This is a genomic window from Candidatus Pseudomonas phytovorans (assembly GCA_029202525.1).
GTDB lineage: Bacteria > Pseudomonadota > Gammaproteobacteria > Pseudomonadales > Pseudomonadaceae > Aquipseudomonas > Aquipseudomonas phytovorans.
Genome location: CP119325.1, coordinates 2,201,972 through 2,259,642, shown reverse-complemented (window position 1 = coordinate 2,259,642; position 57,671 = coordinate 2,201,972). Strand labels below are relative to the sequence as shown.

Here is a 57,671-nt window from a genome sequence, read left to right as displayed (position 1 = left end):
GAAGCAGTAGAAACCCAGCGCCGTGCACAGCAGCGGCAGCCACATTTCAGCGGGCATCGCCGGCTTTTCGGTAAGGGTGAAGGTGGCGCCCTGGTGCAGTGTGTTCCACCACTCGACCGAATACTTGATGATCGGGATGTTCACCACGCCAACAATCGCCAGCACTGCGCAGGCCTTGCCCGCACTGTCACGATTACTGATCGCCTGGCCCAGCGCAATGATGCCGAAGTACAGGAACAGCAGAATAAGCATGGACGTAAGGCGGGCATCCCAGACCCACCAGCTGCCCCAGGTCGGCTTGCCCCAGATGGCGCCAGTGACCAGCGCCACGGCGGTCATCCACGCGCCGATGGGTGCGGCGCATTGCAGGGCAACATCGGCCAGTTTCATCTTCCACACCAGCCCCACCACTCCGGCCACCGCCAGCAGCACATAGCAGGACTGCGCCAGCATCGCCGCCGGTACGTGGATGTAGATGATGCGGAAGCTATTACCTTGCTGGTAGTCCTGAGGGGCGAAGGCCAGCCCCCAGGTGATGCCGACCAGCAGCAGAAGCACGGCGGCGCCTGCCAGCCACGGCAGCATGCGGCCGCTGATGGCATAGAACCATTTCGGGGAGCCCAGCTTGTGGAACCACGTCCAGCTTATTTTCATCAGGGTGCATCCAGGGTATTTGCCGGGCTTGAGAGCCCAGGACTCGTTATTCGCCGACGCTGATCTTCAGGCCGGCCGCTATCGCAAAAGGTGCCAGGGTAACGGCCAGGGCCGTGAGGCTGGCAAGCCAGAGCAGGTAGCCGGTTGCGGGCATATTTTGCAACGCCGCTTGCAACGCACCACTGCCCAGGATCAATACAGGGATATACAACGGCAGAATCAGCAACGCCAGTAACAAACCACCGCGCTTCAGACCGACCGTCAGTGCCGCACCCACCGCACCCAACAAGCTCAATACCGGCGTACCCAAAAGCAGCGAGCCAAGCAGCACCGGCAGACAATGGCTCGGCAGGCCCAGCATCAACGCCAGCAGCGGCGCCAACAATACCAGCGCCAACCCGGAAAAGATCCAGTGCGCCAGCACCTTGGCCAGCACCAGTAGCGCCAGCGGGTGCGGCGACAGCACCCACTGCTCCAGCGAGCCGTCCTCGAAATCGCTGCGGAACAGGCCGTCCAGCGACAGTAATACCGCCAGCAACGCCGCGACCCAGACCAAACCTGGCGACAAGGTTTGCAACAATTGGCTTTCCGGGCCGACTGCCAGCGGGAACAACGCCACGACGATGGCGAAAAACACCAACGGGTTGGCCAGCTCGGCCGGGCGACGAAACAGCAGGCGCGCTTCGCGGCGCACCAACAGGATGAATACGCTCATGCCGCCCATTGCCCCAGGTTCAGTTCACGGTAACCGGAGGGCTTGCAGTCCAGCGTGTGGTGGGTAGTCAGCACCACGGTGCCACCCTGCTCGCAGTGGGCCGCCAGATGCGCTTCAAGCTGCGCCACGCCTTGCTTGTCCAGGGCGGTGAACGGTTCGTCAAGAATCCACAACGGCGGGCAGGCCAGGTGCAGCCGGGCCAGAGCCACACGGCGCTGCTGGCCTGCGGACAGCGTATGGCAGGGCACATCCTCGAAACCGCGCAGGCCTACGGCTGCCAGCGCCGCCCAGATCGCGTCGCGGCTGGCGGGTTGGTGCAGGGCACACAGCCAGGTGAGGTTCTCCTCAGCGGTGAGCAGGTCCTTGATGCCAGCGGCATGGCCAATCCACAACAGGATGCTGGCCAAGGCATGCCGCTGCTCGGCCAGCAGCTTGCCACCGAGCAGGATCTGCCCGTCGGTGGGTTGCATCAACCCGGCCAACAGGCGCAGCAGGCTGGTCTTGCCGCTGCCGTTGGGGCCGCTGATCTGCAGCATGTCGCCGGCGCCCAGCTCAAAATCGAGCTGTTCGAACAGCAGGCGCCAGTCGCGCTCGCAGGCCAGGCCTACGGCTTGGAGGTGAAGGGTCACGGTCTCGCCTTATCTTTGTAGGGCTTCAGGTCGGTGTTGCCTGCTTCGCGGGCTCGCCCGCTCCCACACGATTCTGCGCAGCTTTCGAGCCTTGCGCCGTACCTGTGGGAGCGGGCAAGCCCGCGAAGCAGGCAACACCGATCTCAAGCCCTTGTGTCTCAAGTCGCCCCGCACGCTGCCGTTATACTGGCAACGACGGGCGGTCGGCATTATTACACGCGCCACCGCGCTGCCAAGAGGGCGGGCTCCACAGGTTGTATACAATCATGACTGAAATCAATAGTCTCGGCGCACAAACCGCGATCAACAGCCAAGCCTTGAAGGCGGGCATGACCGGCGAACTGCTGCGCCTGATACAAGCACAGCCCGGTTTGCTGGCCCCCGGCGAGACCGCGCAGGTCGAAGTCATGTCGTTACGCCAGACGGGACAGAACTTTCAACTGGTGCTGCGGTTGATGCAGGCCAACGGCGTACAGACCCAGCTGCAGGCCAGCGCCAACCAGCCACTGCTCCCGGGTAGCCAGGTCACCGTCAGCCAGACCGAAAGCAACCGCCTGGCGATCATGCTGCAGCAGGTCAGCGCCAGCCAAGTCGCTACCCTCACCCGCCTGGACACCAGCAAGGTGCCGGTCGGGACCTTGCTGCAGGGCAAGGTCCTGACCAACCAGGCGCTGCTCCAGGCACCGGGCCAACCGGCTGTCTACCGGGCGCTGGTCAGCTTGATCAACAGCACCCAGGCCGGCGCTACCCTGAGCATCGACAGCCCACGCCCATTGGCCATCGGTAGCCTGCTCAGTGCGCTGGTACAGGGCGACCAGTCGTTGCGCTTCGTGCCGCTCAGTGGTCGACAGGACCAGCTGAACATTGCCCAGCAGCTGCTGACCCAGCAAAACCGCCAGGCCTCGCTGCCCGGGCTGCTCAACGCACTGCAACAGCTCACCCGCGACCCGGGCGTCGAGGGTGAACTGCGGGCCAGCGCCGAACGCCTGCTGGCCGGGCTGCCAGACGCACGGCAACTGGGCGATGCCAAGGGCGTGGCCCAGGCGCTGAACAACAGCGGGGCCTTCCTCGAAGCCAAGCTGCTAGGCGGATTCCCTGCCGGCGTCGCCACCGACCTCAAGGCGCACCTGCTGCGGTTGGTGGCCCAACCCCCGCCCAGCACGACCGGTGCCCCCAACCTGGCCCCCGCCAGCCTGGCCGTGACCATGCCGGCGCTGGCCCGCAGCGCCTTGGGCATGCTCGAACGGGTCAGCCCCAAGCCGCAGCCGGGGGCATTCCCGCTGCCCTCGCGCCTGCTCAAGGAAATCGAAGACGAAGGCGACCTGCAACAACTGCTGCGCCTGGCCGCCGCAGCCGTTTCACGCCTGCAGAGCCACGCCATGAGCAGCCTGCAGCAAACCGGCACGCTGGAAAACGGCAACCTGCAGACCACCTGGCAAACCGAGGTACCGGTCCGCCATGGTCAGGATTTCATCCCGCTGCAGGTCAAGCTGCAACGCGAAGAAACCCCACAACAGCAAGCCGACCGTCAACATGAAGCACAAGACCCACTGCAAGCCCTGTGGCGCATCGAGCTGGCCTTCGACCTGTCGCCGCTCGGCCCCATGCAGGTACAGGCGCAATTGAGCCAGGGCCGCCTGAGTGGGCAGCTGTGGGCCGAGCGTGAGCAAACTGCGCGGCTGATCGACACCCAGCTCGGCGCCCTGCGCGAACGCCTGCTGGCCCGCGGCCTGGATGTCGGTGACCTGGAATGCCATCCCGGTACGCCACCACAAGGCCCGCGCACCCGTGTAGAGCAACGCTGGGTGGATGAAAACGCATGAGTCAACAGCACACACGTCAGGCCATTGCCCTGAGCTACGACGGCCAACAGGCCCCTACCCTCAGCGCCAAGGGTGACGATGCGCTGGCCGAGGCCATCCTGGCCCTGGCCCGTGAGCACGAGATACCGATCTACGAGAACGCTGAACTGGTACGCCTGCTGGCACGCCTGGAGTTGGGCGAGCAGATCCCCGAAGCACTGTACCTGACCATTGCCGAAATCATTGCGTTTGCCTGGCAACTGCGTGGCAAAGTGCCTCCGGGCTTCGACGAGTCCCCTTTGCAGCCGCGCGACATCACACCTTCGCCGGCGGGCTTGCCTCCCCCTGGCAGTACTATGTAACACCACGCAAAACCTGCGCCCCTCAACCTGCAGCCCTCCATGCACCGAGGGCTAGCTGACCATGAACCACATTCCGCTCGAAAACCTGCCGCTGGTGCGCCAGGTTCTGCAAGACTTACCCCGCCCTGACCAACTGGCCCGGCAAAAATTGTCGAACTGGTTGCAACAGCAGCTCCTGCAAGACGACCCGCTGGAAATCGATGTCGTTACCTTCCACTACCGGGTCATGCCCGCAACCGAAAGCACCGGCCCCGCCCATGAGGTGGCGGTGATCGCTCAGAAAATGAACCTGGTCGAGGCTTTGCTGAATAACTGGCAAGGCGAAAGCGCTGCGGGTTACGACGGCTTTCACTATGGGGACTGGGCGGGTATCGCCCCCAAGGGCAACCTCACCTTGGTCAAACATCTGGAGCCCTTGAGCGTCCTGTCCAACGCTGAGCCGTACATGGTCTTCAACGGTCTTTACCGACGCAGCCAACCGCCTCGCTATGCGCCGGACAACCGCCTGCCGGTTCGTGCAGAAGATTTTCAGATTTATATCTGGAGCCTGCATTTTCACCAAGGCTTCAAGGCAAGCCTTGATGGCTACTGGGCCAAACGCCAGCCGATCTACCAGCAAGCTCTGCGCATTGCCTTCATCGCCGCCTGCAATCAGCAACTGTTGCAGGGCAGCCTTTCCGAGCAGGCCCGCCGGCTCGCCTGGCGGGCGGCAGGCCTGCTGCCATTGGGCAATACCGAGCTGTCGATGCTCAATGTCTATGGTTACACGTCGACCAGTATCTTGCAGATCAGCGAGGGCACCCAAGGCCGCGTGCTGCTTTACATCCCAGGCAATACCGCGCCGTTTCACGAGTTCGACGGTGCTGCAAGTATGAAGCGATGGTTCGCCACGCAATGTCAGACGCCAGAAAAACGCAGCCAGCTGCTTGACCATTTCGCCCGTGCAGACTGGCCAGACGGCCTGGACTTCAGCGGCCTGGAGACAGCCCTGCAAGGCTTGGGCAAGTATCCAGAGGCACACCGCTTCGGTAGCAATCACCCAGGCTTCGCCACCAGTGGCTTTTGGGACCCCCAGGCCTATATCAACTACCGCCCCGAACGCTACTGCTCACCCATCACCGGTGAGCTGTTCGAATACCTGAGCTTGCGCCAGAAACAGCGCACCTATGCCGACGCCGAAAGCCAGATCATCAGCAACCACGACATCGACAAGACCCGCTGGAAATCATACTTGAGCGTGGTCACTGTCATCCTTGCGCCGTTGGTGATGGTATTTCCCCAACTCTCACCACTGTTGGTGGCCGGCGGCCTGGCGCAATTTAGCCTGGGGCTGGATCAGGCAATCAATGGCAAAAGCCTGGAAGCGAAGAGCCAGGGCGTCGGTGAGCAAACATTCGGCCTGCTCAATGCCGTGATACCGCTGGGCAGCCACCTTGCCCTCCCAGGCGGGATCTACCGCTATGTCAGGTCTGGATTTTTCACGCCTTCACGCTTGCCTGAAGTGCTGCAGGCACCGTTCGGCGCTGCACCGGTCGCATCGCCGTCCAGTTTGGCAGAGCAAGTGTTTCACGAGCCCCCGGTACTCTCGTCCCCCACCAGCATCGCCGTGTCTACCCACGTGGACGAAAACCTGCAGCACCATTTCGTGGCGCGGTTACAGACCGCACAGGGCACCGTCGATGAACCCGTGGAATACGAGTTCAGCACCAACAGTTTCATACGCAGCCGCGATAACGGCATGCTCAGCCCGCTGCGCTGGCGAGCCGACAATCAAAACAGCAAAGCACTGGCCCAGAGGACCACGCGTGAGGTGGTCACACACTCGCAGCGCATGGCAACCCTGCAAGCGTTGGGGATCGATGTACAGCTGCCGATCGACTATGCCCCCTTCGAGCACCTGCAAACCCGTGCCATTCCCAAGGTGGTCAGCAGTATCTGGCTCGGAGACCAGCCTGTCTTCGGCCCATTTCTCGAGGCGCTGGCGCATAACGCTCGGGTACTGCGCCACAGCAGCTACCGTTTCCAGATCTACCTTTCCCGCGAGCACCGCGCCAGTTACCTGCTGAACCTCGACACCTTGCGCACCCAGGCCGAAGGTGCGCTACTGATACCGCTCGAGGATCAGGACTTCTATCGGGTTTTCGAGCAGTCCCCCTATTTTGCGCAGTACCAGGCCGCACTGAACAGCGACTTCCCCAATCCTGCCTCGGCGTGCGATATCTTGCGCTACCGGTTGCTCCACCACGTGGGTGGTTTGTACCTGGATGCCGATGACCAACTGCTCGTCGCCGGCAGAGGTGAAGCTGCGCCGCCGCTGGCAAGGCTTGAACTCAACACGACAGCCAATGGCCTGTTGCTGGCGCCACCGGTCTCCAATGAGCAATTGGGCATGTTCATCCAGTACAACAACAGCATGATCGGCAGCCACCCAGGCAACCCCACGCTCGATGCCCTTTCCCAGGAAATCATGCGCCGCTTCAGCGTGGTTCCGGACTTCTACACCCGTTACCCGGATGCCTTGCTGCAACCGGCATTATTCAGCCGTTATGCGCGTCGTCTGAGCTTACTGAGCGGCCCGGCCGTGTTCAACGCCGTGATCGATGAGCATCTACCGCTGCTCAAACAGCTACGCGAGTTGTGCAAAATGCTGGCGAGCCCCATCCACGATCTGCATGCAACGCTTGACCTCAGCCGCTTCAGCCAGCTCATGCGCGAACAGGTGCCACTGGATCGGGTCGCACGCATTGGCAGCGCCCACAGCTGGGCAAGCTGACCACGGTTCGGGTAGTAACCCTGTACAACACTCCGAGCGATCTACCCCGCTACTGTGCCACCTCACTTCTCCACACAGGTAGATCCTCATGGCCTCCACGCTTGTGAACAACGCGGGCAAACAATTCGTCCGCAACCACCTGCAGCACATTCCACGGCCTGACCAGCAAGCACTCAACGCCATTGATGAATGGGCCAGGCAGCAAGGTTACGACCTGGACCCTGAGCAGACTGAGGTGGTCACCCTGCACTACCGTGGCAACGAAGCATTCGTTGCCCGACGGCTTTCACTCACTCAGGCCGTACTCTGCGATTGGCAAGGTGAAACCGACAAGAACCTGATCGGTCAGTTGTTCCCTGGGCACTGGGCGGGCACGCTTCCAGATGGCCAACTGACTGTGGTCGAGCACCTGCCTGAGCCGGCCTGGTATGACAACAGCGCCCCCTTTTCGGTATTCAACGGCCTGTTCCGCAGAACCAGTCCAGCCCGCTACGACAGCACCACACACATCCCGTGTGGATGTCGAGGCGATGCAGCAGTTCATCTGGCATCTGGACTTTCACGCCCGCTTCGTTGCCATGCTGGACACTTACTGGGAACAAGCGACGGACTCTCACCGGCAAGCTCAGCAATTAAGCTTCATTGCCGCCTGCAACAAGCAGGTCGAGGAAGGCTCGCTCAGCGAGGCCGGTCGCCAGCTGGCCTGGCAAGCGGCCGGTCTCATGCCAGCATCCGCTGGCCTGCAGATACGGCCCTTGAATCTATATGGCTACGCCGCCACCGACCTGTTTCACATCACTGACACGGCACAGTCACACGTACTGCTCTACCTGCCGGGCAATGCATCGCCCTTGCACGTCTTCGACAGCATGGCGGCCATGCAGGCCTGGTTCGCCGAACAGTGCCGCACACCGGAAAAACGCCTGAGCCTGCGTCAGTATTTCAAACTGGCAGATACCCCTGATGGCCTGGAGTTCAGTGGGCTGGATACCGCGCTGGAAGGGCTTGGTGTGTACCCGGCCTTCCATACGCGCTCACCCGACCGCCCAGGTTTTACGGTCGATGGCCCTTGGTCCCCCAGCGAGTATGTGAACTATCGGGCCGACAAATACAGCCCATTACTCACCGGCGACCTGTTCACCACCCTCACCCAGCGCCAGCGCGAACGCAGCTATGCCGACGCCGATTTCATCATCACCAGCGACGCGCAAGTGACCAAGGCACGCTGGCGCGGCTACCTGGTGACGTCGCTCAACCTGCTGGCACCGCTGGCCCTGGTGGTACCTGAACTGATACCGCTGCTGGCTATTGGCGGCGTAGCGCAGTTTGGCCTGGGGATCGATCAGGCAGTCAACGGCAAGACGCTGGAGGACAAGGCCGAGGGCGTGGGCAACATCGCATTCGGCCTGCTCAATGCCGCCCCCTTGGCCTTGTTGCCAGCGGCCCGCCCGCGCATGTTCTTCCCTGGCAAAAGCGCGCGATTCATCATACCCACGCGCCTGAACGAGCAGTGGGGCTACCCGCTGAGCCCCAACAGCCCTCCCCGGCTCCCTGAAGAGATATTGGCAGACTTCTTCGTGCCTCCAGAGCCACCCGTGGCCGCCGGACGGATACCCAGAGGCACATTGAATCGTGCAACAGGTACCAACGCGCTGTTGGCTCTCAAGGACGGCCACGAAGTCGAAATACTCTACGACACTGAAAACGATGCCTTCATCCTCAAAGAGGATGCCAACGAGGTGCTGCCAGACTATTTCCAGGTAACCGCGGGCACTCGCGACCTGTATGTGGTCAACCCGGCCACGCGGGGGGCCAGCAATGCAATGCGGATGTACACACTGCGTAACCTGGGTGTCGACCTGCAACTGCCAGTCAACGTGCCGTTGGTCGACAGCGCGCAAGTTTCACCGCTGCCGAAGAAAATCCTCAGCATCTGGGTGGGCAATAAAAGCATCCCCGATGAGCTGGTGGAGAACATCGCCATCAATGCCAGACGCCTTCAGGGCACGGGCTTCAGCTATGAGTTCTACCTGTCGAAGTCCAACCCTAAAGCGTTCATGAAAAACCGGGCAAAGCTGACCGCTGCGTCGAACGTTCAGGTTAAAACGCTGGAAGAGCAGCACTTCTACGCAGCCTTCGAGCAAAGCGACTCTTATCATCAGTACCGGCAGGCCTTGGACAGTAACGGGGCGAACTTCGCGTCTGCCTCCGATGTCTTGCGCTACCCACTACTCGATTCGGAAGGCGGCATCTACATGGACGTCGACGACACGCTGCGTAGCTTCGAGGACAACCCCGACAACTTCGCCATGATCAGCTCGGTAGCCTTGAAAACCACGCCCGATGGTCTGGTCCTCGGCAGCCCGGTGAATAACGAACTGCTGGATATGCATTGTGACTACAACAGCAACATGATTGGTAGCCATGCCAACAACCCGACCCTGCGCGCGATTTCTGCAGAAATGGACGCACGCTACCGCAGCAACCTGTCGTTCTACGACATCAGGCCGTTGGCCGGCACCCACGGTTACGAGGCCTACGCCCGGGAAATGAGCAGGATGACCGGGCCAGGGCTGCTGAATGACATGGTTGCCCGGCATCTGCCCAGGCTCCAGTTCCTGCGACAACTGAGCAAGCTGGAGTCCATCCCAGAGACCGTTTATCGCTCCCTCACAGCAGACCTGGTCCTGCCTGTGTCCCAGGCGCGCAACATCGACCAGGCGCTGGGTAGCGTAGTGAATATCGGCAACTACCACTCGTGGGGCAAGCCCTGACCAAAGCCGGGCGACTTGCGTCGCCCGTTTCATCAACCGCTGCGGTGCAGCTTGCTCATCAGCTCAGCCTCGGCCTGGGTCAGGCCGCAGCTTTCGGTCAGTTCGGCAACGCTGGCGCCCATGCCCACCAGCTTGGCGGCCTGGCTGAAGGTGACGTTGCTGGGGTCACGCTGCTCCAGTTGCTGGATCTTGTCAGTCAGCGGCGCCACCGTCACGCTCAGCTCGTGCAGGGCCTCGCCCATGCGCACGGTACCGTTCTGGTAGTCGTCCAGGCGCTTGGCCAGGTCCTTGATGCGCTGGTCACGCAGGGCATCGCCCTCGGCCTGCTGCGCGGCCAGCTCGCGCTGGCGCTTGCTGTAGTTGAGGAAAAACCACAGGCTCAGCGCCCAGACCAGCGCCAGGAAGATGACAGCAACCTGTAGGATCAACTCAGATGTTCTCCAGCTCGGACCACTCTTCCTCGGTCATCATCTTGTCCAGCTCGACCAGGATCAGCAGTTCGCCATTCTTGTTGCACACGCCCTGGATGAACTTGGCCGACTCTTCGTTGCCAACATTCGGTGCTGTCTCGATCTCGGACTGACGCAGGTACACCACCTCGGCCACGCTATCGACCAGGATGCCGACCACTTGCTTGTCGGCTTCAATAATGACGATCCGGGTGTTGTCGGTGACTTCGGTCGGCATCAGGCCAAAACGCTGGCGGGTGTCTATCACCGTCACCACGTTGCCGCGCAGGTTGATGATACCCAGCACGTAGCTTGGCGCACCCGGCACCGGTGCGATCTCGGTGTAGCGCAGCACTTCCTGTACTTGCATCACGTTGATGCCGTAGGACTCGTTGTCCAGACGGAAGGTTACCCACTGCAGGATCGGATCTTCGGAACCTTGTGCAGACGACTTTTTCATTCCCCTACCCTCAAAATCCGCCATTGGCGGTGTGTTCGGTGTCATTTCTGTTTGGCATGCATCTGCTTGACCGCGCCGCTGGCGATCAACTCGGCCAGTGCGGCGACGTCGAGCAGTGCACACATGTGTTCAATCACCGTGCCGGCCAGCCACGGGCGCTGGCCACGCTGGCTACGCCACTTGATCTCGGACGGGTCCAGGCGCAACGAGCGGCTGACCTGGTGCACGGCCAGCCCCCATTCGTAGCCCTGCACGGAAATCACGTAATTCAGGCCTTGACGAAAATCGTCGCGGTAGCGGTCGGGCATGACCCAACGCGCGGTGTCCAGCACCTTGAGGTTGCCGGCCTGGCAGGTCAGGATCCCCAGAAACCAGTCGGGCTGGCCGAACAGCGGCGTCAGTTCCTGACCGGCCAGGTTGTAAATCGAGCCCAGGCACACCAATGGCACCGCCAGGGTCAGGCCGGCGACGTCGAACAACAGGCATTCGAACGGTTCGGCCGCCCACACCGGGCGGCCGTCGACGGTGGCCGGGGGCACCGGCAGGCTGGGCGCCGGCAGGTGCACATCGACCAGTGGTACTGCGGGTTGCACGGTCTGCTCTTCGACCAGCTCCGGAATGACGGCCTCGGCGATCACCTGCTGCTCGACCACCGCCACCACCGGTGCTTCTACCGGCATCACACTGGGCAGCACTGCCAGCCTGGGTTCGGCGAACGGCCGCGGGGCAAGGCTGGCGGGGGCTTCGGCTGGCACCGGTCGGGCCGGCTGGCGGGCATCACGCGCCTGCTCCTCGCGAACCGCCTCGGCGAATTCGTCCGGCGCGGCAGGCGGCTCGAAGATGTCTTCGGCTTCGGTAGCCTCCTGCAGCAGGCCGTCGAGGTACGACTGCAGGGCCATCTGCGGCCGGGTGCTGGTTTGTCGGGTCTGGGTCATCAGGCCACCTGCACTGCAGTCTTGTAGGTCAGCAGGTGCTTGAGCAGCGCCCGGTATGCGATCAGCCCGCGGCTCTTGTTATCGAACTGCGAAGGTGTGACACCCTTGCGGCTGGCGTCGCGCAGGCGCGTGTCGACCGGGATGTAGCCCTGCCACACCTGTTGCCCATAACTGTCGCGCAGCTGCTTGAGCGTGCCCAGCGACGCCTGGGTACGGCGGTCGAACAGGGTTGGCACGATCTGGTACGGCAGCGCTTGCTTGCGTGAGCGGTTGACCATGGCCAAGGTGCCGACCATACGCTCCAGGCCCTTGACCGCAAGGAACTCGGTCTGCACCGGGATCACCAGCTGCTGGCTGGCAGCCAGGGCATTGACCATCAGCACTCCCAGCAAGGGCGGGCTGTCGATCAGGGCAAAGTCGAAATCCTGCCACAGCTGCGCCAGACTCTTGGCGATCACCAGGCCCAGGCCATTCTGCCCGGGCGACTGGCGCTCGAGCACCGCCAATGCGGTGCTCGACGGCAACAGTGAAATACGCTCGTCACTGGTGGGCAGCAGCAACTGCCCGGGCAAACCCTCGGGCACCATCCCCTTGTGCAGGAACAGGTCGTAGCAGCTGTGTTCCAGCGCATCGGGGTTGTGCCCGAAGTAGCTGGTCATCGAACCATGCGGATCGAGGTCGACGACGACCACGCGCTTGCCTGCCTCGGCCAGCAGGCCAGCCAGGGCAATGGTTGTGGTGGTCTTGCCGACGCCACCTTTTTGATTGGCTACTGCCCAGACTCTCATCAAGCAAACTCTATCTATTGATCTGAAAGCTTGCACGGTCCTTGTGGGAGCGGGCATGCCCGCGAACACCGGCGAAGCCGGTGCCATTCACCGCGTCGCTTGCTTCGCGGCGGTTCGACGCCTGGACTCGCCCGCTCCCACAGGAGACGGCGTCACATTCAAAACTGTGCTTGTGTCAGTGCCGGAGAATTGACGAATCACTGCCCCGCCACCGTTGCTGGTGTTGCCGGTGCACTTTGTGTGCCAGCCCTGCGCAATGCGGCATCCGGCGTAGCCTGGGCACTGCCCGTGCCGGTCAGGCTGCGGCGCACTTCAAGGTTACGGGAAATCACAAGCACCACCCGGCGGTTACGCGCGCGACCGTCGGCGGTGTCATTGCCGGCCACCGGCTGGTACTCGCCATAGCCCACCGAGGCCATGCGCGCCGGATTTACCCCTTCCATGGCCAGCAAGCGTACGATGCTCGCCGCCCGTGCCGACGACAGCTCCCAGTTGGTCGGGTACTGTGCAGTGCGGATAGGCAGGTTGTCGGTAAAGCCTTCGACATGCACCGGGTTGGCGAACGGTTTGAGGATGTTCGCCACCTTCTCGATGATGGCAAACGCCTTGTCGCTGGGCATGGCATCGCCACTGCCGAACAGCAGCGACGAGTTCAGCTCGATCTCGATCCACAACTCATTGCCGCGCACGGTCATCTGGTTGCTGTTGATCAGGTCGCCAAAGGCATCGCGCACGTCATCGCTGATGGTTTTCAGCGGGTCGACATTGGTCGCTGACAAGCCCGCCTCTGTCTGTTCGCTGTCTTTGACCAGTGGCTCTGCCGGGCGCACGCTCAACGGTTGCTCGTCGCCGATAGGGATCGGTTTCATGCTGCGATCAGGGTCATTGAACACCCCGATCAACGCCTGGGAAATGACTTTGTACTTGCCCTCGTTGATCGAGGAAATCGAGTACATCACCACAAAAAAGGCGAACAGCAAGGTGATGAAGTCGGCGTACGACACCAGCCAGCGTTCGTGGTTTTCGTGTTCCTCGGTATGGCGACGGCGACGCATGGGTTACTCCATGAAGCCTTGCAGCTTCAACTCGATCGAGCGCGGGTTCTCACCCTCGGCAATCGACAGCAAGCCTTCAAGCAGCATCTCGCGGTAGCGCGACTGGCGCATCACGTTGGCCTTGAGCTTGCTGGCGATCGGCAGCAGGATCAGGTTGGCGCTGGCCACGCCGTAAATGGTGGCGACAAAGGCCACGGCAATGCCGTTGCCCAGCTGCGACGGGTCGGCCAGGTTGCCCATCACGTGGATCAGGCCCATCACAGCACCGATGATGCCGATGGTCGGCGCGTAGCCGCCCATGCTCTCGAACACCTTGGCCGCCTGGATGTCACGGCTTTCCTGGGTCAGAAAGTCGACTTCAAGGATGCTGCGGATGGCTTCTGGCTCGGCGCCGTCCACCAGTAACTGCAGGCCCTTGCGCGCATAGGGGTCGGGTTCGCTGTCGGCGACGCCTTCCAGACCAAGCAGGCCTTCCTTGCGCGCGGTCAGGCTCCAGCTCACCACGCGGTCGATGCCGCCCGCCAGGTCTACCCGCGGCGGGAACAGGATCCAGCGCAGAATCTGCAAGGCGCGCTTGAAGGAGGACAACGGCGACTGCAACAAGGCTGCCGCCAGGGTGCCACCCAGCACAATCAGCGCCGCCGGGCCGTTGACCAGAGCGCCGACATGGCCACCTTCAAGGAAGTTGCCTCCGACAATGGCGACAAAGGCGAGAATCAGGCCGATCAGGCTGAGGACGTCCATCAGACGCAGGCCTCTACCAGGTGCTTGCCGATTTCGTCCAGGCTGTACACCGCGTCGGCCAGGTTGGCCTTGACGATGGCCATGGGCATGCCATAGATCACGCAGCTGGCTTCATCCTGGGCCCACACGGTACTGCCGCCCTGCTTGAGCAGGCGCGCACCTTCACGGCCATCGGCGCCCATGCCGGTGAGCACCACCGACAGCACCTTGTCGCCGTACGACTTCGCTGCCGAGCCAAAGGTGATGTCCACGCACGGCTTGTAGTTCAGGCGTTCGTCACCGGGCAGGATCTTCACCGTACCACGGCCGTCGATCATCATCTGCTTGCCGCCAGGGGCCAGCAGGGCCAAGCCTGGGCGCAACACGTCACCGTCCTCGGCTTCCTTCACGTTGATGCGGCACAGCTTGTCCAGGCGTTCGGCAAAGGCCTTGGTGAACGCCGCCGGCATGTGCTGGATCAGCACAATCGGCGCCGGGAAGTTGGCCGGCAGCTGGGTCAACACCCGCTGCAGGGCGACCGGGCCGCCTGTGGAGGTGCCTATGGCCACCAGCTTGTAGGGCTTGCGCTTGGGGGCTGGCGAGTGTGACGGCGCCGGAGCCGCTGCACGGGCCGGCGCCGCAGGGCGGGCAGGCGCAGGGCTGGTAAAACTGCTGGCGGGTGCAGGGCTGCTGGCAGGCACAGGCGCGGCGACCGGCGCCGGCCTGGCATAGCTGCCAAGGCGACGGTTGCTGCGCGAAATGGTATGCACCTTCTCGCACAGCATCTGTTTGACCTTGTCGGGGTTACGCGAAATGTCCTCGAAGTTTTTCGGCAGGTAATCCACCGCACCGGCATCCAGCGCGTCGAGGGTGACGCGAGCGCCTTCGTGGGTCAGCGAGGAGAACATCAACACCGGCGTCGGGCAACGTTGCATGATGTGCCGCACTGCGGTGATGCCGTCCATCATGGGCATTTCGTAGTCCATGGTGATGACATCGGGCTTGAGCGCCAGCGCCTGGTCGATTGCTTCCTTGCCATTGGTCGCGGTACCCACTACCTGGATCGTCGGATCCGCCGAGAGGATTTCCGAGACGCGGCGGCGGAAGAAACCGGAATCATCCACCACCAGGACCTTGACTGCCATAAACACTCCATTAGGCGGCGCAACCCGCCAGGGTGCGCCACCGAAATCAAATACGCCGCGCGGCGTAACGCTTGAGCATGCTCGGGACGTCGAGAATCAACGCAATGCGACCGTCACCGGTGATGGTGGCCCCGGACATGCCCGGGGTGCCCTGCAGCATCTTGCCCAGCGGCTTGATTACCACTTCTTCCTGGCCAACCAGTTGATCGACGACAAAGCCGATGCGTTGCGTGCCGACCGACAGGATCACCACGTGGCCTTCGTGCTGCTCTTCGTGCACCTGGCCCTGTACCAGCCAGCGCTTGAGGTAGAACAGCGGCAGCGCCTTGTCGCGCACGATCACCACTTCCTGGCCGTCGACCACGTTGGTGCGCGACAGGTCGAGATGGAAGATCTCGTTGACGTTGACCAGCGGGAAGGCGAACGCCTGGTTGCCCAGCATCACCATCAGGGTGGGCATGATCGCCAGGGTCAGTGGCACCTTGATGACGATCTTCGAGCCCTGGCCCTTGGCCGAGTAGATGTTGATCGAACCGTTGAGCTGGGAGATCTTGGTTTTCACCACGTCCATGCCCACGCCACGGCCAGACACATCGGAGATCTCGGTCTTGGTCGAGAAGCCCGGGGCGAAGATCAGGTTGTAGCAGTCCGATTCGCTCAGGCGGTCAGCGGCATCCTTGTCCATCAGGCCTTTTTCCACGGCCTTGGCGCGCAGGATGTTCGGGTCCATGCCCTTGCCGTCGTCAGAGATCGACAGCAGGATGTGGTCACCTTCCTGTTCGGCCGACAGCACTACGCGGCCGGTGCGGGCCTTGCCCGAAGCGTCACGCTCATCGGGCATCTCGATACCATGGTCGACAGCGTTGCGCACCAGGTGCACCAACGGGTCGGCCAGGGCCTCGACCAGGTTCTTGTCCAGGTCGGTCTCTTCGCCTACCAGCTCCAGGTTGATCTCTTTCTTCAGCTGGCGGGCAAGGTCGCGCACCAGCCGCGGGAAGCGGCCGAACACTTTCTTGATCGGCTGCATGCGGGTTTTCATCACCGCCGTCTGCAGGTCGGCTGTGACCACGTCGAGGTTGGACACGGCCTTGGACATGGCCTCGTCGCCGCTGTTCAGGCCCAGGCGCACCAGGCGGTTACGCACCAGCACCAGCTCGCCGACCATGTTCATGATTTCGTCCAGGCGCGCAGTGTCGACGCGAACGGTGGTTTCCGCTTCGCTGGCGGCATGCTTCTCTGCGACCGGAGCTGGCGCACGGGGAGCCGGCGCAGGCTTGCTGGCGGCAGCAGCCACCGGGGCAACAGCGGCCGGCCGGGCCAGCGGCTGGCTCTCGACCTGGGCAGGCGCTTGCACCTTGGCAGCAGCAGGGGCCTCGACCGCCGCAACATCGCCACCAAACTTGCCTTTGCCATGCAACTGGTCCAGCAGGGCCTCGAACTCGTGCTCGCTGATTTCGTCGCTGGTAGCGCTGCTTTCAACTGCGACCGGTGCCGGCGCTTTGCCAGCAGGCAAGACATCGGCCTGGAACGTGCCCTTGCCATGCAACTGGTCGAGCAACGACTCGAATTCTTCGTCGGTAATTTCGTCGCTCACTGCCTCCGCAGGCACGGCGACCGGCTGTACCGCAGCTTCGACACTGAACTGGCCTTTGCCGTGCAGCTGGTCGAGCAGCGACTCGAACTCGGCGTCAGTGATTTCGTCACCTTGGCCACTGGCAGTCTCGCCCTGCATTTGCTCGTCGACCGCGGCTTGCGCCTTGACCGCATCGAGCGAATCGAGCAGCTGTTCAAACTCGCTATCGGTAATGTCCTGGTCATCGGCAGGTGCCACGGCCGCAACAGCCGCCTCGGCTACCGGTGCCACAGCGACAGGCGCTTGGGCAACCTCGGCAGCACCGGGTTCGGCCAGACGCGACAGGGCCGCCAGCAGTTCAGGGGTGGCCGGGGTGACGTCGGTGCGCTCGCGCACCTGGCCAAACATGCTGTTGACGGTATCCAGTGCCTCAAGCACCACGTCCATCAGTTCGGCGTCGACCCGGCGCTCACCTTTGCGCAGGATGTCGAAGACGTTCTCGGCGATATGGCAGCACTCCACCAGCTCGTTCAGCTGGAGGAAGCCGGCGCCCCCTTTTACAGTGTGGAAACCGCGAAAGATCGCATTGAGCAGGTCGGCATCATCGGGTCGGCTTTCCAGCTCGACCAGTTGCTCGGACAGTAGCTCAAGAATTTCGCCGGCTTCTACCAGGAAATCCTGAAGGATTTCTTCATCGGCGCCGAAGCTCATCAAACGTGCTCCTTAAAAACCCAGGCTGGACAACAGATCATCGACATCGTCCTGACCGGACACAACGTCTTCACGCTTATCGGCATGAATCTGCGGACCTTCACCCCGAGTCGGATGTTTTTCTGCATCTTTTTCTGCGCGCAGTTGATCGTGGTCATGCTGGATACCGGCAAAGCGGTCGACCTGGCTGGCCATCAGCACCAGTTTCAGCAGGTTGCTTTCCACCTCGGTCACCAGTGTGGTGACGCGTTTGATCACCTGGCCGGTCAGGTCCTGATAGTCCTGGGCCAGCAGAATGTCGTTGAGGTGGCCGGCGACCTTGCGGTTGCCTGCGGCGCTGTGCGTCAGGAAACTGTCGACGCGCTTGACCAGATCACGAAACTCCGGCGCTGCCACTTCGCGGCGCATGAAGCGCTGCCAGTCGGTGCTCAGGGCCTTGGCTTCGCTGGCCAGGTCGTTGAGCACCGGGGTGCTTTCTTCGACCAGGTCCATGGTGCGGTTGGCGGCGCCCTCGGTCAGCTTGACCACATACGACAGGCGCTCGGTGGCATCGGTAATCTGCGACACCTCCTCGGCCTGCGGTATGGTCGGGTCAATCTGGAAGCTGACAATGGCGCTGTGCAGCTCGCGCGTCAGCTTGCCGACTTCCTGATACAGGCCGCGATCGCGGGTCTGGTTCAGCTCGTGAATCAGCTGCACCGCTTCGCCGAAACGGCCCCGCTCCAGGCTTTCGACCAACTCCTGGGCATGCTTCTTCAGGGTCGATTCGAACTCGCCCAAAGACGTTTGTGATGAATCCATGGCGCGCCCCCTGACGTGACTCAGCCGTTGACGCGTTCGAAGATCTTCTCGATCTTTTCTTTGAGCACCTGAGCGGTGAACGGCTTGACCACATAACCATTGACGCCGGCCTGGGCCGCTTCGATGATCTGGTCGCGCTTGGCTTCAGCGGTCACCATCAATACTGGCAAGGTCTTCAACTGCTCGTCGGCACGCACTTTGCGCAGCAGGTCGATGCCGGACATGCCGGGCATGTTCCAGTCGGTCACCAGGAAGTCGTAGGCGCCCCTTTGCAGCATCGGCAGCGCAGTGATGCCATCGTCGGCTTCGTCGGTGTTGGTGAAGCCCAAGTCACGCAACAGGTTCTTGATGATCCGCCGCATCGTCGAAAAGTCGTCAACGATGAGGATTTTCATGTTCTTGTCCAATTAGACCTCCAAGCAGTCTCAAACGCGCCCGGCCGACCGGGCACGCACTCATTCAATTCGGTACAACGTGGAAAATGCACGTGGAAAACGACTGCAACGACACTGGGCTCAACGAGCCCGCCATTCCCCAAGGCGGCTACGCAGACGCGCGGCACATTGGCTGTGCAGTTGGCTGACCCTCGACTCACTGACCCCAAGCACCTCGCCGATTTCCTTGAGGTTCAGCTCTTCGTCGTAGTACAGCGCCAGCACCAGGCGCTCACGCTCCGGCAGGTTGGCAATGGCCTCCGTCAGGGCAGCCTGGAAGCGTTCGTCCTCCAGGCCACGCGCCGGTTCCACATGGCCACTAGCGCCATCCTCATGCAGCCCCTCGTGCTCGCCGTCCTGCAACAGGTCGTCAAAGCTGAACAAGCGGCTGCCCAAGGTATCGTTCAAGATCCCGTAGTAATCATCGAGACTCAATTGGAGTTCGGCAGCAACTTCATGATCTTTAGCGTCGCGGCCGGTTCTGGCTTCAACGGCACGCATCGCGTCACTGACCATGCGGGTGTTGCGGTGCACCGAACGCGGTGCCCAGTCGCCCTTGCGCACCTCGTCCAGCATGGCCCCGCGGATGCGGATGCCGGCATAGGTTTCGAAACTGGCGCCTTTGCTGGCGTCATATTTGTTGGACACTTCAAGCAGGCCGATCATGCCGGCCTGGATCAGGTCTTCGACCTGCACGTTGGCCGGCAACCGTGCCAACAGGTGGTAGGCAATGCGCTTGACCAGCGGGGCATAACGTTCGATCAGCTCGTACTGGGCATCTTTGGCCGCCCTGCTGTACATCTTGAAGCCACTGGCGCTCATAGCACGGGTCCCGCGCTGGTGGGTTGCACCAGGCGCTCGACGAAGAACTCCAGGTGGCCGCGCGGATTGGCCGGCAGCGGCCAGCTATCGACCTTCTGGGCAATGGCCTTGAAGGCCAGCGCGCACTTGGAGCGGGGGAAGGCTTCGTAGACGGCGCGCTGCTTCTGAACCGCCTTGCGCACGCACTCGTCGTAGGGCACGGCGCCCACGTACTGCAGGGCAACGTCGAGGAAGCGGTCGGTAACCTTGGTCAGCTTGGCGAACAGGTTGCGCCCTTCCTGCGGGCTTTGCGCCATGTTGGCCAGCACACGGAACCGGTTCATGCCGTAGTCACGGTTGAGCAGCTTGATCAGGGCGTAAGCGTCGGTGATCGAGGTGGGCTCGTCGCACACCACCAGCAGCACTTCCTGGGCGGCGCGAACGAAGCTGACCACCGATTCACCGATACCCGCAGCGGTGTCGATCACCAGCACGTCGAGGTTGTCGCCGATTTCACTGAACGCCTGGATCAGCCCGGCATGCTGGGCCGGGGCCAGGTGCACCATGCTCTGGGTGCCCGAGGCCGCCGGCACGATGCGCACACCGCCAGGGCCCTGCAACATCACGTCGCGCAGCTCGCAGCGCCCCTCGATGACATCGGCCAGGGTACGTTTGGGGGTAAGGCCCAGCAATACGTCGACGTTGGCCAGGCCCAGGTCGGCGTCCAGCAACATGACCCTGCGGCCAAGCTCGGCCAGCGCCAGGGACAGGTTCACTGAAACGTTAGTCTTGCCGACGCCACCTTTGCCACCGGTTACGGCGATCACCTGTACGGGATGCATGCTACCCATGTCTGCTCTTTACCTTGTCTCGCTGGGACTCAGGCCACACGTGGGGCAATTCTGCGTACCCCTTGGCATAGCTACTTTGCACACGCTTCATGTTCAACCCGCTCGCCGGGGGTTGTGATAGAGATCAGCGAACATGTCGGCCATGGCCTCTTCGCTGGGCTCGTCCTGCTGCTGCACATTGACCGCACGGGAGACCAGCTGGTGGCCACGCGGCAGGTGCAGGTCGTCAGGAATGCGCGGGCCATCGGTGAGATAGGCCACAGGCAATTCATGACTGATGGCAAGGCTCAGCACATCGCCGAGGCTTGCCGTTTCATCCAGCTTGGTCAGGATGCAACCGGCCAGGCCGCAGCGCTTGTAGCTGTGGTAGGCGGCGGTCAGCACCTGCTTCTGGCTGGTGGTGGCCAGCACCAGGTAGTTCTTCGCGGCAATGCCGCGCCCGGCCAGGGTTTCCAACTGCATGCGCAGCGCCGGGTCGCTGGCCTGCAGGCCGGCAGTGTCGATCAGCACGACGCGCTTGCGCAGCAGTGGCTCCAGCGCCGCGGCCAGCGACTGGCCCGGGTCGACGTAGGTCACTGGCACATTGAGGATTCGGCCCAGGGTCTTGAGCTGTTCCTGAGCACCGATACGAAAGCTGTCCATGCTCACCAGCGCCAGGTTCTGCGCGCCGTACTTGAGCACGTAGCGCGCGGCGAGCTTGGCCAGGGTGGTGGTCTTGCCCATGCCGGCCGGGCCGACCATGGCGATTACCCCGCCCTCTTCGATCGGCTCGACTTCAGGAATTTCGATCATCCGCGCCAGGTGCGCCAGCAGCATGCGCCAAGCCTGACGAGGCTCTTCGATCTCGGTGGTCAGGTCCAGCAGTTCGCGGGCAATCGGACCGGACAGGCCGATGCGCTGCAGGCGGCGCCAAATGTTGGCCTGCTGCGGTTTGCTGCCCTGTAGCTGATTCCAGGCCAATGAACCAAGTTGTACTTCAAGCAGCTCGCGCAGGCCCGACAGCTCGGAGCGCATGGCATCGAACAGGCGCGGGTCGACCGGCGCTGCAGCAGGGGCGGCAGCAGGGGCGGCAGCAGCCTCAGGGGCATCGACGTGCGGCTCGATCAACGGCTCGGCTGCCGTCAGCGACTGCCCGGCAAACAATTGGCGGTTGTTGTCGCTACTGTCCGGGCGGTGATCCAGCTCGGCCTGGGCAGTGGCGATGCGCGTATGGGTCTTGCGCAGCTCTTCTTCCAGTTCGGCGTTGGGCACGCGCGGGGCCAGGGCGGACAGCTTGTAGTCCAGCGCGGCCGTCAGTTCGACACCACCGGCAATGCGGCGGTTGCCAATGATCGCGGCATCGGCGCCCAGCTCGTCACGGACCAGTTTCATGGCCTGACGCATATCGGCGGCGAAAAATCGCTTAACTTGCATTATCCACTACCTCAGCCGTTAGGGCCCACGGTGGCAACGATGGTGACTTGCTTGTTGTCCGGTATTTCCTGATACGCCAGAACATGCAAATTCGGTACAGCCAGGCGACCGAAACGCGACAACATGGCGCGGATTGGGCCGGCGACCAGGAGGATGGCCGGCTGGCCCTGCATTTCCTGGCGCTGGGCCGCTTCAATCAGCGAACGTTGCAGCTTCTCGGCCATGCTAGGCTCCAGAAGAACACCGTCTTCCTGACCCTGCCCGGCCCTTTGCAGACTATTGAGCAAAATCTGTTCCAACCTTGGCTCCAGGGTAATAACTGGTAGCTCCGACTCAACGCCGACAATGCTTTGCACGATGGCGCGACACAATCCGACGCGCACCACCGCCACCAGCGCGGCGGTATCTTGACTCTTGCCCGCGTTATTCGCGATGGCCTCGGCAATACTGCGAATATCGCGTACCGGCACTTGCTCCGACAACAGCGCTTGCAGCACCTTGAGCAAGCCCGACAAGGAAATGACACCGGGCACCAGTTCTTCGGCAAGTTTAGGCGATGCCTTGGCCAGCACCTGCAGCAGTTGCTGAACCTCTTCGTGGCCGATCAGCTCGTGGCAGTGTTTCTGCAAGATCTGGTTGAGGTGAGTGGCCACCACGGTGCTCGCGTCAACCACCGTATAACCCAGCGACTGCGCCTGGGAACGCTGACCGACGTCGATCCACACGGCTTCCAGGCCGAACGCCGGGTCGCGTGCGGCAATGCCGTTCAGGGTGCCGAACACTTGCCCCGGGTTGATCGCCAGCTCCCGGTCCGGGTAGATCTCGGCTTCGGCCAGGATCACCCCCATGAGGGTCAGACGATAAGCGCTGGGCTGCAGGTCGAGGTTGTCGCGAATGTGCACGGTGGGCATGAGAAAACCCAGGTCCTGGGACAGCTTCTTGCGCACACCCTTGATCCGCGCCAGCAACTGGCCGCCCTGGTTGCGGTCGACCAACGGGATCAGCCGGTAACCGACTTCCAGGCCGATCATGTCGATGGGCGTCACATCGTCCCAGCCGAGCTCCTTGGTATCCAGCGCGCGCTGTGGCGAGGGCAACAGGTCTTGCTGGCGCTGCGCCTCTTGTTGCGCCTCCAGCTTGACCTTGTGCTGCTTCTTCCACACCAGGTAGGCGCCGCCACACGCCAGCAGGCCAAGGCTGAGGAAGGCCACGTGAGGCATGCCAGGGACCAGGCCCATGATGATCATCAGTGCACCGGACACCGCCAGGGCCCTGGGCGAATCGAACATCTGCCGGTTGATCAGCTTGCCCATATCCTCGGAGCCCGAGGCGCGGGTGACCATGATCGCGGCAGCGGTGGACAGCAGCAGTGATGGCAATTGCGCCACCAAACCGTCACCGATGGTCAGCAAGGCGTACACCTTGCCGGCATCGCCGAAGGTCATACCGTGCTGCAGCATGCCGATCAGCATGCCACCGATCAGGTTGATGAACAGGATCAGCAGGCCGGCGATGGCATCACCGCGGACGAACTTGCTGGCACCGTCCATCGAGCCGTAGAACTCGGCCTCCTGGGCCACCTCGGCACGGCGATGCTTGGCCTGGGCCTGGTCGATCAGGCCGGCGTTGAGGTCGGCGTCAATGGCCATCTGCTTGCCGGGCATGGCGTCGAGGGTGAAACGCGCGCTCACTTCCGAGATACGCCCGGCACCCTTGGTCACCACCACGAAGTTGATGATCATGAGGATGGCAAACACCACGCCACCGACCACGTAGTTACCGCCGATCACCACCTCACCGAAGGCCTGGATCACCTTACCGGCAGCGCCGTGGCCCTCTTGGCCGTGCAGCATCACCACGCGAGTGGAAGCGACGTTCAGGGCCAGGCGCAACAGCGTGGCCACCAGCAGGATGGTGGGGAAGGCGGCGAAGTCCAGCGGGCGCAGGGCGTACACGCAGACCAGCAGCACCACGATCGACAAAGCGATGTTGAAGGTGAAGAACACGTCGAGCAGGAACGGCGGTATCGGCAACATCATCATTGCCAACATCACCAGCAGCAACAGCGGCACACCCAGGTTGCCCCGGCCGAGACCGGCCAGGTTATTGCGGGCGTTGCTGATTAACTGAGTGCGATCCACCGCGAGTCCTCTTGATGCAAAACTTTGACGCCCAGGGGGCGCCTGCGGCTGGCATTGCAAGAAGCCTTCCAACTTTGCCTGGTGGGTGTTCGCCTTGAGATTTTTTGTGCCTGCGAGATCGAGCGCCGCCCGCGCGGCGCTCGATCTCGCAGGCGCAGAATGCGTTGAGGCGGGCGCCTGTCAGCTATCGCGGCGCAGGTCTGGCGGGATCGGCAGGTCTTCTTTCAATGGCTCTGGCCGCTTGCCTCTACCCGCACGGTACTGACGGATCTGGAACACGTAGGCCAGCACCTGCGCCACCGCCAGGTACAAGCCGGCAGGGATTTCCTGCTCCGGCTCGGTGGAGTAGTAGATTGCCCGCGCCAGCGCCGGCGATTCGAGGATCTGGATCTTGTGCTCCACGCCAATCTCACGAATCTTCAAGGCCATGAAGTCGGTGCCCTTCGCCAGCAGCAAGGGTGCAGCCCCGCCCTTCTCCGGGTCGTACTGCAGAGCTACCGCATAGTGCGTCGGGTTGGTGATGATCACATCCGCCTGCGGCACCGCCGCCATCATGCGCCGCTGCGACATCTCGCGCTGCAGTTGGCGAATGCGTTGCTTGACCTCGGGCTTACCTTCACTGTCCTTGTATTCGTCACGCACTTCCTGCTTGGTCATCTTCATTTTCTTGTGCGTCTGGTACAGCTGGATGGGCACGTCCGCCGCCGCAATCAGCAGCAGCCCGGCAGACATCCACAACGTACTCCAGCCCACTACCTGCAGGCTGTGAATGATCGCCTGCTCCAACGGCTCATTGGCGATCGACAGCAAGGCCTGGCGGTCATTCATCAGCACCACCACTGCCACCGCCAGGATCACGAAGAATTTGGCCAGGGCCTTGAGCAGCTCGGTCACGCCATGCATCGAGAACATGCGCTTGAGCCCCGCCAGGGGGTTCATGCGGCTGAATTTCGGCTGCAGCAGACTGCCGGAAAACAGGAAACCACTCAGGGCGATAGGCGCCACGAAGGAAATCACGAACAGCAGGATGAGCACCGGCTGCACGGCCCATATCGCCATCTTGCCCGAAGCCAGCAGGAAGGCGCCCATGGCCCGTTCGTCGACAATGATGTCGCGGGTCAGGCTGAAGTTCATGCGCATGATGCTCTGCAATGTCTCAGCCAGATAGCCGCCGAACGCCAACAGGCCACCAGCCCCAGCCAGGGTCACCGCGACCGTGTTCAGCTCCTTGGAACGGGCGATCTCGCCTTTCTCGCGGGCGTCGCGCTTGCGCTTTTCGGTGGGGTCTTCTGTCTTGTCCTGACCGCTCTCGCTCTCTGCCATGTTCAGCGCGCCCTCGCCAGTTCACGCAGCCATTGCAGCGCTTCACTGGCCAATGCCTGGTAGTGAGACAGCACATCGGCCAAGCCGACCCAGAAAATGAACATGCCCATGACCAGCGTCAGCGGAAAACCGATGGAAAAGATGTTCAGCTGCGGCGCGGCACGGGTCATCACACCAAAGGCAATGTTCACCACCAGCAACGCAGCGATCACCGGCAGGATCAGCAACAGGCCGGCCGCAAATACCCAGCCCAGCCGCCCAGCCAGCTCCCAGAACTGATTGACCACCAGCGCATTACCCACCGGCAAGGTGGTGAAACTTTCGGTCAGCACCTCGAACACCACCAGGTGGCCATTCATCAACAGGAACAACACGCTCACCAGCATGGTCAGGAACTGGCTGATCACCGTGACGTTCACGCCGTTGGCGGGGTCGACCATCGAGGCGAAGGCCATGCCCATCTGCACCGCGACGATCTGCCCGGCAATCACGAAGGCCTGAAACAGCAACTGCAAGGCCAGGCCAAACAGCGCGCCGACAATGATCTGCTCGGCGCACAGCAGCAGGCCTCGCAGGCTCAGAGGGTCGAATTCAGGCAACGGCGGCAGCGCCGGCACGATCACTACGGTAATCGCCACCGCGACGTAAAGGCGCACCCGCGCTGGCAGCATGCGCGTGCCAAAGATCGGCATGGTCATCAACACCGCCGTCACCCTGAACAGCGGCAAGATGAAAGTGGCGACCCAGGTGCCGATCTGCGTGTCGGTCAGCTCCAGCATCGCCGCGTCAACCGATCAACTGCGGGATATTGGTGTAGAGGGTGGTGATGTACTCCATGAACTTCTGCACCAGCCACGGCCCGGCCACGATCAGCGTAATCAGCATTACCAGCAAACGTGGCAGAAAGCTCAGCGTCTGTTCGTTGATCTGCGTGGCAGCCTGGAACATCGCCACCACCAAACCCACCAACAGGCTCGGCACAACCAGAACGGCGACCATCAGGGTGGTCAGCCACAGGGCATCACGGAACAGGTCGACAGCTACTTCAGGTGTCATCGGCGGTTCTCCTGGACGGCGTCACACGCCGCCGAAACTGCTGGCCAGGGTACCCATGATCAGGGCCCAACCATCCACCAGCACGAAGAGCATGATCTTGAACGGTAGCGAGATGATCAGCGGCGACAGCATCATCATGCCCATGGCCATCAGCACACTGGCCACCACCATGTCGATGATCAGAAACGGAATGAAGATCATGAAGCCGATCTGGAACGCGGTTTTCAGCTCGGAGGTGACGAATGCCGGCACCAGAATCGTCAGCGGGACCTGATCGGGGCCGGCGATGTCGGTGCGCTTGGACAGGCGCATGAACAGGTCCAGGTCGCTTTGCCGGGTTTGTGCCAGCATGAAGTCCTTGAGCGGCACCTGGGCCTTGTCGATGGCCTGCTGGGCAGTCATCTGCTCTTTGAGATACGGCTGCAGGGCGTCCTGGTTCACCCGGTCGAACACCGGTGCCATGATGAACATGGTCAGGAACAGCGCCATGCCGGTCAGAATCTGGTTCGACGGTGTCTGCTGCAGGCCCAGAGCCTGGCGCAGGATCGAGAAGACGATGATGATGCGGGTGAAACTGGTCATCAGGATGACGAACGCCGGGATGAAGCTGAGCGCCGTCATGATCAGCAAGATTTGCAGGCTGACCGAATACTCCTGCTGCCCGTCCGCCCCGTTGGACAGGGTAATGGCCGGGATCGACAACGGGTCGGCAGCCAGGGCCAGCGGCGCAGCCAGCAGCAGCGCCAAAGTCAACAACATACGCAGCGGGCCGCTCATCACTTCTTGTCCTTAGGGTCCTTGCCCATCAGCTCCATCAGCCGCTGGGCAAATTCCGGCGTTGCCTGACGTGCGCCAGCTGGCACTTCCACGGGTTCGGCCAGCACATGCAGGGCTTCGATGCTACCGGGGGTGTGGCCAATCAGGATCTGCTCTTTGCCCACTTGCACCAGCAGCAGGCGGTCACGCGGGCCGATGGCCCGGCTGCCGACGATCTCGATCACCTGCCCGCCCTTGACCGCCGTACTTTGCATGCGCCGCAGCACCCAGGCCAGGAAGAAGATCAGGCCCACCACCAGCAGCAGGCCGAAAACCATCTGCGCCAACTGACCGCCCACGCTTCCAGGCGCCACTGCCGGGGTCGCAGTCGGCGTGGCTGCGGCCAGACAAACCTGGCTGGCCAGCAGGGCAGCAAACGCGGCAATGGCGCGCATCGTGCCCTTCACTCAGCGCAGCTTCTTGATACGTTCGCTGGGGCTGATCACGTCGGTCAGGCGAATGCCGAACTTCTCGTTGACCACCACCACTTCGCCATGGGCGATCAGCGTGCCGTTGACCAGCACGTCAAGCGGCTCGCCGGCCAGGCGGTCAAGCTCGATCACCGAGCCCTGGTTGAGCTGCAGCAGGTTGCGGATGTTGATCTCGGTGCTGCCCACTTCCATGGAAATGTTCACCGGGATGTCCAGAATCACGTCCAGGTTAGGGCCTTCGAGGCTGACGTTTTCATTCGGCTTCGGCGAGCTGGCGAACTCTTCCATCGGCATGCGGCCAGCGCCGCCACTGCTGCCGGTGTCACCGCCCAGCAGCGCATCGATGTCGGCCTGCCCGGCCGAGCCGGTTTCTTCAAGGGCCGCAGCCCACTCATCGGCCAGCGCCTGGTCCTCTGCGGAGGTGATCTCGTTTTCGTTAGCCATGGTTTCCTCGACAGGCATTCAATTCGTTATGAGCGACCGGCACACCGTCAGCGGCGTTCGATCGGGTCGATGATCTGCAGGGCCAGGTTGCCCTTGTGCGAACCCAGGCGCGCCTTGAAAGACGGCACGCCGTTGGCACGCAGCACCAGGTGCTCGGGCAGCTCCACCGGAATCACGTCGCCAGGCTGCATGTGCAGGATGTCGCGCAGCTTCAGCTGACGCCGGGCGACCGTGGCAGTCAGCGGCACGGCCACGTCCAGCACGTCTTCGCGCAGGGCCTTGACCCAGCGCTCGTCCTGGTCGTCCAGGTCGGACTGGAAACCGGCATCGAGCATTTCCCGCACCGGCTCGATCATCGAGTACGGCATGGTCACGTGCAGGTCGCCGCCGCCACCGTCCAGCTCAATGTGGAAGGTGGACACCACCACCGCCTCGCTGGGGCCGACGATGTTGGCCATGGCCGGGTTGACCTCGGAGTTCATGTACTCGAAGGTGACCGGCATGATCGCTTGCCAGGCTTCCTTGAGGTCGACGAAACACTGATCCAGCACCATGCGCACCACGCGCAGTTCGGTGGGGGTGAATTCGCGGCCTTCAATCTTGGCGTGGCGGCCATCGCCGCCGAAGAAGTTGTCTACCAGCTTGAACACCAGCTTGGCATCCAGAATGAACAGCGAGGTGCCGCGCAGCGGCTTGATCTTGACCAGGTTGAGGCTGGTCGGCACGTACAGCGAGTGCACGTATTCGCCGAACTTCATCACCTGCACGCCACCCACGGCCACGTCGGCGGAACGGCGCAGCAGGTTGAACATGCTGATGCGGGTGTAACGGGCGAAGCGCTCGTTGATCATTTCCAGGGTCGGCATGCGACCCCGCACGATGCGGTCCTGACTGGTCAGGTCGTAGCTTTTGATACTGCCAGGCTCGGATGCACTTTCGGTCTGCACCAGCCCGTCGTCGACGCCGTGCAACAGGGCATCGATTTCATCCTGGGACAGCAGGTCCTGTACGGCCATTGCGGACTCCTACTGCAATACGAAATTGGTGAACAGCAACTGGTCGATGACCGGCTTGCCGACTTCCTTCTGCGCCACTTCCTGGACCACTGCGGTGGCCTTCTGGCGCAACATCTCCTGCCCGACCGGGCTGCTGGCCAGGGTGTCGAAGCCCTGCCCGGAGAACATCATCACCAAGTTGTTGCGGATCACCGGCATGTGCACCTTGAGGGCATCCAGGTCGGCCTGGTTACGCGCCTGCATGGTGATGCTCAATTGCATGTAGCGCTGGCGGCCGTTCTGATTGAAATTCACCACGAATGCCGGGGTCAGCGCCTCGTAGATCGCCGCAGGCTTGACGTTGCTGGCCGCAGGCTCGGCGGCCGGGGCCGACTCGCCCTTGTGCATGATGAACCAGGTAGCGCCCACCGAAAGGCCGATCGCCAGCAGCAGGCCCACGACGGCCAGCAGGATCAGTTTGAGTTTGCCTTTAGTGGCGGGGTCTTTGACTGCTTCGCTCTTCGCCATGCCAATAATCCGTCGTCCATCGGGGGTTCAAAGGTGGATGGCTTGGCTTGAGCAAGTGTTATGCCAGATTTTGCAGAAGATGGGTTTCAGCAGGGTTTGCGGTGTTGTCTTCTTCGCGGGCTCGCCCGCTCCCACAGGTACTGCACAGATTTCGAAATCGGTGAAATTCCTGTGGGAGCGGGCGAGCCCGCGAAGAGGCCAGCACAGCGAAACCAGGGTCAGGCGTAATAATCGACCGCACTGTCGCCGACAATCACCTGCTGCTCTGCAGGGCGGACACTATCGGCAACCTCAACGCCACCCTGCTCCGCCTGCCGCGCCGCCACGCCGGACAGGTTGCTGCCCTGCGCCTGCCCCTGCTGCTGTTGCTGCCCACGGGACTGGTCGGCCACGTTGACATCCGGCTGGGCCAGCCCCTGCTGGGCGAACAGTTCGCGCAGGCGGTGCATCTGGCTGTCGAGGGCATCACGCACACCGGCGTGACCGCTGATGAAGGTGACCTGGGTCGACTGGTCCGTCGCAACATTGACGCGAATATCCAGCCGGCCCAGCTCGGCCGGCTCCAGCTGGATATCCGCCGATTTGAGATTCTGGCTGGACAGGTACATGACCCGGTTGACCAGGCCCTCGGCCCAGGCGCCCTGGTTCATCGGCAACGGCTGGTGCAACGGGCCGGCATTGGCCGGCACCGCATTGGCGGTCTTGGCCGTGGCTGCCTGGGTCAGGCTCGCCAGGCGGCTGGCGAAATCATCGATGCGGGTGTCGCTGCTGGCGCCCTTGGTGTCTTTCAGGCCATCTTCAAGCAAGGCACCGAAGGCCTTGTCACCTGGTTCACCCGCTTCCCCCTCGGCATCGCCCACCAGGTTCGCCAAGGTATTGACGGCTGCCTGCCCATCCTCGCCCTGGGCTCGGGACGGATCCAGGGCATGGGTCGAAGTCCCCCCTTTGGCCTGAGCGCTGTGCTCCAACGCCAGGCGCAAGGTTGGCAGGTTGGCCAACGGGTCGGCATCGGGGTCGAAGGCTTCTTCGGCAGCGGGTTCTTCGGGCTGTGCGGCAACCTGCGCCGTGGCCGCCTGCAGCACCGGCGCAACAGCCTCAGCCTGGGCCTGGATCAGTTGTGCGCCAGGCTGAGCGTCGGTGACCTGGCCGGCCACCAGGCTGGCGTCACGCAACCCGGTATCGGCCTGGGCATCGTCGCCAGCTGGCAATTTGTTGCCGTCATCGGCAACCGCAGTTTTGTCGGCGGGGTCTTTCTTGCCACCCGCTGCCGCCTCAGGTTTGTCCTTGGGCTTGGCCGGGGCGACCTTGTCATCATGCCCGGCGGCCTTGTCACGCCCTTGCCTGGCCATCACCTGGCCAAAGCCGTCGCCCTTGTCACCCAGCGCCTGCGCCGGTTTATCCGCCTGCGCGGTGGCCGAACGCGAGGTGCTTGCAATGGCGCTGGCTTGCAACAAAGGGTTGGGTGCAACAGGCATTGAGCGGTCTCCGCGCCAGAAACAAAAAAATCATCCAGCCATAGAGAGGCAAAAATTGCGCCAACTCAGCCTGCAGAAATCTGCTGCTGCTCACCGCGATAGAAGTGCTGCACCACGAGATATTCCTGGTCGATGCGGTTGACCAGGTCTTCGATACCATACAGCGGGGGCCGCCGCGCGCGGTCTTCCAGTTGCTGACACAGGCCAGCCAGTGCCACGGCACCCATGTTGCTGCTGCTGCCCTTGAAACTGTGGGCAGCCGCACCGAGCTCTTCGGCGCTTTTGGCGGCGTGCAACTGGCTCAGGCGCCGTTCGGAGTCGTCGAGAAAGGTTTGCACCAACTGCAGGTAGCCCTCTTCCATGACTTCACGCAGGTCACGGAGTACCTTGTGGTCAATATGCATGTCAGTCACTTGTTCACTCCTTGATCAAGCCAGATTATGCCCGAGCCAACGCGTGGCTCACCAGACGAACTCCACATGCGCGCAGCGACCGCCCTCGCTCCAGCGCGCGTCACTTGCCAGTCGCTGAACCAGATTCAGGCCACGCCCGCTCAGGCCCTGCGCCAGCGAAGGCCGCGACAGCACACGCTGGACATCGAAACCGGCGCCACTGTCGAGAACCTGGATCATCAGACGCCCGCCATCGGCGTGCGGTTCAACGGTGAAGTCGATGCGCACGAAACCGTCATTCAATGCACCCAGTCGCCGGGCGCGCTCCTGGTAATAGTCGGCAAACCCCTGCACATCACGCTTGAGCCGCGAATCCAGGCCCAGCACCCCATGCTCCAGCGCGTTGGAATACAGTTCGCTGAGCACTGCATGCAGGCTACCGGTACGCGCGCGCAGGCCGTGTATTTCCTGCAACAACTGCACCAGGTACGGCACCGGGTTGAAGCGCTTGAGGCTCTCGCCACGCACCTCGAACCCCAGCGACCAGTCCAGCGGGCTGGAGCGGCCGCTATCAGAATAGATCATCGGCGCCGGCACCCGCTCTTCGGCGCTGAACATGCGAATGTCGCACAGGCTGATGTCATCACGCGGGCGCCCGCCAAAACGCTCCAGCGCCTGCATCACTTCGTCGAACAGCTGCACTGGGTCGTGATTGTCGGCCAGCACCGCACGCAGGCGCTGCACACCGAACAGCCGTTCCTGGTCGTCGGCGGTGTCCAGCACACCGTCCGACAACAGCAACAGGCGCTCGCCCGGCGCCAACGGCAGCACTTCAGTGCTGTCATCGAAACGCTCAGCCGCCAGGATGCCCAGCGGCAGATGCCGCGAGCACAAGGATGATATTACATCGCCACTAACCGACAGGCGATAGCCATCGGGCATGCCCCCGTTCCACACCTCTACCGAACCACGCTGCAAGCTGAGGTCGAGCAGCATTGCACAACAGAACATGTCCACCGGCAGGATACGTTTGAGCTTGGCGTTCATCTCGCGCAGTATCTGCGCCATGCCGTAGCCCTTGGCGGTCATGCCGTAGAACACCTCGGCCAGCGGCATGGCCCCCACCGCCGCTGGCAGGCCATGGCCGGTGAAATCGCCAAGCAGCACGCGCATGTCACCGGCTGGCGTGAACGCGGCCAGCATCAGGTCGCCGTTGAACAGCGCATAGGGCGACTGCAGGTAGCGGATGTTGGGGGCAGAAAGGCAGCCGGAGTGAGCCACCTTGTCGAATACCGCCTTGGCCACCCGCTGCTCGTTGAGCAGGTGATGGTGGTGCCGGGTAATCTGGTCGCGCTGCGCCAGCACGGTAGCCTGCAGCCGGCGCAGGCGATCCATGGCGCGGATCTTGGCGCCGAGGATCACCGCACTGTAAGGCTTGGCCATGAAGTCATCGCCCCCGGCCTCCAGGCAGCGCACCAAGCCTTCCTCCTCGTTCAGCGAAGTCAGGAAAATGATCGGCACCAGCGCCTCACCGGCCAGGGCCTTGATCTGCCGCGCCGCCTCGAAGCCATCCATCACCGGCATCAGTGCATCCAGCAGCACCAGTTGCGGGCGCCGCTCGACAAACAGCGCCACCGCCTGCTCGCCGTTTTCTGCAGTGAATACCTGATGGCCCTGACGGCGCACGATCTGCGCCAGCAGCAGGCGGTCGGCGGCCCCGTCTTCGGCGACCAGCACGGTCAACGCCTGTTCGGCGGGCATGTTGGTGCTCAACTGATATCGAAGAGCTTATCGAAATTGGAGATGGCGAGGATCTTGCGCACATCGGAGCTGGCATTCTTCACGCGGACATCCGAGTCATCTCCGCCCACGTGGTCACGCAGCAACAGCAGCATGCCAAGCGCGGAACTGTCGAGGTAGGTGGTGTCCGCCAGGTCGACAATCACCGAGTCGAGCTTCCCTTGGCGTTCGTAGGCGTCGCGAAATTCCTGGTGCTTGCCGAAGTCGAAGCGCCCCTTGATCTTGATCGTCAGCTTTTTCTCGTCCTGCGAAAAATCAGTCTCGACTGCCATGCTAGCGATTCCTTCGATGATGGCGAATGCAACTCCATTAAGGTTTAGCAGGCGATGGTATGAGTGGCAAGTGCCCGCCGCAGGCCTTGCAGCGCCCGCAAGATCGAGCGCCGCCCGCGCGGCGCTTCGCGGGGCAAGCCCGCTCCCACATTTGTTGCAACGTGACCATGTCTGTGAGGCCATGGTTGTCAGCATTGTTGTCCAGGCTCCATTTCGAGGCTGGTGCTGCTGCCGCCCCACCTGCCTCAAGACAAGCACCAAGGCGGACAACGCCTCCCCCACAGGCATGGCCACGTTGCAAAAAATGTGGGAGCGGGCTTGCCCCGCGAAGCGCCGCGCGGGCGGCGCTCGATTTCACAGGCGCTGCAAGGCCCGAGGCAAACCTCTAAAAATGGTTCTGCCGGGGCAGCCGCTGCGACAATTCATCCAGCAAGCGCTGCTCACGCTTGTCTTCGGCGCGCCGGGCTTCGTCCATGTAGCGCTGCACCAACTTGCGCAAACCTTCAACCCGGGCATAGGCCTGCTGCCAGGCCCCACGGGCATTGTTGAGGTTGTTCTGGTGCCAGACCAGGCTCTGGCGTTGCTGGGTCATGGCCGTTTCCAACTGCCCCAGAAAGCGCTGGTAGTTGACCAGCCAGCTGCCATTCACGCCCTGCCCGCCGCGGTTGATCCACTGCAGCTGGTAATCCTCACGAAACCGTTCGAGTTCGGCCAGCTTGGCCTGGGACGTGGCCACTTGCTGCTGGAAATGACCAAGGCGCTGGGCTGCCTTGCGCTCGGCCTCTTCGGCCATGTCCACCACCGGCGCCAGGCGCGCCGCGCGTCCGGGCAGCGCCATGCCCTATCAGCCTGCCGGGGGCGTGAAGATCGCCCCCAGCTGTTCGCGGCTCTGCGCCATGCCCACATTCTCGTGCAGGCCCTGGCGCAGAAATTCTACCAACTTCGATTGCAAGGCAATGGCCAGGTCGGTTTCCGGGTCGCCGCCGGCCACGTAGGCACCCACACTGATCAGGTCGCGGCTTTGCGAAAGCCGCGACCACAGCTGCTTGAACTTCTGCGCCTGGCGCAAGTGGTCGGCATCGACCACCTGCGGCATGACCCGGCTGATCGACGCTTCGATGTCGATCGCCGGGTAATGGCCCTCTTCGGCCAGCCGGCGCGACAGCACGAAGTGGCCGTCGAGCACACCCCGCGCCGAATCGGCGATCGGGTCCTGCTGGTCATCACCTTCGGACAAAACGGTATAGAACGCGGTGATCGAACCACCACCCGCCTCGCCATTGCCCGCACGCTCCACCAGCTTGGGCAGCTTGGCGAAGACAGACGGCGGGTAACCACGGGTGGCCGGCGGCTCACCAATGGCCAGCGCAATTTCACGCTGGGCCTGGGCAAAACGGGTGAGCGAGTCCATCAGCAGCAGCACGTTCTTGCCTTTGTCGCGGAAGTATTCGGCAATCCGTGTGCAATACATGGCAGCGCGCAGGCGCATCAGCGGCGCATCGTCGGCAGGCGAGGCCACCACCACCGAGCGCTTGAGGCCCTCTTCGCCCAGGATGTGCTCGATGAACTCTTTCACCTCACGGCCCCGTTCGCCGATCAGGCCAACCACGATGATGTCGGCTTCGGTGAAGCGGGTCATCATGCCCAGCAACACCGACTTACCCACGCCGGTACCGGCGAACAGGCCCAGGCGCTGACCGCGGCCAACGGTCAGCAGGCCATTGATGCTGCGGATGCCCACATCCAGCGGCTTGCTAATGGGGTCACGGTTGAGCGGGTTGATCACCGGCCCATCCATCGGCACCCAGTCCTCGGCCTTCATCCCGCCCTTGCCATCCAGTGCACGGCCGGCGCCGTCCAGCACCCGACCGAGCATGCTCATGCCCATGGGCAGGCGGCCGCCGTCATCCAGCGGCACCACCCGGGCGCCGGGCGCAATGCCGACAATACTGCCGACCGGCATGAGAAACACCTTGGGCCCGGCAAAACCCATGACTTCGGCTTCCACCTGGACCGGGTGGTAGCTGTCGTCGTTGATCACCAGGCAGCGGCTGCCCACGGCAGCGCGCAGGCCTTCGGCCTCCAGGGTAAGCCCTACCATGCGCAGCAGGCGGCCTTCGACAATCGGCTGGGCCGGCAGCTCGATGGCCTCGGCATAGCTGCCCAGGCGCTTGCCGAAGCTGGTGCGCTTAAGGTGCATCAGGGTTGTCCACGCAATGCTCGACCGGGGCATCCAGGTCTACCGACATGTCTGGCGCTGCCGGGTGCAGGGAATGGTCGTGCAGCTGGTCGAACAGCTGCGCCACGGTTTTCTCGATGCGCGTTTCCATGGTGGCGTCGATGCGGCTATGGGCAGTCTCGATGCGGCAACCTCCCGGCAGAAGCGCGCTGTCTTCCAGCAGCCGCCAGTTTTCCTCGTGGCGTTCGCGCAGGGCCTTGGCCAGCTCGAAGTCCTGCGGGTTGAGGTGGATACGGATATTGTCCGCCCCCATGGGCAACAGCTTGAGCGCTTCGCGCAGCACCTGGGTAATCTGGCTGGAATCGTTGCGCAATTCGCGGCCGATCACCTGGCGGGTCATGTGTGCCACCAGGTGCACGAGGGTTTTCTCGATCTGCGTGTCTTGCTCGGCGATTGGCTCCATCAGGTTGGCCATCAGTTGCTCAAGGCTGTCGAGCTTGGCTTTAAGGGCCGCTTCGGCCTCCTGGCGGACCTTGAGCTGGGTGCTGTGAAAGCCCTCGCGCTCACCGGTGGCGAAGCCTTCGTTGTAGGCTTCCTGGCGAATGGCCTCAAGCTCTTCGAGGGTTAGCGGCTGGACTTCTTCCAGCGGCACCTCTTCGATTTCTTCCTCGACCACCTCGGGTTCCGGCTCAGGCTCGGGTACGTGCTCTGGCTCCGGGTCGAAGCTGGGCAGCGCCCATACATCCACGCCCTCTAGGTCGCGGGCGCGGATCAGGTCGCTGGGGTGATGTTCTTTGCTGGACATGCTGTGTGCTCTCAAACCATGCTCAGCCGACACGGCCCCACAAGGGAGAGCGTCGGCCTGTAGAGCGCGAAGATCTTAAATCATTTCCTCGGCACCCTTGCCGCCGAGCACGATCTCGCCGGCCTCGGCCATGCGGCGGGCGATGGTGAGGATTTCCTTCTGCGCCGTTTCCACGTCGCTGACCCGCACCGGCCCTTTGGCCTCCAGGTCGTCGCGCAGCAGCTCCGAGGCTCGTTTGGACATGTTCTTGAAAATCTTGTCCTTGACCCGCTCGTCGGCGCCCTTGAGCGACACCACCAGCACGTCGGACGACACTTCGCGCAGCAGCGCCTGGATACCACGGTCGTCGACATCGGCCAGGTTGTTGAAGACGAACATCAGGTCTTCGATCTGCTCCGACAGGTCGCTGTCGACTTCGCGGATCGCATCCATCAGCGCACCTTCCACGGAGCTGTCGAGGAAGTTCATGATGTCGGCAGCGCGCTTGATACCACCCAAGGTGGTACGCGCGGCATTGGAGTTGCCCGAGAACTGCTTCTCGAGGATCTGGTTCAATTCCTTCAGCGCTGCCGGCTGCACGGTGTTCAGCGACGACACGCGCAAGACGATGTCCAGGCGCACCTTGTGGTCGAAGTTGCTCAACACTTCACCGGCCTGGTCCGGGTCGAGGTAGGCGACCACGATGGCCTGGATCTGCGGGTGCTCGTAGCGGATCACGTCGGCTACCGCGCGCGGCTCCATCCACTTGAGGCTGTCCAGGCCGCTGGTGTTGCCACCGAGCAGGATGCGGTCGACCAGGCCATTGGCCTTGTCCTCGCCCAGCGCCTGGTTGAGCATTTTGCGGATGTAGGCATCGGAACCCACGCCCAGGCTGGTCTGATCGCCGACGATATCGACGAACTCGCTCATGACCTGTTCGACCTGGTCACGGTGCACATTGCCCATCTGCGCCATGGCCACGCCCACCCGCTGCACTTCCTTGGGGCCCATGTGCCGCAGCACCTGGGCCGCATCGGTCTCGCCCAGCGACAGCAGCAGGATTGCCGCCTTGTCGACACGGCTCAGCTTGGCGGTAACGGCTCGGTTATCACTCATCGGCGTTGATCCAGTCTTTGACGACCTGGGCTACGCGGCCCGGGTCTTCGGCCACCAGGCCTTTGATTGCGTTGAGCTGTGCCTCGTAACCCTCGCTTGGGCTAGGCAGCAGAATGCTTGTCGGGCCACCCAGGCTGACGCGGTCGTTGGCCAATTCGCCATCCAACCCCACCATGCCGCCCAGCTCCATGTCGCTATCCGAAGCAGCCTGCTTGCCGCCCCCTGTAATATTGTTGAGCACCGGCCGCAGCACGCCGAACACCAGCACCAGAATGAACACCACGCCCAGCACTTGCTTGACGATGTCCCAGAACCACGGTTGCTGGTAGAAGGCGATATCGGCGATTTCTTCACCACGGTCGGCGGCAAATGGCACGTTGATCACCGTCACGCTGTCACCACGGCTGGCGTCGAAGCCGACGGCGTCCTGGACCAGGCGCGTGAAGCGCGCCAGGTCCTCGGCAGCCCACGGCGCGCGGCTGGTGTTGCCGGTGGCCGGGTCGACCTTGACCTGGTCGTCCACCACCACCGCCACCGACAGGCGGGTCATGCGCCCTTGCTGCTGGCGGGTGTGGCTGATGGAGCGGTCCAGCTCGAAGTTCTTGGTGCTTTGCTGGCGCTTGTCCGACGGATACGGCGCAAGCATTGGCTGGCCGGTGGCCGGGTCCATGACCTGCTGCCCGTTGGCATCCACCAATGGTTGGCCAGGCTGAATGGCTGCGGCCGGGGTGGCCGCGCCACCGGTGGTTTGCGGTGCCGAGGCAGCGCCCGGCGGCTGGTTGCTCAGCGCGCCAGGCACGCCTTGCGGGCCTTGGCTGCTGGCGCGCTGTTCGTCAACCGACTGTTCGCTGCGCAGCGCTGGCTGGTCGGGGTTGAACTGCTCGGCGGTCGACTCGACGGCACTGAAGTCCAGGTCGGCAGACACTTCGGCCTTGTACCGGTCATTGCCCAGTACGGGCTGCAAGATGTTGCGCACGCGCTGGGTGAGCATGCTTTCCATGCGGCGGCTGTAATCGTACTGCTTGCCGGCCTCGGTCAGGGCAGAGTCCTGCAACTGCTCGGACAGCAGGTTACCTTTCTGGTCGACCACGGTGACCTGCGATTTGTCCAGTTCCGGCACACTGGTCGCCACCAGGTTGACGATCGCCTGCACCTGACCGGCATCCAACGCACGGCCCGGATACAACTCGACCAGCACCGAGGCACTGGGCTTGCGGTCATCACGCACAAATACCGAGCTTTTCGGGATGGCCAGGTGCACGCGCGCGGCCTTGACGTTGTTCAGGCTGGAAACAGTCCGCGCCAGCTCACCTTCCAGGCTGCGGCGGTAGCGAGTGGCCTCCATGAACTGGCTGGTACCCAGGCCCTGCTCCTTGTCGAGCAGTTCGAAGCCGACATTGCCATCGCTGGGCGCCACGCCGGCGGCTGCCAGTTTCAGGCGCGCACGGGAGAGGTCGTCGGCCTTGACCAGCAGAGCACCGGAGTTGGGCTCAACGTTGTACGGGATGTCGGCAGCAGCCAGGGTATCCATGACCTGCTTGGTGTCCATGCCCGACAGGCTGCCGTACAGCGGACGGTAATCGGGTTGTTGCGACCACAGCACCACGGCAAAGCCGATGGCCACGCTGGCCGCCAGGCCGACCATGAGGCCGACCTGGCGCAGCATTGGCATCTGCGAGATGTTTTCCAGGAACGACATACCTGGCAGCGGGCGTTTGGCCGCTGCCGAGCCAGTCTTGGCGGGGGCGTTGTCGACGACTGCTTCAGCCATGGTTTACGTCCGTCCTCAAACCGGCATCTGCATGATGTCCTGGTACGCCTGGACCAGCTTGTTGCGTACCTGGGTCATGGCCTGCATCGACACGCTGGCCTTTTGCGAAGCGATCATCACGTCGGTCAGGTCGACGCCACTTTTGCCGATCTCGAAGGCATTGGCCAGCTGGGTCGATGCCTGCTGCGTCTCATGCACCTTGCCGATGGCCTGGCCAAGCATGTCGGCAAAAGTACTCTGCCCCGGCGCCAGCTCGGGGGCTGCGGTTACCTTGGGCAGCGACATGGCATCGGCCTGCATGGCCCGCATGTCCAACATCAGACGATTGAATTCAACACCTTGGCTCATGAACCTTCTCTCTCCTGCGGCCGCATTTTTTTGACACTCATGCGGCGAATAGCCTACGTAAAGCAACAAAGGTGCCAGCCTGTATCGTGATCGCCAGCCAATTGGGGGCCGCTTTGCGGCCCATCGCCGGCAAGCCGGGCTCCCACAGGTAAAGTGCAAGCTTCAAGCTGATGCGGTCCCTGTGGGAGCTGGCTTGCCGGCGATGGGCTGCGCAGCAGCCCCTTCCAACCTCAGCCGAACAGGCTGGCCTCGACGTCAAACCCGGCATCACGCATCTGCGCCAGTTTGTAACGCAAGGTGCGTGGGCTGATGCCGAGGCGTTCGGCCGCCTCTTTGCGCCGGCCGCGCTCGGCGCGCAGGGTGTCGATGATCATCTGGTACTCATGCCGGCGCATATCATCGCCCAACCCGCTGGCCTCGGCCGACACTTCGAGTGATGGCACGGTGCCAGCTGACAATGGAATGGCGCCTGCCAGACAGAAATCCGCCGCCTCGATCACCCCACCCTGCTGCAGGATCAGCGCCCGCTGAAGCGCGTTGTCGAGTTCTCGCACATTGCCCGGCCAGGCATAGGCCTGCAGGCAAGCCCGCGCCTGCGGCGACAGGTGCACCGGGGCATGCTTCATTTTGGCGGCGTGGCGCGCCAGCAGGCGCTCGGCCAGTTGCAGGATGTCACCCGGGCGCTCGCGCAGTGGGCACCAGGCCAGCGGGAACACCGACAGGCGGTAGAACAGGTCTTCCCGGAAGCGCCCGGCAGCCACTTCACCGGCCAGGTCACGGTTGGTGGTGGCCAGCACGCGGATGTCCAGGCTGATCGGCTTGCGCCCACCCACCCGCTCCACTTCGCGCTCCTGCAGCACGCGCAGCAGCTTGGCCTGCAAGGCCATTGGCATCTCCGAGATTTCGTCGAGCAACAAGGTGCCCCCTTCGGCCTGCTCGAACTTGCCGGCCTGGGCGGCGATGGCACCGGTGAAGGCACCCTTTTCATGGCCGAACAGGGTGGCCTCCAGCATGTTGTCAGGGATGGCCGCGCAGTTGATTGCCACGAATGGCTGTGCTGCGCGCGGCGACTGCTGGTGAATGTAACGCGCCAGCACTTCCTTGCCGGTACCGGATTCGCCGGAAATCAGCACGGTCGAGTCACTGCGCGCCACCCGGGCGGCCAGCTCCAGCAACTGGCGGCTGGCCGGCTCGCAAGCCACCGGGCCGTCTTCGCTACTCATCCGCCCGGCAGCATGCCGCTCAACCAGGCTGAGCAAGGCCTTGGGCTCGAACGGCTTGACCAGGTAATCGGCGGCGCCCTGGCGCATGGCCTCGACCGCACGCTCGACCGCGGCGTGCGCGGTCATCAACAGCACCGGCAGCTGGGGCTGCTGGCGACGCAGCTGGCTCAACAACTGGTGCCCGTCCATGCCGGGCATGTTCACATCGCTGACCACCAGGCTGAAGGCCTCATCCAGCACCGCCTCTAGCGCCTCTTCGGCACTGCCCACAGCCTGGTAGGCAAAACCGCCGATTTCCAGGGTATCGCCCAGCGCCTGGCGCAATACGCGGTCGTCCTCGACCAGCAGCACCTTGATTGCCATTACACCCCCTCCGCCAATTGCCCATCGATCAACGGCAGCTCTACCCGCACGCAGGTGCCACGGCCCACTTTCGAGCGCAGGCTGACTGCACCCTGGTGCGCACGCACCACAGCCTGGACCACCGCCAGGCCCAGGCCGGTCCCGGTCGCCTTGGTGGTGAGAAATGGCTCACCCAGGCGACCGAGCAAATCTGCGCCGATGCCACTGCCAGCATCGCTTACGCACAAGTGCAGGGTGCGCTCGCGGCGGAACAGGTGCACCTTCAGCCGCGCCGGGCCGTCGCTGGCCTGCAGGGCATTCTCGATCAGGTTGAGCAAGGCGCCGACCAAGGTGTCGCGGTTGCACAGCAGCTCACCCAGGTGGCTGTCGCACTGCCAGCGTACGGTATGCCCTTGCACATGCACCTGGGCTGCTTGCTGCAAGGCCTGGAACAAGGCCTTCGGGGTAACCCGGTCACCCAACGGCAGCTCGCCACGGGCGAACACCAGCATGTCACGCACCTGGTGTTCCAGTTCGTGCAGGCGTTCCTTCAAGGTACCGGCGAAGCGCTGGCGGGTTTCCGCGCTTAGCGCTTGCTCGCTATCGGCCAGGTGGCTGGCGTAGAGCATGGCGGCCGACAGCGGCGTGCGGATCTGATGGGCCAGCGAGGCGACCATGCGCCCCAGCGACAACAGCCGCTCGTGGCGGGCCAACTGGTCTTGCAGGCGGCGTGTTTCAGTCAGGTCGTTGAGCAACACCAGTTGGCCAGGTTCGGCATCCAGCGAGCGGGTGGCGATGGACAGACGGCGGCCGTCGCGCAGCGAGATTTCATGGCCATCGTCCTTGCGCGGGGCAAAACTGCGGGCGATCACCTGGCGCCACAATTCGCCGATCAGTGGTTCACCCAACAGCTCGCAGGCGGCCGGGTTGGCTTCGCGCACCAGGCCTTGACCATCGATCACGATTACCCCACCGGGTAGCAGGTCCAGCAGATTCTGCAGGCGATTGGCCAACCGTTCCTTTTCGCTCAATTCTTCGATGCGCTGGGCACTGACCACCGCCAGCTCGCCCTTGAGCTCACTGACCCGGGCTTCGAGCAGGCTGTAGGACTGGCTCAGCTGGCTGGAGACCTGATTGAACAGGGCGAAGGCTTGCTCGATACCCTGGTGGCTGTCCTGCTCGACCGGGGTCTGCCCCTGATGATCGGAGGCTAGGGTTACGTGGGCGGCCTGGGGCATCGTGCTCTCTCGCGTGGCTGACCGTCATAAAAACGGTGTGTTGCCAGCGGTGTAGCAATAGCCGTGCCGGAGATGGGGGTTTGGAACGAGCCTCCCTCACCCAGGAGGGCGAGGGAGGCACAACCAGGCTTAATCCGGCAGCCAGGCTTTGCGCCAGTTGCTCAGGTTGTCACCTTCTAGCATCCAGCCGCTCAACACTGCATTGCGCAGTGCATCGCCCGCCTTCGCCGTGGCATCCAGATCAGAGATGTGCATGCGAATGGCATCCACCCAGCCACGGAAACGGTTTTTCACCAGTGTGACCGGCAAATCACTGTAGCCCTGGTAGCAACGCAGGTCGCTGGCGATCACCGGGAAACCACAGGCGCCGTACTCCAGCAAACGCAGGTTGCTCTTGCACTCGTTGAACAGGTTCTGCTCGACGGGCGCCAGGGCCAGGTCCAGGTTCATGCTGGCTAGCACCCGCGGGTATTGCTCAATCGAAACACCCTCGTGGAACTCATGAACATAAGGCCGCAGCTTGTCCGGACACATGCCAAAGAACACCCACTCCACCTCGTTGGCCAATTCCTTGACCACATCCGCGATCACTTCCAGGTCGCCCGTATGGCTCGCCCCACCCGCCCAGCCCACGCGCGGCTTACGCGATTGCCGGCGCAAGGCCTTCAGGTCTTTCCAGTAGCGGGTATCCAGCGTGTTGTGTACCACCCGGATATCGCCATGCAGGCCCGCGAAGGCCTCGGCCAACGGCTGCGTGGAGACGACAAAGCGATCCACATAGGCCAGACCGCGACGAATAGAGCGCAGAATGTCCTTGGGCATGTGCGTCCTGTGCACACTCTTGAGCGGCAGGTTGGGCAGGTAGTCGTCCAGCTCGTAGACCTTGAATGCCCGCGAGAATGCGTGCATCCGGCGCATGTGCTCAAGCTGCTCATCGCCAACCTGGCGCTGCAGGATGATGCTGTCGGGCTGGTAACGCTCAAGCTCCGCAGGCGCCAGGTAATTCCACGCTACCACCCCCTCGGCCAGCCCCTCGCGGCTGAGCGTATCCAGTGGCTGGATGACCCGGTAGTTGCCACACCCCCCTCTGTCCGCCGCATGAGCCAAGATAGTCGGCAGCGGTTTCCAGGACGACAACGGTCGCCAGCTCAGACCGGACGGCGCCAGACCGAGGCCATTGCTGGAACACAGCGAGAAGTTCGGGTTGTGGAGCGGGTCACGTGCCAGTACAGGCAGCCAGCGGTCATACAAGGCATCTTCCTGCGCGGCGCTGGCCGGCGTTTCAGCATCCTCGCTGAGCAGCAATTGAACACGCGGCGTCCACACGTTCAGGTAGCCGCCACGGTGCAGACGCAGACACAGATCAACATCCGCCCAGCGCTGCAACTCTGGCGCCTCATCGAAACCGCCAGCCTCCAGGAACAGGCTTTTGTTCACCAGCAGGCACTTGCCGCTCACTGCGACGTAGTTCTGGTCAACCTGCAGGCGCTGCAGATAACCGGACGCGTCCATCGGCTGACCGGCAAAGGCTTCGCCAACAGGGCCATTCAGGCCGAGCACGAAACCGGCATGGCTGATGGTAGCGTCCCCCGCCACCAATTTTGCCCCTACTACGCCGACTTCCTGACGCATGCCGTGGTTGAGCATCTGCTGCAACCAGTCGTTATCGAGCACCGCTGCGCCTTCGTCCAGCCACAGCAAGAAATCACCACGAGCCTGCCCAGCCGCCTGATTGCGCATTTGCACAGGCGCCATCCCAGCAGGGAAACGCATGCAACGAATGGCATCGGTGCCAAGCCGGGCAACGTTATCGAGCCAGCTGCTCACTGCCGGGCCGGCATTGGCCCGTGCCAGCAACAGCACCTCGTAGTTTCGATAGGTCGTCTTCTCCAGAATGGTTTCCATGCAACGCTGCACCCGCTCTGTGCTGTCGCCTTCGAGCAGGATCAGGATGCTGACCAGTGCGTCACCGGCGGCGCCATAGTCGAGATCATAACGACCAGGCAGACGAGACCCTACGCGCGCCTGGGCAAAACCACGCGCATGCAGATGGCGCTGAATGACCCCACGCTCATCCGGGCAGTCGCGCAGCGACGGGGCTTCACAGGTCAGCAACGGTTCGCTGATATGCCCTAACCCCTCGAAACCGGCAGACTCGATGAGGCGCAGGATGTATTCCAGCTCGTATGCCTGGCCTGCCTCCTTGCGGAAGCCGCCCATGTCCAGCCACACCTGACGGTTGAACAGCCAGTGGCGTGACAGGCTTGCCGGCAAACTGAGCAGCAGGTCAAGGTTGAGGTCCGGGCGCAACGCAGCACCCATTTCCGACCCGGCGGACTGCAAACCTTCATCACCATAAACGGCTCGACAGCCAGGCGCCGCCAACAGATCAAGCGCGGCAATCAGCAAGCCACTTGCAGTGAACTCACTCCCCGCCTCTACCAGCATGAACCAGTCGAACTCACCGGCCTGAACAGCCTGGTTTAGCTGATCGCTCAGGCTGGCATCGGTCAAGCGCATGAAATGCAGCTTGTCCTGCGCCGAAGTTGCGGGCGCCTGCCCCGGTGTCAGCGCCACAATTTTCAAGGTGGAATAAAGGCAGTGATCGCTACCCAGGCTTTGCAGAGTGGCTTTCAACCCATCTGCATGACCATCAGTGTCTACCACGATTATTCCGATCACGGGGCCGCCCTGATGGGCAAGCAGGCGCTGTTCGATCAGGCTGCTTTGCATGGCATCAGGCACGCGTTCGGCCAGCCAGGTTTGCAGTGTCAAGGCCTGGGGCTTTCCAGCCAAATGATCCAGCATTTGCTGGCGCCCGCGCTTTACTTCTTCGCTGCCGACGTCGGAATGACGCGCATACAATTCCTGATAGAGCGCTGGGTAATCTTTCAGCGCCTGCTCGGAGCGCCGTGCGGGCGCACTGTCATCCCGGCGCATACGGACTTGCACCGTCTCACACTGAATATGATGGAACGCGCTTCGCGCACTCAAGCGCATGAGGAAATCCCAATCCTCCAACCCTGCCAGCGACTCGTCGAAGTCCCCTACGGCAAGTGCAAGCCCGCGCGGGCAGGCAAAGGTGTTGATCGGGATGTAGTTGTTGACCAGCAAACGCTCCCTGGAGTAGGCCTCATGGGGATAGCGTTGCTCACGCGACACCTCGGTTCGCTTGTCCGCTGTGATGCTTTCCTGGATGAACACCGCATCCGTGTACACCACACTATCAGGGTGGGCTGCGAGCGCTTTGGCCAGTACCTCAAGGTGGTCCGGCAGATACAGGTCGTCATCGTCCAGGAAAACGACATACCGACCACGAGCCAGACGCAACGCTGCATTACGGGCTGCGGCTGGGCCGCCATTACGGCCTTGGCGGATATACGTGACCGGGAAATCGCACTCGGCCAGCAGCGACTCGACCGGGTCGCCATTGTCATTGACCAGAACGACATCGAAGTCTCTGAAAGACTGATGGCCAATGCTGCTCAGCGCGTCCCGAAGCAGCTCGGGGCGGTTATAGGTGGTCAATATGATTGTGAGCAGCGTTCTCTCGGCATCTTGAGCCAGGGCTTCCAAGCGCCCGCACAATTGCCGCACCCGCTTGCCCAGCGCCTTATCATGCTCCTGCGGATAAAGGCTAAGCCGACGCTTCAGGTGCGCAGCCACCTCACGCTCACAACCCTTCAGACGCCCCTCGTTACCGCGCTCGAATACGCCTTCAAGAATGCAGGTATGCCCTTCCAGTGGTGCCGACGAAACATAGAACTCATGGGAGTGTTGCGCAGCATGGACGCGATAGCTCACGCCAGGAACAGTGGTGAACGCAAAGTCGGGGTAAAGCTCCGCGAGCTGAACCATGAGCTGCCAGTCACCAGAGCCGCGAATTCTGACATCACGTCGCCATGCCTCGAAGAAGGCGTCCCTGCGAATGATGGCCGCTGAGGGGGTGATGTAGCTGTCGTGGATCAGAAGGTCCGCAACCTCATTGCGACCACCAGAATAATCTGCCTCACGGTGGCCCGGGTGGCGTGGCCCCGGTACCGCGTCACCCTGCTCGCTAACCCAACAGATCGGGCTGTAGCCAACAGCAACCTGCGCATTGCTTTCCAGCGCAGGTAGAAGACGCTGCACATGACCTGGGTTCATGAAATCGTCGGCCATGAACAGGATGATGTACTTGCCTTTGGCTGCCCAAAAGCCATTCTGAGAACTGTTACCCGCGCCAAGATTTCGTCGGTTGCGCATGTAGCGCACTCGCCTGTCAGACAAAAAATCCGCCATGACCAATGCCGTGTTGTCCGTCGAAGCATTGTCCACAACGAGGACCTCGATATCATCGACACCCTGATTCAGAACCGACCGTACAGCCTGACCCAGGTACCGGCCATAGTTGTAGGCTGGAATCACTACGCTCAACAACGGCGCAACGCCTCGCACCTCGGCAGCATCCAGTGCAATGGCTGAAGTTACCGCATTGATCCAGTAGTCGACGGTATAGGGATAAATACGCTCATCCGGCCGGGCACTGCCCTGCATGAGGAATGCGCGCAGACGACTGGCCAGCGCCTCGTATTCCGCCCACTGCATGGCATCAAGAAAAGCGAACAAGTCTTCTCTGCTGCCAAAAACACTCCCGTCTATATAGCAATCACCCGGAAACCACGCTGGCACCGTAGCGGTTGCGGTATGCACAGGTACGGTGCCAGACAAAAGGCACGACTGCCACTGAGGTGACAGCCAATCGGCCGATTCGGGTTCAAGGTCACACAAAGCGAAGTGTGCCTGCTCCAAGCCGATATCATCCCGTCCAAGCACACTTGCCTTTGAGCTGAAAGCCGGGCGCGGATTCAATTCGGTAACGGGTAGTTCCAGCGGCTGATTGAGCCGCACCAGGCGCTGGCCTGTGAAAGCTTCTGCTGCGGGTAAAAATACTCTGCCAAACTGCTTGAACGCCTGCGTGGCATCCACCCCACGCTCCAGCCGCAGCAGATAGCTGCGAGTACCGGAAAGTAATTCAAGCTTGGCGGTGGTTGTCTGAGCGGCCTCAATGAGAAGGACGCTGTCGTAGCGAGCAACGGAATCCGTTACACCCAACCGTTCGAAGAGAAGGCCGTTAGCATTGCCGTATTTCTGCAACGGGCCTAGTGGAAATAGAGCCTGCAGCCTTTCCCATTGCTCATCGCTCAGAAGGAAGGCCTGCTGCTCCTGCCCTAGCTGAACCCCAGCGATACCCACTCGCCAAGGCGTACCCTGGCAACTACCGCCTGCAATTGAGGCCCAATCCATCACTCATCCCCTCTGTCACGGCCTCGCTTACACGCAGCCTCGTTGAAATTCAATTTCATTAACCCAGGGATTTCGCCCAGGCCGCCATGCTGTCGATCGACTGGTCCAGCGTGGTCCACACGTCCAGCCCCAACTCGCGGGCATGACCAATGTCCGGGACATAAAAGGAGCGCTCCGAACCCTCGGCGCGACCCATGATCCGCACCTGTTTTCCATCAGCCACTCGCGAAACAACCCTACGCGCCAGATCGGCAATACTGATCGCCTGATCGGAGCCAACGTTGTAGGCCTCACCGGATTTGCCTCTTGCCAGCAACACCAGCAGCCATGCGGCCAGGTCTGCACCGTGCAAATAGCTACGGACCGCCGTCCCGCAAGAACGGATTACGATCTGATCCGCAAACAGGGCGTCACGAACAAAGTTGCCAATGGCGAAATGGCCATCGAGCGGCAGACCTGGCCCCGAAAAGGCAAAACAGCGCGCCATGATTACGTCAATGCCGTGCGTCTGTGCATAAATCGCGCCCAAGGTTTCCTGCGCTCGCTTACCTTCTGCATAAGCACTCCCAGCGCTGTTGCTGATACAGGCGCCGGCGAAGCCTTCTGCAACGCCGGCATGCTGCCCAGCCCCACCATGTAAAGCACCGTACTGCGCCCCTGAGCCTGTGAATAGCACGCGTGCACGCTCACGCACCGCCAGGTCAAGCACCCGCCGCGCACCGCCAACAATGGTGTCGAAGATTTCCAACGGGTTGCCATGGGCAGCCGAGGACGTATCGGTTGCCGCATGAATGATCAGATTCACAGGCTGCCCCGGAATGGGCGGTAGATCACGCACATCCCCACCGACCCAATGCAGCCACGCGCAATCACGGTAGCAAGGCCGTGCATCCAGAAAACGGGAAGGATTGCGTGACAGAACAGTGACCGTCACCCCAGCACCTTGCTGGTTAAGGTGTTGAAACAACACCAGCAACCATGAACCGAAAAAACCCGTGCCGCCGGTCAACAGCACATGCTGCCCTGCCAGCGCGCTGTGTAATCCCACTGTGGAGGGAATGGCATGCAGCGCGCTTCTGATGACAGGGGAATGCAAGGAGAAACTAGGCATGGGTATCAGGGACTCATGGACAGGGTAAGCGAGGGCGGGCACCAAGCCACTGCCCTATCAATAGAAATACAGAGTGATGTCTTCCAGAATATCCGCGTACAAACGCATGCCTACCTTGTAATCGCCGCGGATGGACTGCACTTGATCCATCAAGCGCCAATAATCGTCGGATCGGTGATAAGCGCATACCGCCAACGTGGGCTTGTCGCGCTTGATAATCATGCCTGCGCCACGCAAGGCTGCGGCTTCCATGCCCTCGATGTCGAGCTTGAACAGGCCGACCCTGCCCGGTACCACGTCATCCAGAGGTACGCCTTGAATAAACGAAGTAATGCTCGCGGGCACCTCACTGCTCAACTCCCCAGCAATGTCATACGACAGTTCAGGCTGATAGATGGCCCGGCTGGGTTTTTCGTCTAGCCCCATGTTGAACAGCCAGACATTGGGCCGATCGGAGACACTCTTGAGCGCTTCATAATAAGCAGGCAGTTCGGGCTCAAACAGCCAGGCCTGCTCGACCGGGCCAATGTGTTTCTCCAGGCGATGCAGGGTGTCACCCGCTGCCGCGCCGGCGTCCACAAAGCGCGCTGCTTGTTCAGGCTGGACATATGCCTTGTCGAAGTACTCTTCATCCCAAGGCGATTTGGCCTCCTCGGCACACGCAATTGAGAGACGAATCCTCATGCCGATCAACGCATCAAAAACCTTGCGTGATGGCTCATCATCCAGGCACAAGAACGCAGAGATGAAACGCCAAGGGTCACGCAATGGCGCCTCTACGAAACTTGAAAACCTCTCGCAACCCAGACCAGGCCCGGCGCCATCAAGTGCGTATAGAAACTCATGCATGTTGACCAGGCGAATCCCCGGCACCTGACTCAATTGCCTGGAAATGGCGTTGCCATGCCTGCCACTCGCGACGACGACGACCGCGTTCTCAAGAGAGAGGCTGGAAGGATGAGCGATCGACAGCCCTTCCAATGAACCACCCTCCTTGGAGCGGTCATTGTCGAGAAAACCTTTGACCTCAACGCCTAGCGATTGCGCGTGAAGCGCCAACCGTAAACCGACCTTGAAGGCCCCAAAGATATGAAACCCCTCACTCAACCTGCCGAGCACCCGCCTCTTCAACGCCGCCAAATCGGCCAGGCCACTGTTCGAGTCCAACAAGCGCTTGATATTGGGGTAATTATCCAGCCGTGATAAAGCCTCCATCCGGGACGGGTGCCTTATCACGATGGAATCTTGAGCGTCACGTAGAAGCGCATCCGACCAACAAACCGGCACACACTCGCCAGCCGGAAGTGCAAATGAATAGATGCGACCTTTTTGCATCGCTGAAAAATTGGCGCCGAGCGAGGACAAGCCAGCATTCATCATATTACCTGCCTAACCAATTGGGATGACCACGAATTGCCATCACGCAAAAAAACAATACCAAGCACCTGGAAAATTAATTCATCACTCAATAACGACATTGAACAGTACCTCGGCACGCTGCGGGTACAATGCCACCAAGCGCGGCCTGATGCGCTCCAGCCTCTCACTGATCCAGTGGTTCAACGTTAGGTTCGGATCAATCAGTAGCTTTTCTTTTGCAGACGTGGTGCTGCTGTTGATATCTACATAGTGCCGCGCAATACACGACACCTTTGCGTCATCAAGGTGGTTCAACATGACCGAAATATCTGGCGGGGGTACTTCAAGGCGATCAAGCGCATACTCGATCGCCAAAACATCGTTGATGCTTTGCAAATAAGTTCGCAGCCTGACATTGCCCGTATCGACAAGATAGTGCTGAAGCCGCCCGAAGGTCGTAACAAACCGACGCTTGCAAAAATCATAGATTCGAAGAAGGCTTTTCATCTCTGAGAAATTTTCGCGAACGCTACCCGATCGATCCGTGAGCACACCGTTGCCGTAATAGAACATATCAGAAAAAATAGAAGCAACCTTTGGAGAACTGCTCCCCGGCAGCACAGCGATATCGAACGCGGCATCATGGACGGTCAGAGAGTTCAGGTGGTAAGGGTATGCCTGAGAAAATTCAGCCTCTGGCATATCCGCAAATTTCAAGGAACACAGCTCAACATCAGCAAGCAACAAGTTCACCTGCCCTGCGATGTGCTCCGCACCTAGCAGCGGCGTTTTGTTATTGATTACATCGTACTGCCTGGAAGTGATTGCCCGCTGCGGCTCGTAAAATGCCAGCAAATCATAATCAGACGAAGCATTCCCCATGCCCAGAGGAATAGATCCCATCAACGAATAGAACATAACGCGTACTGGGCAGTGTTGCTCCATTCGCCGGATAGCCTCATCAACCTGCTCTTGCAAGTCTGGCTTCGCACACACATCAATCAGTTGCGCACGCATTATCGAGCCACCCACTCATCCAGTAAAAAGTCATACCCTTCGCGCGCAGAGTGCGCCCGAGCGAAGCGGTCGGATATGCGGTACAAATCCCTGACACCTCGATCAAACTCGCTTTCTTGATACCCATGGCGAACCGAGCAGCCCAGCAGCGCAAACGCTTGTGCCAGCGGCTCGACATCAGCGCTTTCTACCCGTAGGTGAACACCGCGAAGGCTGACCCTGCCAGTTTCTTTGAAGTTTTTCAGTACCAGCACACGGCACAACTTCAGCAACGTTTCATAGTAGGCATTTTCTGCCAGATACGGGACCCGCAGAAAATACGAGTGCATGACCGGATAGGGCAGCTCGGTGATACCTGATCGCACCATGCAATCGATCAGCGCTTCCAAAGCGGGGCGATTCAGGTAGGCCTCATAGTCCGCATTCGACAGTTTGAGCGGAACCAGTGATCGCTTGCGATGAATCTGGAAAGCAGCACGGTGTTTGCCGCTGTCCATGTTGAAGTGGTGTTCATCACTGTTCCAGTCCGCCTTCACCGCATGGTTCAAGAAGAACAGAGGATCGATGGACTCCGTTTGCCGCATGCGCTCATATACCTGCCTGCGGCTTCTCAGCACGTTATCCACCCACGCAGGGGTTTGCGCAATACCAAATTGATCAGCCGCGTTGCGGCAGTACAGATCCATGTAGTGATCCGGTGTTGCGCCAGCCTCACCGTCGAACCACTTGAACAGCTCCAGGTACGGGAACAGGGTAAACACCGGACTGTCCTGGAACAGCCCATTACCGTGTCGACGTGCACAGACCAACAAGGCAGGTATCCACGCCAATACTTCCCCCGACTCGGCGCTGATTAGCGCATCATCCTTGTATTCTGGATGGAAAAGCCCTCTCACTGCGGGGATCTCAACGGGCAAGGTCAGGTGTTCGTCGATGATATCGTCATGCAGCCTTGCCATGTGCGCCCGGTCTTCAGCAGATCGCCACGACATGTTGGAGCCATTCACCGGGCAAAAAACGACCCGCTCGAACCCTTCAGCAGCCAAGCCAAGCGCAATGCTTTCGTGCTCAAAAATGTTGTTTACGCAGATGATCACGAGCGCAGACTTGTCTGCACGCCCGACACTTGTGACCGGCAATCCTTCGTGACGCTCTATCTCGGCGGCACGCTTATCAATAAAACCTGTGACATTGCAGCCAGCCCTGAGATAGCGCGAGACCATCGTCCCGCGATGGGCGGCACCGTACAGAACTATTGGCGTCTCGGCAGTCCACATCATACCGGACATACTCCCTTGAGCAGGTGCAAGAAGTCAGCGTCTGGCTCACGCTCGCATACGGGGAATGACATGAAAGCTGGGTGTTTAACGACCGTTGGCAGCGATTGCAGCTGCCTGCAATAATCCATCAGCGCTTGAGCCTGGCGCTCTCTGAAATACGCCTCCCACTCTTCTCGCTTCATTTTAAGCGGAATACCCTCGAATCCCTGGCGCTCCAGATAGAAGGCGCGATGAGAGCCATCGAGAATATTGAAACGATGCGCGGCGCTATCAAACACAGCCACAGACGCGGCCTCTCGATAGTAGTCCCCCATATCGAAAAAGGTTTTCGCGTGGTAAAAGTCCATCTGCTCGCGGGTAAACAATGCCTCGAAAGGAAGCAGGTCCTTGACCACCGGGTCATCCAGCCGAACATTGGTCGCCTTGTCGATAACGTCCTGTTCCTGGTTCTTCCACTTGAAGTAGTCAGCGTAATCGTGATCGATTCCATCGTAAGATCGCCTTACGGTATAGACATAGTCCTTGTGCACAATGGCAGTCACGTAGTCTGCCAATGCGCTCAATAGGTAGTCACCCGCACGCACAGTATACAGCTCGTCAAAATTGGCGAACGGCACCGCATGATCACCCGAGTAAAATGCGTTCCATGCGCGCGTCATGGCGGCCGCTTTTTCTCCACGAAGAAACGCGGGCAAGTGCAATATCCGCGTAAAGCCGACACTTCGCAAGGTACGCGCAATTGGGGGGTGGGCAAGGCCATTTCCTATTGCCACAAAAACCCGTGCACTCCTGTTCTTCTGAATGCACGCTTCCACCGTCATCACCGGCACGGGCGAATTCGTTACGCCTTCCGGATTGCGATCAATGATGGCGCAAACATTCACACCGCCTTGCAGCAAACGCCGACAAAAGCCAACACCTATCTGACCGCCGCCATAAATGACAACAGGCTGGTCTATCGTGGAAAGTTTGTTCATTGATCGCATATCCGGTTTCCTTACACAGCGACCGCTACGTATTTCGCTGATGAATAAGTACATGAGCTACCGTGGCAGTTGGCCCTCACGGCATCTCAGGCACGGCGTAGAGCACTGCATCAAAGGTACTGGGCGAGTGACAGCGCAGATAAAAGCGGTAGCCCAAGCCATAACTTTGCAACTGCTCGGCAATTTCCCAGAGGTGTTCCGCACGGTGATAGATGCTGATGGCCAGGTGCGGCCTTGCGCGGCGCAACAGGCCTTCTGCACCGCGCAAGGCCGCCGGCTCTTCGCCTTCAATATCCATCTTGATGAAGTTCGGCGCGAATCCGGGCAAGGCATCATCCAGGCGCACACAGCACACAGGAATCCCGCCGGACTCGACAAGATGCCCACCCGCCCCCAGGGTTGGGTCATACCCACTCAAACGGCTGCTGTCTGACACGCCACAGGGAAAATGGATTGCGCCCGGGACCTGGCCAAGCTGCGCCGTCAGATGACGATAGTTATCCAGGTCCGGCTCGAATGTCGCCAAGCTGGTGAAACGAAAGCCCGCAGCCAGCAACGCCTGAACAGTGTCGCCAATGTATGCACCGCAATCGATGAACCGCAGCGGTTCAGGCAAACACGGCAGGTCCGCCGGAAAATACTGCTGCTCAGCCACCGATGGAAGGCAGCGTGGATCACCCAAAGTGCGGTACTCCACTATCGCGTCCAACAACTGCTTGCTCGCTTCGTCCGCCAAGGCAACCCGCAACGCTGCGATACGCACTGCATGCTGTTCGTAAAAGCTGGGGGCAACCAACCAATAACGAAACGGCTGGTCTTCTGGATAAAGGCGTACGAACTCGACCAAGCTGACTATGCGACCAAACCCCAGCGTTTCCAGATCATCGAAAATGGTCTTGGTATCCACATGGGCGTTGAACAAACCGATCAACACACAGGCTTTAGCGGGGTCATGGTTTGCAGCCCAGTCGTGTGCACTGAAGACCGGCAAGCCGTCCACTTCGTGCAAACTCTCATCGCGGTCGAGAAAAGCATCCACGCGCTGCCCTCGGGCAACGATGTAATCCCTTACACGCCGCCCGGCAAGCCTGGCCCCATAGACCAACAGTTGGTCGAAGCCGAACTCATTCGCCATGATCGGCTACCTTGATCAGGACGGCATGCCCGTTGAGGTTATGAAGGAAGCGGTATCCACTGTTCTGCGCTACGAACTCGTTGACCATGCGCGTTACCCCTTCACAGCCAAAGAACCCGTAATCATCGAAAACCACCACAGCCCCGCGCACAAGCCTGGGCGCAGCCCAAAGCAGTACATCGCGAGCAGACTCATAGACGTCAACGTCAATATGCAGCAACGCCAGCCGGTCACTGACCTGTTCCGCGTTGCTCTCCGGGAACATGCCGACCAGTACGCGTACGTTATCTGCCACCTGGCAACGCTTGGCCATTTCCAGGACCAGGTCGACACCGGTATCAGCATGCTCACCGCCGCTGTAGCTCGTGTCATGTGCCCCGGCCTTGACTACGCCACTGAAAGTGTCCGCCAAAAAGACACTACGCCCCTCGCGCTGACCGGCCATTGCCAGCAAACACCCCGAGCCACCGCGCCATACGCCAACCTCGAGAAAATCTCCCTCAACGTGGTCAAGCTGGTGCGCCAGCGTCCACAGCTCGTACAGCCGCATGATGTCGACCAGCGTGGCGTGACGCACGGTCTCGTAAACCTTCAGAAACGCGGCGTCATTGACCCACGGCGCGTGGCTGGCCATGGGCAGCACGCGGGCATGGCGCACTCTGGGCGATTTTTCATGCGCCCAGTCGTGCTGGCTACGCAGGTAGCCATAGCACAAGCTGGTCAAGCGACGCTTGAGCCACACCTTCATCCCTGAGGGTCCAACGAAACAGCCATCTGCTGTGCAAGCTCTTCGCGGCTGAGGAACGGATACAAGTCTTCAAGAGCACCGGTTACCGGCTTGCCGTTCTCGTCCATTCGCGTCATCACCCGTGGAACACGCGGTTCCTCGATCTGCACCAGAACCTCGCAGATCACTGGGCCATCGCGCTCCAGCACAGCCTGCAGGTTGGCCTGCAGATTGGCATGCGACTCGATCCGCGCATATCCCACACCATACGCACTGGACAGCTGTGCCAGGTCCGGCAGCTCTAGGCCGCTGCTGGCATCGGCCCCCACCAGCAGTTTGAAATGTGCACTCTGCGACGCACGAATCGAGGCATATCCCTGGTTGTTGATGACGAAACATTTGACCGGCAATTTCTGCGCCGCCAGGGTCGCCAGCTCCTGGATGTTCAGTTGCAAACCGCCATCACCTTCAACACACACGGTCGGCTGGCGGCCAGAGGCCAGACACGCGCCGATGGCCGACGGAATGCCAAAGCCCATCGACCCAGTACCACGGTTGTGGAAGCAACGCTGGCCCTTCTTCAGGCGCAGATTGAGCAGGAACAACTCGGAGGCAAACCCAGAGCTGCCCGGCGCGATCACGTCGCCTTCATTGAGCAGCGAGGACAGCTGGTCAGTGAAGTAGTACATGCTCACGCCCTGGCTGTCGTCGGCGTGTTCGCTCTGCAGCAGCGGGTATTGCTCGCGCCATTTCGCAATGCGCGCCAGCCAGTCAGCGTAGGACGGCAGGTGCTCACGGGAAACCTGGGCGGCCAACGCTTCGATGAACGGCTTCACATCCGAGACGACAGATACTTCGATCGGCATCTGCAACTTGGCGATTTCTGCCGGATCGATATCCACGACGACTTTCGTCGCGTATGGCGCGAAGTGAGCATGGTTGTATGCGGTCAGCGCCATGTCCAGCCGTGAGCCAAGGACGATCAGCAGGTCGCAGTTCTGCAGGGCAAAGTTGGCCCAGCGCGGTGCTATGGAGCCAGGACGACCACCGTAGAGAGGATGCTCATCCTCGATAATGTCCATGGCCAGCCAGGTCGGCATGACCGGTACACCTGCGGCTTCGATCAATTGGTTGAAAGCATCCACCGCACCCGCCATGCGAATGCCACTGCCGGCGATGATGCCTGGACGTTTGGCCTGGCGCAGCAAACTCACGGTCTGCTCTACCGCCGCACGTATGTCCGGCTGCTCTGTAGGCACGGGCAGCGGTGCCCGGCGCAAGGTGGCGGGATTGATCCGGGCAGCCTGTACGTCCAGAGGTACATCCAGCCATACCGGGCCACGACGCCCGCTGAGCGCGGCATGTTCGAGCTGGTCGAAGACTTCGGCTACCGCCTCGGGGTCGGTCAGGGTGAACGCCGCCTTGGTGATTGGCTCGACGATCGACACGATGTCGGCTTCCTGCACGCCCAGCATGCGCAGGCCTGTGCCGGCTTTGAGATCGGCACTCTTGACCTGGCCAGAAACGAAGAACACCGGCGTTGAGTCCAGCCAGGCACCCAGCACTGCGGTAACCGTATTGGTCGCGCCAGGGCCACAGGTCGTCATGCATGCCGCCGGCCCACCGGTGAGCTTGCCGGCTGCTTCGGCGGCAATGGCCGCCGCTTGCTCATGCAGGCACAGCACCGGCTCCAGCTCGGGATGGCGCCCCAGAGCGTCATTCAGGTGCATGGCTCCGCCACCAGGCAGGAAGTACACCTGCCCAACCCCCAGGCGAGCCAAACGCTCCATGATGTAATCGGCGACGCGAATCGTATTTGCCATACTCGTAAACCCTTTCCCTATTCAGCTCAGGAGAGCCGCGTCAAAAACTGCAGCGCCGACCAGAAGCCGGCACCATGATCCTTGTGCCCTTGCCAGACTTCAGGAATGAAGCTGACCTCGGGATGATTGCCAATCTGTGCCCAGGTGGCCGGCCAATCGATGTCGCCGGTGCCCATCACTACGCCTTCGCCATTGGTACCCTTGGCATCAGCCACGTGCAGGTGCGCCGAGTGCGGCAGCAGCAGCGCCAGGGCAGCCTGGAAATCAAGGCCGAAGTGGAAGCAGGTCATCTGCAAGTGCGACAGGTCGAGGCACAAGCGCAGGCCATGCTCGCGTGCCTGGGTCGCCAGTTCGTCGGGCATCATGAAGATGTTCTGGTGCCGCTGGCCGCCGAAGTGCCACGGGAACGGTGCCATGTTCTGCGG

Annotated in this window: 51 protein-coding genes (2 of these 51 running past the window's edge); 4 read left to right on the top strand and 47 right to left on the bottom strand. The window is 61.6% G+C overall.

Annotation, left to right across the window (positions count from 1 at the left end; genetic code table 11):
• The 3 genes in view from P0Y58_10120 to ccmA are tightly spaced (at most 46 nt apart) and all read right to left on the bottom strand, a layout consistent with a single transcriptional unit that may run on beyond the window.
• Positions 1-654, bottom strand: partial view of a heme ABC transporter permease gene (locus tag P0Y58_10120; GenBank protein WEK32521.1) — the 5' portion only. 114 nt of this gene lie to the left of the window's left edge; 654 of the gene's 768 nt are visible here — the first part of the coding sequence; it begins with the start codon at positions 652-654; the stop codon falls past the left edge of the window.
• A 46-nt stretch (positions 655-700) separates the two neighbouring features.
• A complete protein-coding gene (ccmB, locus tag P0Y58_10115; GenBank protein WEK32520.1) occupies positions 701-1,369 on the bottom strand; it encodes a heme exporter protein CcmB in 669 nt (222 codons plus the stop codon).
• Positions 1,366-1,998: a cytochrome c biogenesis heme-transporting ATPase CcmA gene (ccmA, locus tag P0Y58_10110; protein WEK32519.1), complete on the bottom strand. Its 633-nt coding sequence runs from the start codon at positions 1,996-1,998 to the stop codon at positions 1,366-1,368. The genes ccmB and ccmA overlap by 4 nt, the downstream gene beginning before the upstream one ends.
• Positions 1,999-2,264: 266 nt before the next feature.
• On the opposite strand from ccmA, the gene P0Y58_10105 reads away from it, so the two are divergent.
• From P0Y58_10105 to P0Y58_10090, 4 genes are all read left to right on the top strand, one after another.
• On the top strand, positions 2,265-3,821 hold the full coding sequence (locus P0Y58_10105) for a flagellar hook-length control protein FliK (protein ID WEK32518.1): 1,557 nt from the start codon (positions 2,265-2,267) through the stop codon (positions 3,819-3,821).
• Entirely contained in the window at positions 3,818-4,162 is a 345-nt protein-coding gene (locus P0Y58_10100) for an EscU/YscU/HrcU family type III secretion system export apparatus switch protein (protein ID WEK32517.1), read from the top strand. Before P0Y58_10105 ends, P0Y58_10100 begins: the two co-directional genes overlap by 4 nt.
• Positions 4,163-4,223: 61 nt before the next feature.
• Entirely contained in the window at positions 4,224-6,935 is a 2,712-nt protein-coding gene (locus P0Y58_10095) for a glycosyltransferase (GenBank protein ID WEK32516.1), read from the top strand.
• A gap of 530 nt (positions 6,936-7,465) precedes the next feature.
• Complete coding sequence (locus tag P0Y58_10090; GenBank protein WEK32515.1) at positions 7,466-9,709, top strand: glycosyltransferase; 2,244 nt, start codon at positions 7,466-7,468, stop codon at positions 9,707-9,709.
• A gap of 32 nt (positions 9,710-9,741) precedes the next feature.
• On the opposite strand, the gene P0Y58_10085 is transcribed toward P0Y58_10090, so the two are convergent.
• The 44 genes from P0Y58_10085 to P0Y58_09870 all read right to left on the bottom strand — a co-directional run.
• Positions 9,742-10,137 (bottom strand): DUF2802 domain-containing protein, encoded by a 396-nt coding sequence (locus P0Y58_10085; GenBank protein WEK32514.1) that lies wholly within the window; start codon positions 10,135-10,137, stop codon positions 9,742-9,744.
• Position 10,138: 1 nt separating this feature from the next.
• Positions 10,139-10,618, bottom strand: coding sequence for a chemotaxis protein CheW (locus P0Y58_10080; GenBank protein WEK32513.1), 480 nt, complete (start codon positions 10,616-10,618; stop codon positions 10,139-10,141).
• 41 nt (positions 10,619-10,659) lie between these two features.
• Positions 10,660-11,553, bottom strand: coding sequence for a chemotaxis protein CheW (locus tag P0Y58_10075; protein ID WEK32512.1), 894 nt, complete (start codon positions 11,551-11,553; stop codon positions 10,660-10,662).
• Positions 11,553-12,341: a ParA family protein gene (locus P0Y58_10070; protein WEK32511.1), complete on the bottom strand. Its 789-nt coding sequence runs from the start codon at positions 12,339-12,341 to the stop codon at positions 11,553-11,555. The genes P0Y58_10075 and P0Y58_10070 overlap by 1 nt, the downstream gene beginning before the upstream one ends.
• Before the next feature lie 197 nt (positions 12,342-12,538).
• Positions 12,539-13,396, bottom strand: a complete 858-nt coding sequence (gene motD / locus P0Y58_10065) for a flagellar motor protein MotD (GenBank protein WEK32510.1) — start codon at positions 13,394-13,396, stop codon at positions 12,539-12,541.
• Between the two features lie 3 nt (positions 13,397-13,399).
• A complete protein-coding gene (locus P0Y58_10060; GenBank protein ID WEK32509.1) occupies positions 13,400-14,140 on the bottom strand; it encodes a flagellar motor protein in 741 nt (246 codons plus the stop codon).
• Positions 14,140-15,264 carry a chemotaxis response regulator protein-glutamate methylesterase gene (locus tag P0Y58_10055; protein ID WEK32508.1) on the bottom strand — a complete coding sequence of 375 codons (1,125 nt, stop codon included), beginning with the start codon at positions 15,262-15,264 and terminating at the stop codon, positions 14,140-14,142. The genes P0Y58_10060 and P0Y58_10055 overlap by 1 nt, the downstream gene beginning before the upstream one ends.
• A 46-nt stretch (positions 15,265-15,310) precedes the next feature.
• The gene (locus P0Y58_10050; protein WEK32507.1) at positions 15,311-17,548 is read right to left on the bottom strand and encodes a chemotaxis protein CheA; all 2,238 of its coding nucleotides are present in this window, start codon (positions 17,546-17,548) and stop codon (positions 15,311-15,313) included.
• A gap of 12 nt (positions 17,549-17,560) precedes the next feature.
• Positions 17,561-18,349, bottom strand: coding sequence for a protein phosphatase CheZ (locus P0Y58_10045; protein ID WEK32506.1), 789 nt, complete (start codon positions 18,347-18,349; stop codon positions 17,561-17,563).
• A 20-nt stretch (positions 18,350-18,369) separates the two neighbouring features.
• Positions 18,370-18,744: a chemotaxis response regulator CheY gene (locus P0Y58_10040; GenBank protein ID WEK32505.1), complete on the bottom strand. Its 375-nt coding sequence runs from the start codon at positions 18,742-18,744 to the stop codon at positions 18,370-18,372.
• Positions 18,745-18,864: 120 nt separating this feature from the next.
• Complete coding sequence (fliA, locus tag P0Y58_10035; GenBank protein WEK32504.1) at positions 18,865-19,605, bottom strand: RNA polymerase sigma factor FliA; 741 nt, start codon at positions 19,603-19,605, stop codon at positions 18,865-18,867.
• Positions 19,602-20,435 carry a flagellar synthesis regulator FleN gene (gene fleN, locus P0Y58_10030; GenBank protein ID WEK32503.1) on the bottom strand — a complete coding sequence of 278 codons (834 nt, stop codon included), beginning with the start codon at positions 20,433-20,435 and terminating at the stop codon, positions 19,602-19,604. The genes fliA and fleN overlap by 4 nt, the downstream gene beginning before the upstream one ends.
• 93 nt (positions 20,436-20,528) lie before the next feature.
• Positions 20,529-21,848: a flagellar biosynthesis protein FlhF gene (gene flhF, locus P0Y58_10025; GenBank protein WEK32502.1), complete on the bottom strand. Its 1,320-nt coding sequence runs from the start codon at positions 21,846-21,848 to the stop codon at positions 20,529-20,531.
• A gap of 11 nt (positions 21,849-21,859) precedes the next feature.
• The gene (gene flhA, locus P0Y58_10020; GenBank protein WEK32501.1) at positions 21,860-23,989 is read right to left on the bottom strand and encodes a flagellar biosynthesis protein FlhA; all 2,130 of its coding nucleotides are present in this window, start codon (positions 23,987-23,989) and stop codon (positions 21,860-21,862) included.
• A gap of 180 nt (positions 23,990-24,169) precedes the next feature.
• On the bottom strand, positions 24,170-25,312 hold the full coding sequence (gene flhB / locus P0Y58_10015; protein ID WEK32500.1) for a flagellar biosynthesis protein FlhB: 1,143 nt from the start codon (positions 25,310-25,312) through the stop codon (positions 24,170-24,172).
• Positions 25,313-25,314: 2 nt separating this feature from the next.
• Complete coding sequence (gene fliR / locus P0Y58_10010) at positions 25,315-26,091, bottom strand: flagellar biosynthetic protein FliR (protein ID WEK32499.1); 777 nt, start codon at positions 26,089-26,091, stop codon at positions 25,315-25,317.
• 7 nt (positions 26,092-26,098) lie between these two features.
• Entirely contained in the window at positions 26,099-26,368 is a 270-nt protein-coding gene (gene fliQ, locus P0Y58_10005; protein ID WEK32498.1) for a flagellar biosynthesis protein FliQ, read from the bottom strand.
• Between the two features lie 21 nt (positions 26,369-26,389).
• Positions 26,390-27,145, bottom strand: a complete 756-nt coding sequence (gene fliP / locus P0Y58_10000; protein ID WEK32497.1) for a flagellar type III secretion system pore protein FliP — start codon at positions 27,143-27,145, stop codon at positions 26,390-26,392.
• Entirely contained in the window at positions 27,145-27,579 is a 435-nt protein-coding gene (gene fliO, locus P0Y58_09995; GenBank protein ID WEK32496.1) for a flagellar biosynthetic protein FliO, read from the bottom strand. The genes fliP and fliO overlap by 1 nt, the downstream gene beginning before the upstream one ends.
• Positions 27,580-27,591: 12 nt before the next feature.
• A complete protein-coding gene (gene fliN, locus P0Y58_09990) occupies positions 27,592-28,059 on the bottom strand; it encodes a flagellar motor switch protein FliN (protein ID WEK32495.1) in 468 nt (155 codons plus the stop codon).
• A 47-nt stretch (positions 28,060-28,106) separates the two neighbouring features.
• Positions 28,107-29,075: a flagellar motor switch protein FliM gene (gene fliM, locus P0Y58_09985; GenBank protein ID WEK32494.1), complete on the bottom strand. Its 969-nt coding sequence runs from the start codon at positions 29,073-29,075 to the stop codon at positions 28,107-28,109.
• 9 nt (positions 29,076-29,084) lie between these two features.
• The gene (fliL, locus tag P0Y58_09980; GenBank protein ID WEK32493.1) at positions 29,085-29,582 is read right to left on the bottom strand and encodes a flagellar basal body-associated protein FliL; all 498 of its coding nucleotides are present in this window, start codon (positions 29,580-29,582) and stop codon (positions 29,085-29,087) included.
• A gap of 218 nt (positions 29,583-29,800) precedes the next feature.
• Positions 29,801-31,057, bottom strand: a complete 1,257-nt coding sequence (locus P0Y58_09975) for a flagellar hook-length control protein FliK (protein ID WEK32492.1) — start codon at positions 31,055-31,057, stop codon at positions 29,801-29,803.
• A gap of 65 nt (positions 31,058-31,122) precedes the next feature.
• Complete coding sequence (locus P0Y58_09970) at positions 31,123-31,470, bottom strand: Hpt domain-containing protein (protein ID WEK32491.1); 348 nt, start codon at positions 31,468-31,470, stop codon at positions 31,123-31,125.
• 48 nt (positions 31,471-31,518) lie between these two features.
• Positions 31,519-33,210, bottom strand: a complete 1,692-nt coding sequence (locus P0Y58_09965; protein ID WEK32490.1) for a fused response regulator/phosphatase — start codon at positions 33,208-33,210, stop codon at positions 31,519-31,521.
• Between the two features lie 8 nt (positions 33,211-33,218).
• A complete protein-coding gene (locus tag P0Y58_09960; GenBank protein ID WEK32489.1) occupies positions 33,219-33,521 on the bottom strand; it encodes an STAS domain-containing protein in 303 nt (100 codons plus the stop codon).
• A 385-nt stretch (positions 33,522-33,906) separates the two neighbouring features.
• Positions 33,907-34,359 carry a flagellar export protein FliJ gene (gene fliJ / locus P0Y58_09955; GenBank protein ID WEK32488.1) on the bottom strand — a complete coding sequence of 151 codons (453 nt, stop codon included), beginning with the start codon at positions 34,357-34,359 and terminating at the stop codon, positions 33,907-33,909.
• Between the two features lie 6 nt (positions 34,360-34,365).
• Positions 34,366-35,721, bottom strand: coding sequence for a flagellar protein export ATPase FliI (gene fliI, locus P0Y58_09950; protein ID WEK32487.1), 1,356 nt, complete (start codon positions 35,719-35,721; stop codon positions 34,366-34,368).
• Positions 35,711-36,505 (bottom strand): flagellar assembly protein FliH, encoded by a 795-nt coding sequence (gene fliH, locus P0Y58_09945; GenBank protein WEK32486.1) that lies wholly within the window; start codon positions 36,503-36,505, stop codon positions 35,711-35,713. Before fliH ends, fliI begins: the two co-directional genes overlap by 11 nt.
• A gap of 75 nt (positions 36,506-36,580) precedes the next feature.
• Positions 36,581-37,600 carry a flagellar motor switch protein FliG gene (fliG, locus tag P0Y58_09940; GenBank protein WEK32485.1) on the bottom strand — a complete coding sequence of 340 codons (1,020 nt, stop codon included), beginning with the start codon at positions 37,598-37,600 and terminating at the stop codon, positions 36,581-36,583.
• Positions 37,593-39,371, bottom strand: a complete 1,779-nt coding sequence (gene fliF, locus P0Y58_09935) for a flagellar basal-body MS-ring/collar protein FliF (protein ID WEK32484.1) — start codon at positions 39,369-39,371, stop codon at positions 37,593-37,595. Before fliF ends, fliG begins: the two co-directional genes overlap by 8 nt.
• Positions 39,372-39,386: 15 nt before the next feature.
• Positions 39,387-39,719 (bottom strand): flagellar hook-basal body complex protein FliE, encoded by a 333-nt coding sequence (fliE, locus tag P0Y58_09930; protein ID WEK32483.1) that lies wholly within the window; start codon positions 39,717-39,719, stop codon positions 39,387-39,389.
• Positions 39,720-39,949: 230 nt separating this feature from the next.
• Positions 39,950-41,305 carry a sigma-54 dependent transcriptional regulator gene (locus P0Y58_09925; protein WEK32482.1) on the bottom strand — a complete coding sequence of 452 codons (1,356 nt, stop codon included), beginning with the start codon at positions 41,303-41,305 and terminating at the stop codon, positions 39,950-39,952.
• Positions 41,305-42,522: an ATP-binding protein gene (locus tag P0Y58_09920; GenBank protein WEK32481.1), complete on the bottom strand. Its 1,218-nt coding sequence runs from the start codon at positions 42,520-42,522 to the stop codon at positions 41,305-41,307. The genes P0Y58_09925 and P0Y58_09920 overlap by 1 nt, the downstream gene beginning before the upstream one ends.
• A 129-nt stretch (positions 42,523-42,651) precedes the next feature.
• On the bottom strand, positions 42,652-47,808 hold the full coding sequence (locus P0Y58_09915) for a glycosyltransferase (protein ID WEK33306.1): 5,157 nt from the start codon (positions 47,806-47,808) through the stop codon (positions 42,652-42,654).
• Between the two features lie 58 nt (positions 47,809-47,866).
• Positions 47,867-48,919 carry an NAD(P)-dependent oxidoreductase gene (locus P0Y58_09910; GenBank protein WEK32480.1) on the bottom strand — a complete coding sequence of 351 codons (1,053 nt, stop codon included), beginning with the start codon at positions 48,917-48,919 and terminating at the stop codon, positions 47,867-47,869.
• A gap of 57 nt (positions 48,920-48,976) precedes the next feature.
• Positions 48,977-50,299, bottom strand: a complete 1,323-nt coding sequence (locus tag P0Y58_09905) for an FkbM family methyltransferase (protein WEK32479.1) — start codon at positions 50,297-50,299, stop codon at positions 48,977-48,979.
• Positions 50,300-50,380: 81 nt separating this feature from the next.
• Positions 50,381-51,295, bottom strand: a complete 915-nt coding sequence (locus P0Y58_09900; protein ID WEK32478.1) for a hypothetical protein — start codon at positions 51,293-51,295, stop codon at positions 50,381-50,383.
• Entirely contained in the window at positions 51,295-52,575 is a 1,281-nt protein-coding gene (locus P0Y58_09895; protein WEK32477.1) for a hypothetical protein, read from the bottom strand. The genes P0Y58_09900 and P0Y58_09895 overlap by 1 nt, the downstream gene beginning before the upstream one ends.
• On the bottom strand, positions 52,572-53,552 hold the full coding sequence (locus P0Y58_09890; GenBank protein ID WEK32476.1) for a hypothetical protein: 981 nt from the start codon (positions 53,550-53,552) through the stop codon (positions 52,572-52,574). Before P0Y58_09890 ends, P0Y58_09895 begins: the two co-directional genes overlap by 4 nt.
• An 85-nt stretch (positions 53,553-53,637) precedes the next feature.
• Positions 53,638-54,696, bottom strand: a complete 1,059-nt coding sequence (locus P0Y58_09885; GenBank protein WEK32475.1) for an FkbM family methyltransferase — start codon at positions 54,694-54,696, stop codon at positions 53,638-53,640.
• Positions 54,686-55,444: a macrocin O-methyltransferase gene (locus P0Y58_09880; GenBank protein ID WEK32474.1), complete on the bottom strand. Its 759-nt coding sequence runs from the start codon at positions 55,442-55,444 to the stop codon at positions 54,686-54,688. The genes P0Y58_09885 and P0Y58_09880 overlap by 11 nt, the downstream gene beginning before the upstream one ends.
• Positions 55,441-57,246: a thiamine pyrophosphate-binding protein gene (locus P0Y58_09875; GenBank protein WEK32473.1), complete on the bottom strand. Its 1,806-nt coding sequence runs from the start codon at positions 57,244-57,246 to the stop codon at positions 55,441-55,443. Before P0Y58_09875 ends, P0Y58_09880 begins: the two co-directional genes overlap by 4 nt.
• A 26-nt stretch (positions 57,247-57,272) precedes the next feature.
• Positions 57,273-57,671, bottom strand: the end of a protein-coding gene (locus P0Y58_09870; protein WEK32472.1) for an N-acetylneuraminate synthase family protein. The gene runs 1,500 nt beyond the window's last position; only the last 399 of its 1,899 coding nucleotides appear in the window; its start codon lies beyond the right edge, outside the window — the gene reads right to left on this strand; the stop codon is at positions 57,273-57,275.

Excerpts from the sequence above, each read along its gene's own strand:
- ccmB (WEK32520.1), bottom strand. The coding sequence starts at position 1,369 with ATGAGCGTATTCATCCTGTTGGTGCGCCGCGAAGCGCGCCTGCTGTTT.
- P0Y58_10105 (WEK32518.1), top strand. The coding sequence starts at position 2,265 with ATGACTGAAATCAATAGTCTCGGCGCACAAACCGCGATCAACAGCCAA.
- P0Y58_10100 (WEK32517.1), top strand. The coding sequence starts at position 3,818 with ATGAGTCAACAGCACACACGTCAGGCCATTGCCCTGAGCTACGACGGC.
- P0Y58_10095 (WEK32516.1), top strand. The coding sequence starts at position 4,224 with ATGAACCACATTCCGCTCGAAAACCTGCCGCTGGTGCGCCAGGTTCTG.
- P0Y58_10090 (WEK32515.1), top strand. The coding sequence starts at position 7,466 with ATGCAGCAGTTCATCTGGCATCTGGACTTTCACGCCCGCTTCGTTGCC.
- P0Y58_10080 (WEK32513.1), bottom strand. The coding sequence starts at position 10,618 with ATGAAAAAGTCGTCTGCACAAGGTTCCGAAGATCCGATCCTGCAGTGG.
- P0Y58_10075 (WEK32512.1), bottom strand. The coding sequence starts at position 11,553 with ATGACCCAGACCCGACAAACCAGCACCCGGCCGCAGATGGCCCTGCAG.
- P0Y58_10070 (WEK32511.1), bottom strand. The coding sequence starts at position 12,341 with ATGAGAGTCTGGGCAGTAGCCAATCAAAAAGGTGGCGTCGGCAAGACC.
- motD (WEK32510.1), bottom strand. The coding sequence starts at position 13,396 with ATGCGTCGCCGTCGCCATACCGAGGAACACGAAAACCACGAACGCTGG.
- P0Y58_10060 (WEK32509.1), bottom strand. The coding sequence starts at position 14,140 with ATGGACGTCCTCAGCCTGATCGGCCTGATTCTCGCCTTTGTCGCCATT.
- P0Y58_10055 (WEK32508.1), bottom strand. The coding sequence starts at position 15,264 with ATGGCAGTCAAGGTCCTGGTGGTGGATGATTCCGGTTTCTTCCGCCGC.
- P0Y58_10050 (WEK32507.1), bottom strand. The coding sequence starts at position 17,548 with ATGAGCTTCGGCGCCGATGAAGAAATCCTTCAGGATTTCCTGGTAGAA.
- P0Y58_10045 (WEK32506.1), bottom strand. The coding sequence starts at position 18,349 with ATGGATTCATCACAAACGTCTTTGGGCGAGTTCGAATCGACCCTGAAG.
- P0Y58_10040 (WEK32505.1), bottom strand. The coding sequence starts at position 18,744 with ATGAAAATCCTCATCGTTGACGACTTTTCGACGATGCGGCGGATCATC.
- fliA (WEK32504.1), bottom strand. The coding sequence starts at position 19,605 with ATGAGCGCCAGTGGCTTCAAGATGTACAGCAGGGCGGCCAAAGATGCC.
- fleN (WEK32503.1), bottom strand. The coding sequence starts at position 20,435 with ATGGGTAGCATGCATCCCGTACAGGTGATCGCCGTAACCGGTGGCAAA.
- flhF (WEK32502.1), bottom strand. The coding sequence starts at position 21,848 with ATGCAAGTTAAGCGATTTTTCGCCGCCGATATGCGTCAGGCCATGAAA.
- flhB (WEK32500.1), bottom strand. The coding sequence starts at position 25,312 with ATGGCAGAGAGCGAGAGCGGTCAGGACAAGACAGAAGACCCCACCGAA.
- fliR (WEK32499.1), bottom strand. The coding sequence starts at position 26,091 with ATGCTGGAGCTGACCGACACGCAGATCGGCACCTGGGTCGCCACTTTC.
- fliQ (WEK32498.1), bottom strand. The coding sequence starts at position 26,368 with ATGACACCTGAAGTAGCTGTCGACCTGTTCCGTGATGCCCTGTGGCTG.
- fliP (WEK32497.1), bottom strand. The coding sequence starts at position 27,145 with ATGAGCGGCCCGCTGCGTATGTTGTTGACTTTGGCGCTGCTGCTGGCT.
- fliO (WEK32496.1), bottom strand. The coding sequence starts at position 27,579 with ATGCGCGCCATTGCCGCGTTTGCTGCCCTGCTGGCCAGCCAGGTTTGT.
- fliN (WEK32495.1), bottom strand. The coding sequence starts at position 28,059 with ATGGCTAACGAAAACGAGATCACCTCCGCAGAGGACCAGGCGCTGGCC.
- fliM (WEK32494.1), bottom strand. The coding sequence starts at position 29,075 with ATGGCCGTACAGGACCTGCTGTCCCAGGATGAAATCGATGCCCTGTTG.
- fliL (WEK32493.1), bottom strand. The coding sequence starts at position 29,582 with ATGGCGAAGAGCGAAGCAGTCAAAGACCCCGCCACTAAAGGCAAACTC.
- P0Y58_09975 (WEK32492.1), bottom strand. The coding sequence starts at position 31,057 with ATGCCTGTTGCACCCAACCCTTTGTTGCAAGCCAGCGCCATTGCAAGC.
- P0Y58_09965 (WEK32490.1), bottom strand. The coding sequence starts at position 33,210 with ATGCCCGCCGAACAGGCGTTGACCGTGCTGGTCGCCGAAGACGGGGCC.
- P0Y58_09960 (WEK32489.1), bottom strand. The coding sequence starts at position 33,521 with ATGGCAGTCGAGACTGATTTTTCGCAGGACGAGAAAAAGCTGACGATC.
- fliJ (WEK32488.1), bottom strand. The coding sequence starts at position 34,359 with ATGGCGCTGCCCGGACGCGCGGCGCGCCTGGCGCCGGTGGTGGACATG.
- fliI (WEK32487.1), bottom strand. The coding sequence starts at position 35,721 with ATGCACCTTAAGCGCACCAGCTTCGGCAAGCGCCTGGGCAGCTATGCC.
- fliH (WEK32486.1), bottom strand. The coding sequence starts at position 36,505 with ATGTCCAGCAAAGAACATCACCCCAGCGACCTGATCCGCGCCCGCGAC.
- fliG (WEK32485.1), bottom strand. The coding sequence starts at position 37,600 with ATGAGTGATAACCGAGCCGTTACCGCCAAGCTGAGCCGTGTCGACAAG.
- fliF (WEK32484.1), bottom strand. The coding sequence starts at position 39,371 with ATGGCTGAAGCAGTCGTCGACAACGCCCCCGCCAAGACTGGCTCGGCA.
- fliE (WEK32483.1), bottom strand. The coding sequence starts at position 39,719 with ATGAGCCAAGGTGTTGAATTCAATCGTCTGATGTTGGACATGCGGGCC.
- P0Y58_09925 (WEK32482.1), bottom strand. The coding sequence starts at position 41,305 with ATGGCAATCAAGGTGCTGCTGGTCGAGGACGACCGCGTATTGCGCCAG.
- P0Y58_09920 (WEK32481.1), bottom strand. The coding sequence starts at position 42,522 with ATGCCCCAGGCCGCCCACGTAACCCTAGCCTCCGATCATCAGGGGCAG.
- P0Y58_09915 (WEK33306.1), bottom strand. The coding sequence starts at position 47,808 with ATGGATTGGGCCTCAATTGCAGGCGGTAGTTGCCAGGGTACGCCTTGG.
- P0Y58_09910 (WEK32480.1), bottom strand. The coding sequence starts at position 48,919 with ATGCCTAGTTTCTCCTTGCATTCCCCTGTCATCAGAAGCGCGCTGCAT.
- P0Y58_09905 (WEK32479.1), bottom strand. The coding sequence starts at position 50,299 with ATGATGAATGCTGGCTTGTCCTCGCTCGGCGCCAATTTTTCAGCGATG.
- P0Y58_09900 (WEK32478.1), bottom strand. The coding sequence starts at position 51,295 with ATGCGTGCGCAACTGATTGATGTGTGTGCGAAGCCAGACTTGCAAGAG.
- P0Y58_09895 (WEK32477.1), bottom strand. The coding sequence starts at position 52,575 with ATGATGTGGACTGCCGAGACGCCAATAGTTCTGTACGGTGCCGCCCAT.
- P0Y58_09890 (WEK32476.1), bottom strand. The coding sequence starts at position 53,552 with ATGAACAAACTTTCCACGATAGACCAGCCTGTTGTCATTTATGGCGGC.
- P0Y58_09885 (WEK32475.1), bottom strand. The coding sequence starts at position 54,696 with ATGGCGAATGAGTTCGGCTTCGACCAACTGTTGGTCTATGGGGCCAGG.
- P0Y58_09880 (WEK32474.1), bottom strand. The coding sequence starts at position 55,444 with ATGAAGGTGTGGCTCAAGCGTCGCTTGACCAGCTTGTGCTATGGCTAC.
- P0Y58_09875 (WEK32473.1), bottom strand. The coding sequence starts at position 57,246 with ATGGCAAATACGATTCGCGTCGCCGATTACATCATGGAGCGTTTGGCT.